This window comes from Nocardia tenerifensis NBRC 101015 (assembly GCF_000308715.1).
Taxonomy (GTDB): domain Bacteria; phylum Actinomycetota; class Actinomycetes; order Mycobacteriales; family Mycobacteriaceae; genus Nocardia; species Nocardia tenerifensis.
Genome location: NZ_BAGH01000601.1, coordinates 1 through 44,985, shown reverse-complemented (window position 1 = coordinate 44,985; position 44,985 = coordinate 1). Strand labels below are relative to the sequence as shown.

At 68.5% G+C, this 44,985-nt stretch carries 39 protein-coding genes and 1 pseudogene; 19 read left to right on the top strand and 21 right to left on the bottom strand.

Annotation, left to right across the window (positions count from 1 at the left end; all coding sequences use genetic code 11):
- Window positions 1-216: 216 nt before the first annotated feature.
- Window positions 217-954: an IclR family transcriptional regulator gene (locus ON39_RS41540; protein WP_040742471.1), complete on the bottom strand. Its 738-nt coding sequence runs from the start codon at window positions 952-954 to the stop codon at window positions 217-219.
- Window positions 955-1,046: 92 nt separating this feature from the next.
- Between ON39_RS41540 and ON39_RS41535 the strand changes: the two genes are divergently transcribed.
- The 4 genes from ON39_RS41535 (at window position 1,047) to ON39_RS41520 (ending at window position 7,957) form a co-directional block, all read left to right on the top strand.
- Window positions 1,047-2,213 carry a pyridoxal-phosphate-dependent aminotransferase family protein gene (locus ON39_RS41535; protein ID WP_040742470.1) on the top strand — a complete coding sequence of 389 codons (1,167 nt, stop codon included), beginning with the start codon at window positions 1,047-1,049 and terminating at the stop codon, window positions 2,211-2,213.
- A 312-nt stretch (window positions 2,214-2,525) separates the two neighbouring features.
- Complete coding sequence (locus ON39_RS41530) at window positions 2,526-3,902, top strand: MFS transporter (protein ID WP_169335959.1); 1,377 nt, start codon at window positions 2,526-2,528, stop codon at window positions 3,900-3,902.
- Window positions 3,903-4,238: 336 nt separating this feature from the next.
- A complete protein-coding gene (locus tag ON39_RS41525; protein ID WP_040742468.1) occupies window positions 4,239-7,166 on the top strand; it encodes an FAD-binding and (Fe-S)-binding domain-containing protein in 2,928 nt (975 codons plus the stop codon).
- Between the two features lie 8 nt (window positions 7,167-7,174).
- On the top strand, window positions 7,175-7,957 hold the full coding sequence (locus tag ON39_RS41520; RefSeq protein ID WP_040742466.1) for a fumarylacetoacetate hydrolase family protein: 783 nt from the start codon (window positions 7,175-7,177) through the stop codon (window positions 7,955-7,957).
- Between the two features lie 39 nt (window positions 7,958-7,996).
- Here the strand turns inward: ON39_RS41520 and ON39_RS41515 are convergent, their stop codons facing one another.
- The 4 genes from ON39_RS41515 to ON39_RS41500 all read right to left on the bottom strand — a co-directional run bounded on the left by ON39_RS41515 (window position 7,997) and on the right by ON39_RS41500 (window position 11,494).
- Complete coding sequence (locus tag ON39_RS41515; RefSeq protein ID WP_040742465.1) at window positions 7,997-8,827, bottom strand: alpha/beta fold hydrolase; 831 nt, start codon at window positions 8,825-8,827, stop codon at window positions 7,997-7,999.
- Between the two features lie 70 nt (window positions 8,828-8,897).
- Window positions 8,898-9,437: a GNAT family N-acetyltransferase gene (locus ON39_RS41510; RefSeq protein ID WP_051187775.1), complete on the bottom strand. Its 540-nt coding sequence runs from the start codon at window positions 9,435-9,437 to the stop codon at window positions 8,898-8,900.
- A 42-nt stretch (window positions 9,438-9,479) separates the two neighbouring features.
- Complete coding sequence (locus tag ON39_RS41505; protein WP_040742463.1) at window positions 9,480-10,592, bottom strand: serine hydrolase domain-containing protein; 1,113 nt, start codon at window positions 10,590-10,592, stop codon at window positions 9,480-9,482.
- 44 nt (window positions 10,593-10,636) lie between these two features.
- The gene (locus tag ON39_RS41500; RefSeq protein ID WP_040742461.1) at window positions 10,637-11,494 is read right to left on the bottom strand and encodes a helix-turn-helix domain-containing protein; all 858 of its coding nucleotides are present in this window, start codon (window positions 11,492-11,494) and stop codon (window positions 10,637-10,639) included.
- A gap of 148 nt (window positions 11,495-11,642) precedes the next feature.
- Here ON39_RS41500 and ON39_RS41495 point away from each other — a divergent pair, with 148 nt between their 5' ends.
- The gene (locus ON39_RS41495) at window positions 11,643-12,212 is read left to right on the top strand and encodes a hemerythrin domain-containing protein (protein ID WP_040742459.1); all 570 of its coding nucleotides are present in this window, start codon (window positions 11,643-11,645) and stop codon (window positions 12,210-12,212) included.
- A gap of 10 nt (window positions 12,213-12,222) precedes the next feature.
- Here the strand turns inward: ON39_RS41495 and ON39_RS41490 are convergent, their stop codons facing one another.
- The gene (locus ON39_RS41490) at window positions 12,223-13,248 is read right to left on the bottom strand and encodes an isopenicillin N synthase family dioxygenase (protein ID WP_040742485.1); all 1,026 of its coding nucleotides are present in this window, start codon (window positions 13,246-13,248) and stop codon (window positions 12,223-12,225) included.
- A 269-nt stretch (window positions 13,249-13,517) separates the two neighbouring features.
- On the opposite strand from ON39_RS41490, the gene ON39_RS41485 reads away from it, so the two are divergent.
- Together ON39_RS41485 and ON39_RS41480 are read left to right on the top strand one after the other, a co-directional pair.
- Window positions 13,518-14,024, top strand: coding sequence for a GtrA family protein (locus tag ON39_RS41485; protein ID WP_085998356.1), 507 nt, complete (start codon window positions 13,518-13,520; stop codon window positions 14,022-14,024).
- A 151-nt stretch (window positions 14,025-14,175) separates the two neighbouring features.
- On the top strand, window positions 14,176-15,024 hold the full coding sequence (locus tag ON39_RS41480) for an alpha/beta fold hydrolase (RefSeq protein ID WP_040742457.1): 849 nt from the start codon (window positions 14,176-14,178) through the stop codon (window positions 15,022-15,024).
- On the opposite strand, the gene ON39_RS41475 is transcribed toward ON39_RS41480, so the two are convergent.
- Entirely contained in the window at window positions 14,984-15,865 is an 882-nt protein-coding gene (locus ON39_RS41475; RefSeq protein ID WP_040742456.1) for an NAD(P)-dependent oxidoreductase, read from the bottom strand. The genes ON39_RS41480 and ON39_RS41475 overlap by 41 nt on opposite strands.
- Before the next feature lie 94 nt (window positions 15,866-15,959).
- Between ON39_RS41475 and ON39_RS41470 the strand changes: the two genes are divergently transcribed.
- Window positions 15,960-16,298, top strand: a complete 339-nt coding sequence (locus tag ON39_RS41470) for a winged helix-turn-helix transcriptional regulator (RefSeq protein WP_040742455.1) — start codon at window positions 15,960-15,962, stop codon at window positions 16,296-16,298.
- Window positions 16,299-16,597: 299 nt separating this feature from the next.
- On the top strand, window positions 16,598-18,151 hold the full coding sequence (locus ON39_RS41465; RefSeq protein WP_040742454.1) for an acyl-CoA carboxylase subunit beta: 1,554 nt from the start codon (window positions 16,598-16,600) through the stop codon (window positions 18,149-18,151).
- 21 nt (window positions 18,152-18,172) lie between these two features.
- Here ON39_RS41465 and ON39_RS41460 read toward each other — a convergent pair whose 3' ends face one another.
- On the bottom strand, window positions 18,173-18,793 hold the full coding sequence (locus ON39_RS41460) for a TetR/AcrR family transcriptional regulator (RefSeq protein WP_174412620.1): 621 nt from the start codon (window positions 18,791-18,793) through the stop codon (window positions 18,173-18,175).
- Window positions 18,794-18,875: 82 nt separating this feature from the next.
- Here ON39_RS41460 and ON39_RS51345 point away from each other — a divergent pair.
- A pseudogene (locus ON39_RS51345) lies at window positions 18,876-19,148 on the top strand (alcohol dehydrogenase catalytic domain-containing protein); the annotation flags it as partial.
- A 415-nt stretch (window positions 19,149-19,563) separates the two neighbouring features.
- Window positions 19,564-19,842, top strand: a complete 279-nt coding sequence (locus tag ON39_RS51005; RefSeq protein WP_306307567.1) for a zinc-binding dehydrogenase — start codon at window positions 19,564-19,566, stop codon at window positions 19,840-19,842.
- A 240-nt stretch (window positions 19,843-20,082) separates the two neighbouring features.
- On the opposite strand, the gene ON39_RS41450 is transcribed toward ON39_RS51005, so the two are convergent.
- The 4 genes from ON39_RS41450 to ON39_RS41435 form a co-directional block, all read right to left on the bottom strand.
- Window positions 20,083-20,283, bottom strand: coding sequence for a DUF1918 domain-containing protein (locus ON39_RS41450; RefSeq protein ID WP_040742450.1), 201 nt, complete (start codon window positions 20,281-20,283; stop codon window positions 20,083-20,085).
- A gap of 84 nt (window positions 20,284-20,367) precedes the next feature.
- Window positions 20,368-20,634: an SDR family oxidoreductase gene (locus ON39_RS41445; RefSeq protein WP_211336465.1), complete on the bottom strand. Its 267-nt coding sequence runs from the start codon at window positions 20,632-20,634 to the stop codon at window positions 20,368-20,370.
- A gap of 12 nt (window positions 20,635-20,646) precedes the next feature.
- Window positions 20,647-21,627 (bottom strand): aldo/keto reductase, encoded by a 981-nt coding sequence (locus ON39_RS41440; protein WP_040742448.1) that lies wholly within the window; start codon window positions 21,625-21,627, stop codon window positions 20,647-20,649.
- Window positions 21,627-22,508 (bottom strand): EamA family transporter, encoded by an 882-nt coding sequence (locus ON39_RS41435; RefSeq protein ID WP_040742446.1) that lies wholly within the window; start codon window positions 22,506-22,508, stop codon window positions 21,627-21,629. Before ON39_RS41435 ends, ON39_RS41440 begins: the two co-directional genes overlap by 1 nt.
- Window positions 22,509-22,571: 63 nt before the next feature.
- On the opposite strand from ON39_RS41435, the gene ON39_RS41430 reads away from it, so the two are divergent.
- A complete protein-coding gene (locus ON39_RS41430; RefSeq protein ID WP_040742444.1) occupies window positions 22,572-23,072 on the top strand; it encodes an Lrp/AsnC family transcriptional regulator in 501 nt (166 codons plus the stop codon).
- Between the two features lie 90 nt (window positions 23,073-23,162).
- Window positions 23,163-23,654 (top strand): MarR family winged helix-turn-helix transcriptional regulator, encoded by a 492-nt coding sequence (locus tag ON39_RS41425; RefSeq protein ID WP_246003159.1) that lies wholly within the window; start codon window positions 23,163-23,165, stop codon window positions 23,652-23,654.
- Between the two features lie 98 nt (window positions 23,655-23,752).
- Here ON39_RS41425 and ON39_RS41420 read toward each other — a convergent pair whose 3' ends face one another.
- The 4 genes from ON39_RS41420 to ON39_RS41405 are packed head-to-tail and all read right to left on the bottom strand — an operon-like array spanning window position 23,753 to window position 27,901.
- On the bottom strand, window positions 23,753-24,781 hold the full coding sequence (locus tag ON39_RS41420; protein WP_040742443.1) for an ABC transporter ATP-binding protein: 1,029 nt from the start codon (window positions 24,779-24,781) through the stop codon (window positions 23,753-23,755).
- Entirely contained in the window at window positions 24,782-25,606 is an 825-nt protein-coding gene (locus ON39_RS41415) for a carbohydrate ABC transporter permease (RefSeq protein WP_040742442.1), read from the bottom strand.
- Entirely contained in the window at window positions 25,606-26,523 is a 918-nt protein-coding gene (locus tag ON39_RS41410) for a carbohydrate ABC transporter permease (protein WP_246003160.1), read from the bottom strand. The genes ON39_RS41415 and ON39_RS41410 overlap by 1 nt, the downstream gene beginning before the upstream one ends.
- The gene (locus ON39_RS41405; protein ID WP_040742441.1) at window positions 26,516-27,901 is read right to left on the bottom strand and encodes an extracellular solute-binding protein; all 1,386 of its coding nucleotides are present in this window, start codon (window positions 27,899-27,901) and stop codon (window positions 26,516-26,518) included. Before ON39_RS41405 ends, ON39_RS41410 begins: the two co-directional genes overlap by 8 nt.
- A 192-nt stretch (window positions 27,902-28,093) precedes the next feature.
- Between ON39_RS41405 and ON39_RS41400 the strand changes: the two genes are divergently transcribed.
- A complete protein-coding gene (locus ON39_RS41400) occupies window positions 28,094-31,105 on the top strand; it encodes an alpha-mannosidase (protein WP_040742440.1) in 3,012 nt (1,003 codons plus the stop codon).
- 10 nt (window positions 31,106-31,115) lie between these two features.
- Here the strand turns inward: ON39_RS41400 and ON39_RS41395 are convergent, their stop codons facing one another.
- The 5 genes from ON39_RS41395 to ON39_RS41375 all read right to left on the bottom strand — a co-directional run bounded on the left by ON39_RS41395 (window position 31,116) and on the right by ON39_RS41375 (window position 37,371).
- Entirely contained in the window at window positions 31,116-32,504 is a 1,389-nt protein-coding gene (locus tag ON39_RS41395) for a cytochrome P450 (protein WP_051187773.1), read from the bottom strand.
- Window positions 32,498-33,580, bottom strand: coding sequence for an alpha-hydroxy acid oxidase (locus ON39_RS41390; protein ID WP_040742438.1), 1,083 nt, complete (start codon window positions 33,578-33,580; stop codon window positions 32,498-32,500). The genes ON39_RS41395 and ON39_RS41390 overlap by 7 nt, the downstream gene beginning before the upstream one ends.
- Window positions 33,577-35,157 carry an NAD(P)-binding domain-containing protein gene (locus ON39_RS41385; RefSeq protein WP_255219340.1) on the bottom strand — a complete coding sequence of 527 codons (1,581 nt, stop codon included), beginning with the start codon at window positions 35,155-35,157 and terminating at the stop codon, window positions 33,577-33,579. Before ON39_RS41385 ends, ON39_RS41390 begins: the two co-directional genes overlap by 4 nt.
- Window positions 35,158-35,167: 10 nt before the next feature.
- The gene (locus ON39_RS41380) at window positions 35,168-36,565 is read right to left on the bottom strand and encodes a class I adenylate-forming enzyme family protein (RefSeq protein ID WP_040742436.1); all 1,398 of its coding nucleotides are present in this window, start codon (window positions 36,563-36,565) and stop codon (window positions 35,168-35,170) included.
- 71 nt (window positions 36,566-36,636) lie between these two features.
- A complete protein-coding gene (locus ON39_RS41375) occupies window positions 36,637-37,371 on the bottom strand; it encodes a WXG100 family type VII secretion target (RefSeq protein ID WP_040742434.1) in 735 nt (244 codons plus the stop codon).
- Window positions 37,372-37,719: 348 nt separating this feature from the next.
- On the opposite strand from ON39_RS41375, the gene ON39_RS41370 reads away from it, so the two are divergent.
- The 5 genes from ON39_RS41370 to ON39_RS41350 all read left to right on the top strand — a co-directional run.
- On the top strand, window positions 37,720-40,617 hold the full coding sequence (locus tag ON39_RS41370; protein WP_051187772.1) for an AfsR/SARP family transcriptional regulator: 2,898 nt from the start codon (window positions 37,720-37,722) through the stop codon (window positions 40,615-40,617).
- 123 nt (window positions 40,618-40,740) lie between these two features.
- Window positions 40,741-41,817, top strand: coding sequence for an ABC transporter substrate-binding protein (locus ON39_RS41365; RefSeq protein ID WP_040742432.1), 1,077 nt, complete (start codon window positions 40,741-40,743; stop codon window positions 41,815-41,817).
- Between the two features lie 8 nt (window positions 41,818-41,825).
- Window positions 41,826-43,361 carry a sugar ABC transporter ATP-binding protein gene (locus ON39_RS41360; RefSeq protein ID WP_040742431.1) on the top strand — a complete coding sequence of 512 codons (1,536 nt, stop codon included), beginning with the start codon at window positions 41,826-41,828 and terminating at the stop codon, window positions 43,359-43,361.
- Window positions 43,354-44,319, top strand: coding sequence for an ABC transporter permease (locus tag ON39_RS41355; protein ID WP_211336459.1), 966 nt, complete (start codon window positions 43,354-43,356; stop codon window positions 44,317-44,319). Before ON39_RS41360 ends, ON39_RS41355 begins: the two co-directional genes overlap by 8 nt.
- Window positions 44,316-44,985 (top strand): ABC transporter permease (locus ON39_RS41350; RefSeq protein WP_169335958.1); only part of this gene is annotated, 670 nt, incomplete at its 3' end. The genes ON39_RS41355 and ON39_RS41350, both read left to right, overlap by 4 nt.

Genomic DNA, 44,985 nt, shown 5'->3' with positions numbered 1-44,985 from the left:
CCCAAGAGGCAGTGCGGGGGTGGCTCAGCCGCGTCGCCGTGCACCGTCTGTCGCGGACCGCCGTCGCGAGCGTGCCCGACAGCCGCACTGGCTCTAGGTGTTCGCACGTCGGCTTGCCGTGTTGACGCGCGTGCGAACACCTAGAGCCAGTGCGGGGGTGGGGTAGGCGCGCCGCGCGCTGGCGGGTCGTTGAGCGCGTGGGGTGTGGGTGGAGGGTTAGGTCAGGCGGGTGGTGAGGGTTTGTGCTGCTTTGTGGACTGCGGTGCCGAAGGCGGGCTCGGTCTTTGCTGTGAGGCGGCTGAACGGCACGTTTACGCTGAGGCTTGCTATTGGTTGGCCGGTGTCTCCGAGTACTACCGCGGCTACTGCGCCTACGTCGGAGCGCCACTCGCCGCGGTTGACCGCGTAACCGGTGTCGCGGATGGTGGACAGCTCGGCTTGCAGTTGGTCTGGGTCGGTGATGGTGGTTTCGGTGTAGCGCGGTAGTTCGTTGACGAGCAACTGTCGGACGAACTCCGGATTGCTGTGCGCAAGAACGGCTTTGCCGTTGGCTGAGGCGTGCAGGGGTAGTGAGTGGCCGAGTGCCATGTTGGTGCGTACCGGTTTGTCGGTCTCGAGCCGCTCGATCAGGACCATCTTGCCGTCCTCGGGCACGGTCAGGTGGATGGTCTCCTCGGTGTGCCGACGGAGGTTCTCCATGATGGGCAGGGCCATGCCGCGCAGGCCGAGGTCGCCGCCGGCGCGGCTGCCGACCGCGAGCGCCTTGGTGGTCAGCGCCCACCGGGTCACCTCGCCGGACGCGGGACGAATCCACCCGGCCGTGTCCAGCGTGATCAGCGCGCGCTGCACCGTGCTCTTGGGCAGTTCGAGCACCCGCGCCAACTCGCCGACGCCGATGGGCTGGCGCGCGGCGACCTCCTCCAGCACGCGGAGCGTATTCAGGACGTTTCGCAAGGTCTTGACTCCTTCATCACAGATCCCTACCCTTGCTGCACCTTTTCACGGCACAGTGTGCCATATCACGGCACAGAACGGAAAACGATCTGATGACCGCTCAGAGTGGACGGCATTTCCTGCAAATCCCCGGACCGACCAACGTCCCCGACCGGGTGCTGCGCGCCATGGCGCAACCGACCATCGACCACCGCGGCCCCGACTTCGCCGAGCTCGCACTGGACTTGCGGCAACGGGTGAAACCCGTCTTCGGCACCGGCGGCCCCGTCGTCATCTATCCCTCCTCGGGCACCGGCGCGTGGGAGGCGGCGCTGGTCAATACGCTGTCGCCCGGCGACCGCGTACTCGCCTTCGAGACAGGCCATTTCGCGAGCCTCTGGCGGGACATGGCCCAACGCCTCGGACTCACAGTCGATTTCGTGCCGGGCGATTGGCGTCGCGGGGTCGATCCCGCGGCGGTCGCCGAACGGCTGGCCGCCGACACCGCGCACGGCATCGCGGCGGTGATGGTCGTGCACAACGAGACCTCGACCGGGGTCACCAGCCGGATTCCCGAGATCCGCGCCGCCATCGACGACGCCGAGCACCCGGCCCTGCTGCTGGTGGACACGATCTCCTCGCTGGGGTCCATCGACTACCGGCACGACGACTGGGGCGTCGACGTGACCGTCGGCTGCTCGCAGAAGGGTTTGATGCTGCCGCCGGGCCTCGGCTTCAACGCGATCAGCGACAAGGCGCTCGCGGCCGCTCCGCAGGCGAGATTGCCGAAGTCCTACTGGGATTGGGCGCCGATCCTCGACGCCAACGAGCACGGCTTCTACCCGTACACCCCCGCCACCAACCTGCTCTACGGTCTCCGGGAAGCGTTGCTGATGCTCGAAGAGGAGGGGCTGCGCAACGTCTTCGCCCGGCACAGCCGGCACGCCGCGGCGACGCGCGCCGCCGTCCAGGGCTGGGGTCTGGAGGTGCTGTGCGTGAACGAGCGCGAGTACTCCGGTTCGCTGACCGCCGTGCTGCTCGGCGCGGAACACGACGCGGACAAGGTGCGCCGGATCATCCTGGACCGCTTCGACATGTCGCTCGGCACAGGTCTCGGCAAGCTCGCCGGGCGGGTGTTCCGCATCGGGCACCTCGGCGACCTCAACGACCTCACGCTCGCCGGCACCCTCACCGGTGTGCAGATGGGGCTCGAATTGGCCGGTGTGGCAGTCGATCCCGCCGGCCTGCAAGCCGCCCTCTCGGTATTGAAAGCCGAGTGAATCGGCCCCCGCTGAATCAGCCTCCGGCGCCGCATTTTCCATCGAAGGAAGATGCCGCGCGACCGGATCGCACACGCTCCCATTGAATTAGATCGCTCCCAGCTGGGCACGTCGTAAGCCCCCGCTATGACGGCGTGGACGTCAAGCTCGGCCGCACGGCAGATCCGCCAGATCGGCGCTGCAAACCCTAACGGCCTCCTGATCTCGACCTCGATGCTCCGCCACGAGTGACTCTCCCGATGCTCCGCCACGAGCCGGGATCCGCTATACCCCGACGCTTTTCGCGTCGGTCACCTACGAGGAGGTAGGTCGTTGTCCGAGCGAACTTCCCCAGCCCGGCGCCTGTCCGAGATGAAGCGTTGGACCTTCATCCTGCCGGTCGTCGTCTTCATCTACGTCATCTGTTACATCGACCGAACCAACATCAGTTTCGCGCTGCCGCACCTGGAGACCGACATGGGTCTCAGCAAGGCCGAGCAGGGCCTGGCGAGCGGCATCTTCTTCTGGGGCTATCTGCTGTTGCAGATCCCGGGCGGGTACATGGCCGAAAGGTGGAGTGCCAGACAGTGGATCGCGATCCTGATGGTGCTGTGGAGCGTGGCCGCGATGGCGCAGGGCTTCACCAACTCGGTCGGCCAGTTGCTGATCGCCCGATTCCTGCTCGGCGTCGCCGAGGGCGGCGTGCAGCCCGCGCTGATGGCCACCATCAGGTCGTGGTTCCCCTTCGCCGAAAGAGGCAGGGCCTACGCGATTTTCAAGCTCTACACCCCGATCGCGGCCATCGTGGCCGCGCCGTTCTCCGGCATTCTGCTGACCTACACGGACTGGCGCTGGATGTTCATCATCCAGGGCGGTGCGCCGCTGATCGTCGGGCTCGCGGCGTGGCTCGCCGTGGTGCGGGACACCCCGGCCAAGGCGGGATGGCTGTCGACGGCCGAACGCGACTACATCGAGCGTTCCCGGCTGGAGGAGGGCGAGCCGCTCCAGCATCGCGGCACCTTCAAGGCGGCGTTCACCAGCCGGATCGTGTGGCACTTCGCCCTCATCTACACGTTGACGCAGATGGGTTTGCTCGGGCTCACGCTGTGGCTGCCGAGCGTGTTGAAGAAGGCCTTTCACACCGATATGAAGGTGGGTCTGGTGGCGATCCTGCCGCAGATCGCCGCGGGCGTCGCGATCATTCTGATCGGCCGGTCGGCGGACAAGCGGGGCGGGCACGTGGCGCACATGTCGCTGGTGCTGGGTTCGGCGGCCATAATTCTCGGCGGCGCGAGTTTGATTTCGCCGCAACAGAAGTGGCTGGTGCTCGGCGCGATGATCCTCGGCACGGCGGCCTCGATCGCCTGGTACGGGCCGTTCTGGGCGACGGTCACCAAGCTCGTTCCGGCGGCCGCCGCGGGGGCCGGGCTCGGGCTGATCAACGGTGTCGGCAATCTGGGCAGCTTCTTCGGGCCGTATATCGGCGGCTGGCTCAGCGATCTCAGTGGCGGCGGCTACGCGCTCACCCAGGCGTTCTTCGGCGGGGTCTTCGGGGTGGCGGCGCTGCTCGTGCTGACGCTGCGCAAGAAGTTGCGCGAGGCGACGGCGCCCTCGGTGAAACCGATTCCGACGCAGCAGCTTCCGGTGGACAACTCGAAACCGGAACGGGCAGTGCCACATCCGTCGGCGGACCCGGCGCCTCTCGCCTGACGCTGATGGCTCTCGCCGGAGCGCAGCACTTTTCGCCTGACGGCTGAGCCCCGTCGCCTGATGGCGGAACTGCTCGCCGGATGGCTGCGCCCGTCGCCTGATGGCGGAACTGCTCGCCGGATGGCTGCGCCTCTCGCCTGATGGCGGAACTGCTCGCCGGATGGCTGCGCCTCTCGCCTGATGGCGGAACTGCTCGCCGGATGGCTGCACCCCTCGCCAGACGGCGAAACCTCTCGCCAGACGGCAGCACCTGTCGCCCGAAGGCGACGGCCGACTCGCGCAGCGGGTCGGCCGCAGGCTCGCCGCCACGAATCTTCCCGGACCACAAGGACTCTCATGAACCTACCCACGACCGACACATCCACCGCCACCCGCTTGGAGACCACGCTCCGCGCGACGATGGACGGCGAGGTGGCCTTCGACGAGTACAGCCGCCACCTCTTCTCCCGCGACGCCAGCATGTACTCGATAACCCCACTGGGCGTGGCGTTTCCACGCCACGCGGACGACGTCGCTGCGGCGGTCCGGGCGGCCGCCGAGCTCGGCGTGCCCGTCGTGCCGCGCGGCGCGGGCACCAGCCTTGCCGGGCAGACCGTCGGCCCCGGCCTGGTACTCGACCTGTCCCGGCACATGAACCGGATCCTGGAGCTCGACCCGGTGGCGGGCACCGCGCTGGTGGAGGTCGGGGTGGTGCAGGATCAACTCAACCAGGCCGCGGCCGCGCACGGGCTGATGTTCGGCCCGGACACCTCGACGAGCAACCGCGCGACCATCGGCGGGATGATCGGAAACAACTCCGCCGGAAGCGGTTCCCGGACCTACGGGATGACGATCGATCACGTCCGGGCCTTGGACGTGGTGCTCGCCGACGGATCGCGCGCCAGATTGGAGCCGGTCGACGAGGCCGAGCGGAAGCGCCGCGCGACCGCCCAGACGTTGGAAGGACGTATCTATCAAGAACTTCCGGAGCTGGTGATCGCCGAGGAGGCGACGATCAAGTCCGGGATGCCCGCGTTCTGGCGGCGCGCCTGCGGCTATCGGCTCGATCGGCTGGTCGGGTTCGGCGCGGACAAGCCGTTCGACCTGGCGAAATTCGTGGTCGGCGCGGAGGGCACGCTGGTGATCGCCACCCACGCGCTGGTGGACCTGGTGCCCAAACCGGCCCGCACGGTGTACGCGGTCGGGCACTTCACCGACACCGTCGCCGCCATCGCGGCCACCACCGACGCGCTGAGTTGCGAACCGCACCAGGTCGAGCTGATGGACCGGACGATTCTCGAGCTGTCCCGGCGGAAGATCGAGTACGCCGAGCTCGGCAACATTCTCGTAGGTGACCCTGGCGCATTGCTTTTCGTCTCGTTCAGCGGCGACGACGAGGAGCGGTTGGTCGCGGATCTGGACCGCCTCGACCGGCTGTGGCGGCAGAACGGGCACGGCTATCACACGCTGCGCGCGGTCACCGCCGCGGATCAGACCGCGCTGCTCAAGGTCCGCAAGTCCAGCCTCGGCCTGCTGATGGCCGCGGGCGAGGGCACCCGCCGCCCGCTCGCCTTCGTGGAGGACACCGCCGTCGACCCAGCGCATCTGGCCGCATACACCAAGCGGTTCAAGGAGATTCTCGACGCGCACGAGATGGAGGCGGGCTTCTACGGGCACTGCTCGGTGGGCTGCCTGCACATCCGTCCGTTCGTCGACCTGACCGACCCGGACCAGGTGGTGAAGATGCGGACGGTCGCCGAGGCGATCAAGGATCTGGTCGCCGAGTACGGCGGGGTGAACTCCAGCGAGCACGGCGACGGCCTCGCGCGCAGCGAGTTCAACCGGGAGATCTTCGGCGACGAACTGTACGAGGCCATGCGAAAGGTCAAGCGGCTCTTCGATCCCGGCAACATCATGAACCCGGGCAAGATCGTCGACGCGCCGCCGATGACCGAGAATCTGCGCGACCGGGACGCGCTGCCGCCCGCGCCGCCGCTGACGACGGCGCTGCGGTTCGAGGTCGTCGGCGGGATGCGCGGGGCGGCGGATCGCTGCATGAACATCGGCCTGTGCCGCAAGTCCACCTCCGGTGTGATGTGTCCGTCCTACATCGCGACCAAGAACGAGGAGCACGCCACCCGCGGCCGGGCCAACGCGCTGGTCAAGGCGCTGTCCGAACCCGATCCGCACGCCGCGCTCGGCGGGGAGCGGCTGCACGAGATCCTCGACCTGTGCCTGATGTGCAAGGCGTGCAAGAGCGAGTGCCCGATGAGCGTGGACATGGCCTCGCTCAAGGCCGAGACGCTGGCGCACCACAACGAGATCCACGGAACTCCCTTGCGGTCCAGGGCTTTCGGGTCCATTCGACTGTTGAATCGGCTCGGTTCGGCGACGGCTCCGCTGTCGAATATGCCGGGGCGCAATGGCTTCGCCCGGCGGATGATGGACCGGACGCTCGGCATCACGGCGGCTCGGCCGCTGCCGGTGTTCCAGCGGGTCAATCTGGTTCGGTGGTTCCGGCGCAGGGAGAATGTGCTCGCGGCGCCGCTCGGCACGGTCAACTGGCTCGCCGATTCGTTCACCACCTACACCGAGCCGCACATCGGGGTGGCGGCCATCGAGCTGCTGGAGCGGGCGGGCTGGCGGGTCGAGCTCGCGAGCGGGGGATGCTGTGGGCGGTCGAGCATGTCCAAGGGGCTGCTCGAGGACGCGAAACGCAAGGCGTCCGTGCTGATTCGCGCGCTTGCGGACGAGACCACGTCTGGCTCACCGATTGTCGGGTGCGAGCCGTCGTGTCTGTTCATGCTGCGCGACGAACATGCCGCGCTGCTACCGGATTCCGAGTCGGTGCGGGCGGTGGCGGAGCGGGTCAGGCAGGTGGAAGAGTTGCTCGTCGAGGCGATCGACGCTGGGCGCTTGACGCTGCGGGCCGACTCGCCGTTCGCGGGCCGGCGGATCGTGTTCCACGGGCACTGCCATCAGAAGGCGGAGGTCGGGACGGCGGCAACCATGGCGTTGCTGCGCCGGATTCCCGGAGCGGAGGTGGTGGAGATCGACTCCGGATGCTGCGGGATGGCGGGCTCGTTCGGGTTCGAGTCCGAACACTACGAGATGTCGATGACCGTGGGGGGAGACCGGCTTTTCCCGGCCCTGGCGGCGGAGCCGGACGACACGATCGTGGCCGCGACCGGTGTCTCGTGCCGTCAGCAGATCTTTCACGGGGCGGGCCGGACGGCGTGGCACCCTGTCGAGCTGGTGCGCGAGGCACTGGCCGGGACCGAGTAGGAGACGCGATGCGTATCGTCCGGTACGCGCTCGACGGACGGGTCGGGCGCGGCGTTCTAGTCGGGGATGCTGTGCGTGAACTGCGCGACAGCGAGCCCGGGGCGGAGGTGGGGCGGTTGTCGGAGCTGACGCTGCTCGCGCCGTGCGAGCCCCGCACCATCGTGTGCGCGGGCAGCAACTATGCGGGGCAGATCATCGAGAAGGGTCGCGTTTGGCCGCGCCAGCCGTCGCTATTTCTCAAGTCTCCCAACGCGATTGCGGGTCCCGGCGCGGAGATACGGCGGCCCGCCGAGGTGCGGCGGCTGGAGTACGAGGGAGAGTTGGCGGTCGTCATCGGCCGCACGGCCCGTGATGTTCCGGCCGACCGCGCCGCCGACTTCGTCCTCGGCTACACCTGCGCGAACGATGTCACCGCCGACGATTGGCGGGCCGACGGTCAGTGGGCCCGCGCGAAGAGCGCGGACACCTTCTGCCCCTTGGGGCCGTGGATCGAGACCGAGATCCCCGACCCGTCGGCCTTGCGGATCACCACCCGGCTCGGCGGCCAGGTCGTCCAATCGGCCCCGACCTCCGACATGGTGTTCGGCGTAGATGCCCTACTCGCCTTCGTCACCCGCTGGTTCACCCTCGAACCGGGCGATGTCCTCCTCACCGGAAGCCCCGCCGGAGTCGGGCCGATGCTGCCCGGTGATCCCGTCGAGGTCGAGATCTCCGGCATCGGCACGCTGCACAACACAGTGGCCGCTGGGGAAGCGCCGGAAGGACGGTCGGGCAAGACCGTCCTGAGCTGACCGGAGCGTCAGGGGGAGGCGGGACCGGACCTCGATCGTTCAGCTCGCCGCACCCTGCTGCTCGACCGCCGCCGCGGTCTCCCGTACGGCCTCGGCGACGGCGCGAAAGTCCTTGCGCAGGATGTGCGAGTGGTTGCTCGCGACCTTGGCGCTCACCTTCACGTTCGGATTGCCGGCGAGCACCGGATCGAGCGAGGTGCGCAGCTGTTCCATCTCCCCGGGTTCGCTGCCGAGGCTGTCACCCGTGGCGAGGACGAACCGCACCGGGCAGGTCAGGCCCAGCAGGACCGGCGCACCGGCCGCGGCGAACTCGTTGGCGTCGATGCCGACCTCGGCGTGCTGGGCGGCGCTCATCCGGGCGGCCAGGCCGAGCGGGCGCACCAGCGGGAGGACGAAACGCATGCGGTGGAACAGCTTCCGAATCCGCTCCCGGCCTTCCTCGCCGGTCAACCCGTACGGCGCGGAGTCCACGGTCACCAGGCCGAGCACGCGGTCGGGGTGGCGATCGGCCCAGTGCCAGGACACGATTCCGCCATAAGACCACCCGACCAACAGCGCCCGCTCGACGCCCCGCGCGGCGAGGACCGCGTCGACGTCGCGCAGAGACGCCTCGAACGAGTAATCGGCCGACCGCTTGGACTTGCCGCGAGCCCGCTCGTCGAAGGTGATGTGCCGGTAGCCGTCGCCGAGCTCGGCCAGCACCCGCCGCCACGCCCGCTGACTGGCATAGGCTCCGTTCAGGTAGAGCACGGGAATGCCGGGCCCGCCGGTATCGGTCACGGCCAAGGCGGTGTCATCGACCTCCACCATGCCGGTCCAAGCTGAGTCGGTGTTGTTCTGACGGTGATCGGCAATCGCTGTGTTGTTCATGAAACTACTGTCGCCACAACGCCTGACACCGGCCTGACGCAAACCTGACATGCGCGCTGACACCTCGCCGCTATGTCAACGGCTGATCCAGAACGCGCGTCATCCAAATCGAATCGCCGCGAACGGGATCCGGGGTGACGCGTCCGCTGTGGTAGAAATCGAGCTTCTCCAGCACTCGGAACGAGGGGGTGTTCCATTCACGGACTGTCGCCCATAACCGTCGTCGGCCGGTGCGGGCGGCCGCGGCGACGACGGCGCGGGCCGCTTCGGTGGCGTAGCCGTGGCCGTGGGCTCGCTGGGCTAGTTCGTAGGCGAGTTCGGGCTCGTCGTAGGAGCCTTGGCCGACGATCAAGCCGCAGTAGCCGATGAACTCGCCGCTGTCGCGTAATTCGATGGGGAGCAGGGCGAGGCCGGGTTCGGCGCCGCGGGGGTTGGCCACGGCCCAGCCGCGCATATCCTCGACCGTCGGGCGGCCGGATGCGTCGATTCGGCGACGGGCGCGAGGATCTCGCTCGAGCCACAATTCCCGGTGTGCTTCGGCGTCCGAGGGGAGCCAGGGCCGCAGCCGGAGGCGTTCGGTCACAAGGCTTTCCGGGAAGTCCGTGTACACGATCCCAGCTTAAGCACTTAACACGTTGGAACGACCAGGCTTTCAGCCGAGCAGGGCCAGCCGGGTGAATGCTTGGAGGGCGTGGTCGATGGGGTGGGGCTGGGGTCTTCCGTTGGGGTCGAGGGTGTTCCAGCGCTGCAGGTTCAGGGCGACGGATACCTGTCGTCGGCCGTCGGCGCTGGTGAGGGAGATCGCGCCGCCGCCCCACACCGAGCCGTCGTGCCCCCAGCAGACGCCGAGGCCGGGAATCTCCGTTCGGTGCAGGCCGAGCCCGTACTCGATCCGCTTCCCCTCGAACGATATGACCGGGACGGTGCGTTGCATCTGCGTCAGCGCGGCGTGGCTGACGATCTCGCCGGCCAGCAGCAGGCCGAAGAAGCGGTTCAGGTCGGCGACGGTCGAGACCAGCGAGGCCGCGGGGCCGACCCAGGACATGTCGAAGACGCTGAAGTCGCGCGGCGGGTCGATCATGCCGAACCAGGTCTCGTAGTGCAGCGAATGGGGACCGATGATGTACGGACCGGCGGGGAGCCCGGTGTCGCGCAGTCCGGCGCGCTCGATGACGTCGCGGGTGATGCACTGCTCGGCCGAGGCGCCGGTCACCGACTCCAGAAGTCGGCACAGGAGTAGGTAATTGGTGTTCGAGTACACGCCCGGCGTATTGCCCGGGGCACCCGTGGCCGGCGCGCGGACTCCGAGAGCGATCAGTTCGAGCGGGTCGAACCGCGTGAACCTGTTGTCCTCCAGGCTGTCCGGCGTCGTCTTCGCCACGTCGGGCAACGCCGCGAAGGACGGGTAGGCGTAGGGCAGATACTCGGCGAGGCCACTGGTGTGGTTGATCAGCATTCGGATCGTGATCGCCGAACCGCGCTCGCCCGGAACAACATTGGGCAGGTAATAGTCGAGAGAAGTATCGAGGTCTATCTCGCCGTTGTCGACCTGGTGCAGCACGGCCGCGGCCGTGAACGCCTTGGTGATGCTCCCGACGCGGTGCCGCATATCGGCCGTGACGGGGCGGCCGATGGCGACGTCGGCGACTCCGGCAGCGCCACACCAGCTTTGGTCGCCGTCGCGCACTTCGGCGAACACGCCGGGCAGGCCTGCGCGATGCAGGGTATCCAGGGCGGTCTGTAGTTTCGCGGGGTCGAGGGGCACGGCGGGTGTCCTCTCACTGTCGACGGGTGACGGGTGTGCCACCACTATCGACCGGCGGTCCCCGCCCGGTATTGGAAAAATTTCCCCCACGCCCGGTACCGGTGCTGGGCGATGGCCGACAGGTACTCCGTCTGCAAGGCGCCCGGCGTGTGGTCGGCGAAGGCCGACACGTCGCGGCACAGGTGCGCCTGATCGGTGTACCCGCAGTCCACCGCGACGTCCGCGGCGGGCAGGCCCGCGAGCAGTCCGTCGACCGCGTGCCGGAATCGGACCAGCATCGCCGCCCGCTTGGGCGTCAGCCCGATCTGGGACTCGAACCGCGCCAGCAGCCGCTTGTGGCTCCATCCGACGGTGTCGGCGAGCGCGCCGATCCGCACCTGTCCGTGCGAGGCGAGGATGCGATGCCAGCCGGCCAGCACCTCCGGATCGGGGCTGTGCGTCGGCCGGTCGCCCTGCGCCAGAAAGGATTTCGTCAACGCGAACCGCTCGTCCCAGTTCCGCGCGGTCGCGAGTTGCTCGCGCAGGCGCTGGGCCCGTGGACCCCACAGATCGTCCAGCGAGACGACGCCGTGGCCCAGCTCGCTCGGCGCGACCCCCAGCAGCGAGTACGCCCGCACCGGCGACACCCTGATCTCCACGCACTCCGCCCGCTCGCTGCGCACGCGCATGGCGTCCATGGGAAGTCCCGCGACGAAACCGCCGAGCGTGCGCCGCCCGAGCGCGTCGTCGACCATCACCTCCCGATCCCCGAAGCCGATCACCACGGTGATCGCCGACGTCCCGGCGACCCGAAGATCCAGCCCCGCGCCGCCCGCGTCGCGATAACCGATCATCGCGGCGCCGAGCGGCCCCGCGGTCGTGCCCGCGAAATCCCACTCGGGCTCCAAAACACTCGGTCGCACCCCATCAGATTACGGCGCGTCCTCGCGCACATCTTCCGGCTGCGTGGGGACGACGCCGCGGTGGACTATCGTGAACCGCGGAGCCTGCCCAGTGAAACTCTGCCCTGGCGTCCAGTACTTACCTGACCTGCGATATCAGGGAGGAATTGTGGACATTACCGAGCTCATCCTCGACGACCACCGTGAGCAGCGACGGCTGTTCGCGATGCTGGAGCAGATCGACCGTTCCCAGACCGCGGTGCTCTCCGCGATCTGGGACCGGCTGGCCGCCTTCCTCGAACTGCACGCGCAGGCGGAGGAGGAGATCTTCTACCCCGTTCTGCTGCAGGTGGGCATCGCGGCCCGGCGCGCGAGCGGGGTGAAGGACGAGACCCTCGACGCCATTCACGACCACAACGAGATCAGGGACGCCGTCGCCGAGGTGGGGCGTCACCAGGTCGGCACCGACGACTGGTACGCGGCCGTCGCGGCGGCGAACCTGGCCAACAGCGATCACATGGCCGAGGAGGAGCGCGAGGGTCTCACCGACTTCCGCAGGCTGGCCGGGCTGTCGCGCCGGCACGAGCTGGCCGTCGACTTCGCCGCCTACGAGGCGCGCAACTACGCGGGCGTGAAATCCGTCGACAAGGATCCCGACGAATACGTTCGCACCGTGGAGAAGGGCCTGCGAACCGGTGTGCCGGGATCATTGAGCGTCGGCAGTCTGAAGAAGAGCTGACCCGCGCGGGTCAGTCGGCCGACTGGTAGTCCGACGGGTCCGCCGAAAACGTCTTCTGCATCTTGCGCGAGATCCACTGTCCCGCGGTGGTGGCGCCGAGATGCTGCGGCGTCTCCCCGTCGGCGAAGGATCCGATCGGGTCGATGGCCGCGTCGTGGTTGGGCAGATAGAAGAACGGAATCGACAGGCGCGAGGAGGTGTTCCCGCGCTCGGGGTTGATCACGCGGTGCATCGTCGAGACCCATCGCCCGCCCGTCCACAGCGACATCAGGTCGCCGATATTGACGATGAATCCACCGGGAATGACTGGGACGTCACGCCATTCGTCGCTGCCGTGGCGCACCTGCAGGCCGCCGACGGCGGTGTCCTGGTAGAGGATGGTGAGGCTGCCCCAGTCGGTGTGCTCGCCGCGCCGCAGCTGTCCGGGCAGCGGCGCCTGCTGCTGCGGGAAGTAGTAGTTGACGGCCACCGAGGAGACGTGGCGGTCGAAGATGTCGTCGAAGAAGTCCTCCTTCAGCTCCAAGGCCAGGGCGAACAAGCGCATGAGGTCCGCGGCCAGATGGGTCAGTTCCATCATGTATTCGCGCCAGGTGTCGGCGAAGTTCGACGGTTCCTCCGGCCAGACGTTGGCCAATTTCCATGAGGCCCAATAGTCGCCGAGGTTTGCGCGCTCCTCGTCGGTGAGGTTGCCGGTCACGTGCGCCGAGAAGACCTCGCACAGGTCGGGCGGTGTCTTCTTGTCCAGGCTGTGCGCGGTGGACCCGGCCATCCGGCGGAACCCGGAGACGCCCGGCCTATGCGCGACAAGGTCTTTCGCCTCGTCGGGCATGGTGAAGAACTCTCGCGTCGTCGTGCACATGCGATCGATGAGGTTCTCGGGGACGCCGTGTCCGACGATGGTGAAGAAGCCCGAGCTCGTGCAGGCCTGGCCGATCGCCTGGGCGATGGCTTTGCGCCCGGCGTCGGTGCGCCGGGCCGACAGATCGATCACCGGGACGAATCCCTCGATGACCGTGACGCCGTTCGGAGTGCTCAATGTCGTTGTCCTCTCGTGTGTTTCGGTGCAGGCGTCGAGTATCGGAAGTCGGCGGGCGAACAGTCGCCGGATGGGTGCGCTGTCGAGAAGTTCCGCCAGATCTGCGCCGGGGTGCGTGAAGAAGTGCCGTAGCGAGGCGCGACGCGTGCGCGGATCGTGCACGGCGACCCGGGAAATAATCCACTTGCCCTATACGTATACATCTACGTATAGTCGGTCTGTCGTCGGAAGGCGGCACCGTCGAAGCTCGCGTTCTGATCGGAAAACCCATGACCGTCTTGCAGATGAACCGCCCGGGAGTCCTCCTCGGCGCCGGCGGCGAAACCGCCTGGGCCGGTCCCGCTTCGACGTCGCGCGCCGACCGGCTCCGCCGCATGGCGGAGTACCTGCGCGGCGACGCCGTCCTACCGCAGTTGATCCGCTTCGCCCTGGTCGGCGGCTCCAGCAACGTCGCCTACGTGCTGCTGTTCATGGCCGTGCACGGCATCGGCGCGCAGATCGCCAATATCGCCGGCTCGATCGTGAGCACGGTGATCGCGAACGAACTGCACCGCCAACTCACCTTTCGCGCCGCGGGACGAGTCACGTGGTTCGCCGCGCAGTGGGAGGGCGGCGCGCTCGCCCTGCTCGGCCTCGGCCTCAGCGCTACGGCGCTGGCCGTGCTGGATTTCCTGGCTCCGGGACTCGGCGGCCCCGCGCAGGCAAGTGTGCTGATCGCCGTCATGGCGGCCGTCGGCGGACTGCGTTTTATGGCTCTGCGTGGGTTGGTCTTCTGAAACTTGTTGCGATGCAACAGCTTGCACGTGCGGCAGGCATGGACGAGCCGGGTTCTGATTCGTGTCCGGCGTGCGGGGATGGCAAGAAAGTTCCCAAGGATGTCTATTTGGACTCTGGGTGGGGGAGATGGGTGCTCGCACAGTGTGTTCCATGAGCGACATGACGGGCGCGCGGAGAGCCGAGGTTCGGGTGGGCGGTGAGACGGCCAGTTATCTCACTGTCGAGCGGGATGGGCCCCCGGTGCTGCTGTTGCATGGAACCTATTGGAGCCGTGTGTGGCTTCCGGTGCTGGACCGTTTGGCGGCGGCGGGACTGCGGCCGGTGGCGGTGGACTTCCCGGGATTCGGGCGTTCGGGCGGGGAGCTCACTCCGGAAACGGCGACGGTCCCGGCCCTCGCGGAGTGGGTCCGGCGATTCGCCGCCGCGCTGGGTATCGCCGCGCCGATCGCGGTGGCGGGGCACGACATCGGCGGTGCTGTCGCCCAGCACCTGCTGGCCGACGCCGAACGCGAGGTGTCCCGGCTGGCCTTGGTCAACTCCGTAGCCTACGACTCCTGGCCCGCCCCGCACGTCGCCCGCCTCCGGGAACCCGTCACGGCGGACGACTTCCTCGCGGCCCGAAGACGCGCCGTGACAAGGGATCTCGCCGACGCGGCCACCGAACGACGCATCACCGACTACCTATCTCCCTGGACCGACCCGAGGCCTCGCCGCTCCTGGCTGGCCATGGTCCGCGCGGCCGACAGCCGCTACACCCTCGACCTCCTCCCCGCCCTACGGCGCTCCACGACGCCCAAACTGCTCGTCTGGGGCGAGGACGACGCGTTCGAAAAGGTCGAGTACGCAGAGAGATTCGCCGCCGAGATCCCCCGAACCACCCTCCACCGCATCCCCAGAGCGGCCCACATCCCCACCGAGAACGCCCCGGACCGAGTCGCCGACGCCCTCGCCGACTTCTTCACTGCCGCAACGCAGGCTGACGGCGCAGGAGATCGATGACGCCGGTGTTCGACTCCCTTCCCCCGCCCTCCGCGACCCGACGTTCCATCAATCTCATGAAGGGCGTGAGGAGTTCAGGGCTGACGCCCTGCTCGGCGGCCGTACGCAGCAGCGTCCCGTTCGTCGTCACCATCATCGCGAGATTCGACTCGACGCCCTCGGTGTAGTCGCCACTGACCAGTTGCGCCGCGGTCCCGTACGCGTACCCGGCCATGGCCTGCTGATAGCCGACCATGAGGGGCGCGAAATCCACCGGCGAGATGTCCTCCCCGCGGATCAGCGCGAAAGCGTGTGCGGCACCGGCGAACATGCCCCACATCGCGCTGAGCAGGGCCATGTCGTAGAGGGCGGCGAACCCGGCGTCCGCGCCGACGTACGTGACCCCGGCCGGCACCGCCAAAGCCGCGCCGTGGATTTCGTGCAGCTCCGCCGAGCCGCTGTAGAAGATATAGGCGCCCGAGCCGGCGACGCCGATCATCGACGGGACGGCCATGATGCCGCCGTCCAGGAAACGTCCGCCGCGCGCGGCGATCCAGTCCGACAGCGCACGCGCCTCGGCGGGGGTGCTCGTGGTCAGGTTGACGATGTCTCGACCGGTCAGGTCCAAGTCGTCGAGGGTGGAGCGCACCGACGCGTCGTCGAGCAGGCACACGACGACAAGACCGTTGGCGGCAACGGCTTGCGCGGCGGTCGCGGCGACCGACGCTCCGTTCGGCGCAGACCGGGCACTGCGGTTCCACACCGTGACGGCGTATCCGGCGGCGAGCCAGGAGCGGATCAGGGCCGAACCCATGTCTCCGAGTCCCAAGACGGTGAGCGACTTCTCAGCATGAACGGGCATGCCGAGTAGTCTCGAGCCTGATCCGGACCTGGTCGAGTACGCACAAGAAAGTGGGTACGCACCTCCGGGAAAGCGAACAGGCAGGAGAGGGACTGTGCCGAGCACACGCAGACCGGGCGAGTACACCTGCGGGCTCGACGCCACTCTCTCGGTACTGAACGGCAAGTGGAAGATGATGATTCTGTGGCCGCTCAGCGAGCTGCCGCACCGCTTCGGTGAACTGCGCCGCGCGGTCTCGGGCGTCACCGAGAAGGTGCTCACCGCGCACCTGCGCGAGCTGGAGGCGGACGGGATCGTGCACCGCGAGGTCTACGACGAAGTGCCGCCGCGCGTGGAGTACTCCTTGACCCCGCTGGGCACCTCGCTCAACAACGCTTTGCTCCCGCTGGAAGCGTGGGGTCGCGAGCACCTCATGGACGCTGCCGTCCGGTGATTCGGGAGGCTGCTGGGCGGTAGCGGTTCCGGCGAGACGGCAACGGGCGGGGCACGGACGTCGGTGCCGAGCCGATCTCGTCTACGACCGCGTCGGCCGTATCCGGAACCGCTGGTCGGGCCTGGCTGTTTCGGTGCGCGGTAAGGCGCGGATCGGCCCATTCGGGCTGTTGATCGTGCCATACGGAAAGGGTCGTGACTGTGACCTGTCCCGCATATGTGAGCGGTTGTTCCGTTCTCGTGTCCACACCGCTTAACGTCGCCATGGCACGACAGTAGGTAGGGAAGGTGGCAGCGAGCGTGGTGGAAACCCAGGCGAAGCTAGATGAACTGGTCAAGATCCTGGCGATCGCCGCGGAACCGGCGGGTGAGGCCGGTATTGCCAAGCGGGAGAAGAAGGGTGTTCCGAGCGTCCGCGAGCGGGTGAACATGCTGGTGGACCCGGGGACATTCATCGAGACCAGCGCATTGGCCCGTCAGCCCGACAAGCCGGACGCGCTCTACGGCGACGGGCTCGTCACCGGCCGGGGACTGATCGGCGGACGCCCGGTGGTGGTGATCGCCCACGATCAGACCGTGTACGGCGGCTCGGTCGGCATCACCTCGGCCCGCAAGTTCATGCGGGCTCTGCAGTTCGCGTTCGACAACGCCTGCCCGGTGGTGACGATCAACGACTCCGGCGGCGCGCGCATCCAGGACGCGGTGGGCTCGATCGCGTCGTTCGGCGACATCTCACGGGTGTTGGAGAAGCTGTCGGGCTATGTGCCGCAGGTGTCGATCATCCTCGGCAAGTGCGCGGCGGGCTCGGTGTACGGGCCGATCAACACCGATGTGCTCATCGGCACGCGGGATTCCTACATGTTCGTCACCGGGCCCGAGGTGATCAAGGCCGTCAACGGCGAGGACATCAGCGCCGAGCAGCTCGGCGGCGCGGAGGTGCAGGCCAAGCGCGGCACTTTGCATCACGTGGCCGACACTGAGCAGGAGGCCTACGCCTGGGCCCGCCAGTACCTCAGCTACATGCCGACGAGCTGCCTGGAGCAGCCGCTGGTCGTGAATCCCGGTCTGGAGCCGGAGATCACGGCCACCGACCGGGAACTCGAGAAGATCATCCCGGACTCCGATCGCGCCGGCTACGACATGCACGAGATCCTGCTGCGGATCTTCGACGACGGCGAATTCCACGAGATGCGTGCGGCTTTCGCCCCCAATCTGATCACCGGGTTCGCCAGGGTCGACGGGTATCCGGTCGGCGTGATCGCCAATCAGCCACTGGTGCTTGGTGGTTCGATCGACGCCGCCTGTTCGGACAAGTCGACCTACTTCATCCGGCTGTGCGACGCGTTCAATATTCCGCTTGTGTTCGTCGTCGACACCCCGGGCGTGCTGCCCGGCTTGGACCAGGAGGCCAACGGGGTGATCATTCGCGGCGGCCGGGTGCCGCGCGCGATCATCGAGGCGACGGTGCCGATCATCAACCTCGTGGTGCGCAAGTCCTACGGCGGCGCCTACGGCATGATGGCCGCCCGGCAGGTGGGCGCCGACATCAGTTTCGCCTGGCCCACCGCGCGAATCGCGGTGATCGGCGCGGAGAGCGCGGTCGACCTCATCGGCAAGCGGCAGCTGGCCGCCCTGCCGGACGATCAGCGAGCCGCCGCGCGCGAGTTCATGATCAACCATTACAACGAGACGCTCGCGACCCCGTGGATCGCCGCCGAGCGCGGGTACATCGACGCGGTCATCGAACCGGCGACGACCCGCTTGGAGATTCGGCACGCGCTGCGCCTGCTGCGCGAAAAGCCAACGGTGAAGCCGGAATTCAATCCGCGCAAGCACCCCGTTTACCCCATGTGATCCTCCTCGCCCGGCTGCCCCCTACACCGAGGGGATCAGCCGGGGCACGGGCGGGAGCGGCGCGGACTCCGGCGTCGTCCGAAAGGACTGGATCATGAGCGCGGCGAAGCGGCGGGAGGCGGCGACGCGCGCGGCTGGTGTCGGCGCGTGAATGCCGTTGTTGGCCATGAGCATCAGGACGAGGTCGTCCACGACAATGTCGGGGCGTAACTGGCCGGCGTCCTTGGCGCGGCGGATCAGTTCAGCGGCGCCGGTGAGCGACGCGGTGCGGATCGCGGCGAAGTCCAGCGCGTGCGGGTAGGTGGACATGAACGCCGCGTTGAATCCGTAGTCGCGCGCCTGCATCTCACAGAGCTTCTCGAGCGCGCGGCAGAAGCCGTGCCAGGCGTCCGTCTCGGCGAGTCCCTCGTCGACGATGGCCTGGCAGGCGAGCATCTGGTCGGTGAACGCCTCGGCGACCAACGCCTGCTTGGTCGGGAAGTGGCGGTAGAGGGTGGCGGGGCCGACCTCGGCGCGCCGCGCGATCTCGCGCATCGGCACGTCGAGCCCGTCGGCGACGAACACCGCGCGGGCCGCGTCGAGGATGCGCTCGCGATTGTCGCGGGCGTCGGAGCGCAGGGTGTGAGGCAAACGGGCGGGCACCACTCTCACTTTAGCTAAACGGACGGGGGCGTCCGTTACGGTCCGCTGGTCAGTTCCGATCGAGCAGAGTACGGAGACTCCAGTGAAAGCAGTGCAGGTCAAGGCGTTCGGCGGCCCCGAGGTCCTCACGGTGGTCGACCTTCCCGCTCCGCGCCCCGCTGCGGGGCAAGTGCTGATCGAGACCGAGGCGGCGGGGGTGGGCGGGGTCGACACGCTGCTGCGCAGCGGCGCGTTGGCCGACTTCGGATATGAGCCCGGCCGGGTGCTCGGCAATGAGGTCGCGGGTGTGGTGAGCGCCGTCGGCGACGGTGTAGACGCTTCCTGGGTGGGCCGGCGCGTGTGGGCGTTCACCGGTATGGACGGCGGCTACGCCGAACAGGTCGTCGCCTCCGCCGAGACCCTCGTCCCGCTTCCCGCCGGCGTGTCGGCGGTCGACGCGGTGACGCTGGGCACCTCCGGCACGGTGGCCCATTTCGCTTTGCGCCATGTGCATTTCGCGCGCGGTGAGCGGGTGCTGGTGCGCGGCGCGGCCGGCGGCATCGGCGTGTTGACGGTCCAGCTCGCCGCTCGAGGTGGCGCCGCGGCGGTGGCGGTGACGACCTCGTCGGCCGAGCGCGGCGAGCGTCTGCGCGAACTCGGCGCGACGCACGTGCTCGACCGCGCGGGCGGGGGAGCGGCGGACGCCGACCGGCGAGCTACGACGTCATCGTCGACATCGTCGCGGGGCGGACCTGCCCTCGTTCTTCGCCAGGCTCGCGCCGAAGGGGCGCATGGTAGTCGTCGGTGCGATGGGTGGCTGGCCCCCTGCGGATTTCGGCAAGGAGATGATCGCGAGCTTCCAGAAGTCGATGACGTTCGCGACCTTCAGCGCCGACACCGTGTCCGCGCCCGACCAGCGTGCCGCGCTCGCCGACCTGTTCGCCGCCGCCGACCGAGGTGAGGTGAAAGCCGTTGTGCACGAGGTGCTACCACTCGCACAGGCAGCTGAGGCTCACCAAAAGATGGAGGCGGGCGAGGTATTCGGCAGAATCGCACTCACGCACGACTGATCACGCTGTCTGTCAACGGTTTCGATGAGTCCAGTGGTGGACGATGCGTGGTGCAGTCGCCGTTGCCCGGCACTCCGCACAGCGGGAATCGACGCTCCGGTCCGGGAGCGACCGGCAGAAGTCGATCGCGACGAAGTATGGTCGCGGTGAGCCACCGCGCAGCAATGCGACAAGCCGCCCCATCGCATGCGGTGAGGCGGCTCTCCTGGTCGAAACGATGGCTGGTTCAGTTCGAGGACGTCACTCGGCGGCCGACGCCTTGCGATGGTCGACGACAGTGTCCGGGCCGGGCGACACGATGCTCTCGTGGCCATCCTCCGCCCGAACCCGATAGGGAGGCGTGCCGTCGGCGCCGAGCACTTCGACGACCTCGACGACCCGGTCCGGCTGGCCGACGATGCGGCTGTGCATCACCAGCCTGTCGCCCTTCGATGCGTGCATGTGAAGCCTCCTCGTATCCGTAGGGACCTTACGGATTCAACGGTACGGCCACGCGCCGGATCGTCGTCGCGGCTTCGGGCGCCCTCAGAAAACTCCGCCGCCCGCACCGATGTTCTGGCCGGTGACCCAGCGCCCTTCGTCGCTCGCGAGGAAGACGACGACGTCGGCGACGTCCTCGGGCCGGCCGACCCGGCCGAACGGTGACATCTCCGCGGCCACCGCGCGGTCGCGTTCGGGGAGCAGGTCCGTGTCGGTGAAGCCGGGAGACAGGGCGTTGACGGTGATATCGCGCGGGCCGAGCTCACGCGAGAGCACGCGCACGAACTGCTCCACGGCGGCCTTGGTGCCCAGATAGAGCGAGGTTCAGTGGTGGCCGAGTACGGGGTGTGGTCGGTACGGTTTCTCCAGCGCGCCTATCTCGCTCTCGCTCAGGCGGATTCGTACTGCGGCGATCGCGTCGTCGAGGTGCTTCGTTTTCGTCGCTCCGATGATGGGCGCGGTGACGCCGGAGCGGGTGAGCAGCCAGGCGAGGGCGACCTGGGCGGGCGGGACGTCACGGGCGGCGGCGACCGCGCGTACCGCGTCGACCACGTCGAAATCGCCGTCGGTATACATGCTTTCGGCGATGTGGTCGGTGCCGGATCGCACGGTGGTCCGGCCGCCGCCGCGGGTGCGGGAGCCGGTCAGCAGTCCGCGGGCCAGTGGGCTCCACGGAACGAGACCGACACCCTGGTCGAGGCAGAGCGGGATCATCTCCCGTTCTTCCTCGCGGTAGACCAGGTTGTAGTGGTTCTGCATCGAGACGAACCTCGTCCAGCCGTGTGCCTCGGCGACGTGCTGCGCCTTGGCGAACTGCCAGGCGAACATGCTCGACGCGCCGATGTACCGCGCTTTTCCGGACGCGACAACGTCATCGAGCGCGTGCATGGTCTCCTCGATCGGAGTCTCGTTGTCCCAGCGGTGGATTTGGTACAGGTCGACGTGGTCGACGCCGAGCCGCGCGAGCGAGGCGTCGATGGCGGCCATGATGTGCCTGCGGGACAAGCCTTTATCGTTCGGACCGGGCCCCGTCGGAAAGTAGACCTTGGTGGCCAGCACGTAGTCGTCGCGGCGCGCGAACAGCTTGCCGAGCAGCCGGCCGGTGATCACCTCGCTGACCCCGTCGGAGTACATGTCCGCGCTGTCGAAGAAGGTCACGCCCGACTCGACGGCCCGCCGGACGATCGGCTCCGCGTCCTCCTCGCCGAGCACCCACGCCCACGACGCGGGGTCGCCGTAGCTCATCATGCCGAGGCACCCGCGCGACACCGTGAGACCGGATGTGCCGAGCCGAACGTATTCCATCAGTTCTCCTTCTGGGGTTCCTGGTGCATCGAGACGCCCGCGACGATGAGCGCGATGCCGGCCAACTCCTGGATGCCGGGGATCTGTCCGAGCACCGCGACCCCGATCACCGTCGCGACGGCGGGCAGGATGCTCAGCATCAACGCGAAAGTGCTTCTGCGTAACCGGGCCATGGCGAGCTGGTCGGTCACGTAGGGGATCACCGACGAGCAGAGGCCGACGCCCGCGCCCGCGAGCAACGCCATGGGGTCGGTGCAGGCCGGGGCGGCCGCGCCGAGGCAGAACGGCGTCGCGACCACCGCCGCGATCAGCATCGCCGCGCCGAGTTGATCGATCCCGGATGGTCCGTCGGTGTTGGCGATCCGGTGGCCGAGCACGACGTAGAGCATGAACAGCGCGCAGTTCGCGAACGCGAAGACGAAGCCGAGCGGCGAGCCGGCGAGCCGGATGTCGGTCAGCGCGGCCACCCCGCCCACGGCGAGCACGAGCGCGAGCATGTTGCGGCGGTTGCGCATACCGATCGCGGCCAGCACGATCGGGCCGAGGAATTCGATGGCACCCACGGTCGCCAGGGGGAGCCGCGCGATGGCCAGGTAGAAGGTCGCGTTCATGGCCACGAGTACCACGCCCAGCGCCAGCAGCACGCGTCGCTGCCGCGGCGTGCACCGCCGAAGCAACCGCCACGGCCTGCGCCACACCGCGAAAAACACTGCGGCCCAAGCGATGCGCAGCCACGCCACGCCGAGCACGTCCACCCGGGCGAACAGCAGCACGGCGAAGGCAGGCCCGAGGTAGTGGAAGATCGCGCTGAGGCCGAAGTACGCCGACGCGGGCACCCGCGCCGACGTTCGGCGCGCGCTGATCCCGGACGGTGATGTCATGCGGAGTATCTTCCGAGGAAATACTCGAGGCCGGAATGGCACTATCCAGGGAGAAGGCGCGAGTTGCCTGGAAAATCAAGGCCCAACGGCCGAGAAACCTTCACCGATCGCGAACGGGCGTTGGACGAGGTGAATGTCCGGCTGCTCACCGAGCTGCACGACGATCCCCGGCTGTCCATGTCCGAGCTGGCCCGGCGGGTCGGGATGTCGGCGCCCGCCGTCACCGAGCGGGTGCAGCGGCTGGAACGCGACGGTGTGATCACCGGCTTCCGCATGGAGGTCGACCCGGCCGCTCTGGGCATGCCGGTGGCCGCGCTGGTGCGGATCCGCCCGGGGCCCGGCCAACTCCCCAAGATCGTGGCGGCGGCGCGGAACACCCCGCAGGTCGTGCGGTGCTTCCGGATCACCGGTGAGGACTGCTTCCTGCTCGAGGTGCACGCGCCGTCGATCGGTGAGCTCGAGGAACTGCTCGACGGATTTCTCTTGTTCGGGCAGACGACCACCTCGATCGTCGTCTCCGAGCCGGTGCCGCGGCGTCCGCTGCCGATACCGCACAGGCGGTAGGGCGGCCGGGGGCCGTGACTACAGTGAGTGAACGACCCTGTGCACCGGACAGGATGGCGGATAGCTACGTCGCAAGCCAAAAGGATTGCGGTGGAAGAAGAGTGGGAGGTGGAGCAGATGGACACGGCGGGACCCGACACCGACGACGCGGTGCGCGCGATGCTGCTGCTCATGCCTCGCCTGGTCGGCCGGGCCAAGCGAACACCGCCGCCCGAAGAGCTGGCCTCGTTCGCGCTCGCGCCGCGACACCTCTCGCTGCTGGCCTATCTGCTGTTCGACGGTCCCATGACGGTGAACGAACTGGCGGCCAGACTGGAGATCGCGCCGACCACGGTCAGCCTGATGGTCGGCGATCTCAGCAGGCAGGGCGTCTTGGCGCGCCGGGAAGACGACAGCGACCGCCGTCGCAAGATCATCAGTATCGCCGAGGAGAAGTTGCCCGCGATCCGACGCTGGCTGGCCCGCGGCGCCGAGGCTTGGCGCACCGCCCTCGAACCGCTCGATCCCGCGCAGCGGCGTATGTTCATCGACACGCTGCGGGCTTATGAACACGCCGTGACCGCGCTCGATACCGATCCGTAGCGCGCATGTGCAAGCCGGGCGCGCGACCGGTTGGCCCGCAGCCGCACTCTCTCTAGCATCCGCATGCGTGTTGAGGCGGCGATTCCTAGTGCGCGTCACTAGAACTGGTGCGACGGTTCGGCACGCAGCGCGCCCGACTCGGCGTCGTAGAGCAGCACCCGATCCGGTTGCGGGATCACCCACGCGTCGGTGCCGGGCGCGGGCTCCTGCGCCTCGGGCACGGTGACGCCCACATCGAACCCGTCCCCGGCCACCGTGACGAGCGAGGTCGCGCCGAGATGTTCCACCGTGGACACCGTCCCGCGCAGCGCGCCGTCCACGGCCGTGGCGGAGAAGCCGAGGTACTCGGGGCGCGCGCCCCAGATGACCGACGCGTCCAAACCGACCAGCTCGCCGGGGATCAGGTTCATCGGCGTCGACCCGATGAAGTTGGCGACGAAGGTGTCGGCGGGCCTGCGGAACACCTCGCGCGCGGTGCCGAGCTGGCGGATCCGCCCGTCCGACATCACCGCGATCCGGTCGGCCAGCGCCAGCGCCTCGGCCTGATCATGGGTGACGAACACCGTGGTCACGCCGAGTTCGTGCTGGAGTTTCTTCAGGAAGGTCCTGGCCTCCAGCCGCAGTCGCGCGTCCAGGTTGGACAGCGGCTCGTCGAACAGGAAAACCTTTGGGTGACAGGCCATCGCACGCGCCAGCGCGACCCGCTGCTGCTGCCCGCCGGACAGCTCGGCCGGGCGGCGTTGCATCAAGCCGTGCAGCGAGAGTTGCTCGCCGGTCTCGGTCGCCTTCGCGGCGCGGGTGCGCCGATCGGCGCCGCGGACCTTCAGCGGATAGGCGATATTGTCGACCACCGACATGTGCGGGAACAGCGCGTAGTCCTGGAACACCATCGCCACGTCGCGGCGGCCGGGCGCGAGCCGGGTGACGTCCCGGTCGCCGATCCTGATCTGCCCGCCGGTCGGAGTCTCCAGACCGGCGATGGTGCGCAGCAGCGTGGTCTTGCCGCACCCCGACGGCCCGAGCAGCGCGAAGAACTCGCCGTCGTGGATGGTGAAACTCAGGGCGTCCAGCGCGGTCACATCGCCGGGGTAGACCTTGGTCAATTCGACCAGATCGATCTGCGCCATCTAGGACTTGATCCCTCCGTGGAGCCGGAAGCCGTAGCGCCGGTTGACGAACAGGTACATCAGCACGACCGGGATGGAGTACAGCAGCGAGAACGCCGAGATCGGCCCGAGCTGCGCCCCGCCGCCCTCGTCGTAGAAGGTGCGCACCACCACGGCGGCCGGCTGCTTGTCCTGGTCGCGCAGCAGCAGGAACGGCACCAGGTAGCTGCCCCACACGTTCACCACGGTCCACACCGCGATCGTGGCGAGCCCCGGCCGGGCCACCGGAACCACGATGTCGCGCAGGATGCGCAACGGCCCGGCCCCGAACACTCGCGCCGACTCCTCGTAGGACCGGGGTACGGAGTCCATGAAGTCCTTCAAGATGAAGATCGCCGCGGGCAGCAACCCGCCCGACAGCACGAGCACCACGCCGAACTGCCGATCCAGCAGCCCGATCTTCCAGATCATCAGGAAGATCGGCACCATCGCCGCGGTGCCGGTGACCACGCTCGACAACAAGAGCAGCACATACAGCAGCGCGTCGCGGCCGGGGATGCGGACGCGGGACAGTGCGTAGGCCGCCAGCGCCGCGCTCGCGACCACGAGCACCATGCAGAACACCGACAGCAGCACCGAGTTCCACAGCGAGCCCATGGTGAGGTCGTTCTCGAACAGATCCGAAAAGTGTTGCAGGGTCGGCTTTTCCGGTACCCGAGGCGCATAGCCCGGATTGGCGTCGAACGGTGCGGCGGCCAGCCACAGCATCGGCAGCGCGAAGAAACCGGTGACCACCGCGACGAAGGTGTAGAAACCGATCCTGGAGACGACCTGCCTGGGATTCATCACGCCCTCCGCCGCAGCAGTCGCAGATAGAACAGCGCGAGCACCAGGTTGATCAGCAGCATCAGCACCGACGCGGCGGCGCCGTAACCCAGCGCGCCGTCATCGATGCCCTGCCGATACAGGAAGATCGGCAGCGTCTCGCTGCGATGGTTCGGCTCGCCGCGGGTCAGCAGGTACGGCGTGAAATCGTTGAACGTCCACAGGCTGATCAGCAGCGTATTGGTCAGGATGTGCCCGCGCATGTGCGGCAGCAGCACGTCGCGCAGCAGTTGGGGGCCGGACGCACCGGCCAGCCGCGCGGTCTCCACCTGCGAAGGCGGCACGGTGGACAGCGCCGCCGCGTAGAGCAGCATCGAAAACGCCGTGCCGCGCCAGATATTGAACACGATGATCACGGCGAGCGGCTGCTCGATCATCCAGGCATAGCCCGGCCGGTCCAGCAGCCGGTTGACGGTGCCCTCGTCGCGGTCGAGCATCGCGATCCACAGCACGGCCACGACGCTGGCGGGCAGGATCCAGGCCAGCAGCACCAGGCTCTCCACCACCGCGCGCACCCAGCGGGCGGCCGTGCGCATCGACCAGGCCAGCGTGAAACCGAGGCAGTTCTGCCCGATCACGGCCGAGCCGAACACGAACAGCAGGGTGATCCACACGCTGTTGCCGAACAGCGGATCGTGCAGCGCCTTGGTGTAGTTGTCCAGCCCCACCACGGAAACGTCCACCGAGGTGCGTCCGGAGACGGTGAGGTCGGTCAGGCCGATCCACAGCAGCCACAGCGCCGGGAACACCAGGAACGCCGCGATCAACAGCAGCGCGGGCGCGACGAACGCGCTCGCCTTCCAGCGCCCCAGTCCGGCCACATCGGTGTCGGGCCCGACCCGCCGCGCGTCCGGGACGGGGATCGCCGGATCAGTCACCGGCGACCTTGTCCTTGCCGACCGCGTCCGCCACGGCCTTGGCGTAGGCCGCCGCGGCGTCCGCGGTGCTCTTGCCGGTGATCACATCGAGCGTGGCTTGCTGCAACGCTTTCGACACCTTCGTGTACTCCGGCAGCGCCGGCCGCAACGAGGTGATCGGCAGGATCTGCTGGGACACGAAGGTCAGCATCGGGTCGCCGCCGAGCGCCTGAGCGTTCACGTCCTGTCGCGCGGTGATCCGCGGACCGCCACCGGCGAGCAGCGCCTCGAACGCCTCCGGCGAATTCATGAATTGCAAGAGTTCCCAAGCCAATTCGGCGTGCTTGCTCTTCGGGTTGATCACCCGTCCGCCGCCGCCGGACACGCTGACGAAGTCCTGCCGGTTCACCCCGGTGCCCGGCGTCGCCGCGGGGACCTTCGCCCAGCCGACCTGCGTGTCCCGCTCGGCCATCGGGAAACTGCCGCCCTTCGGATTCAGCACGCCGCGCCACAGGTAGTCGCTCTCCAGCAGGATGCCGACCTGGCCCTTGGCGAACTTCTCGAAGCTCTTCTCCCGGCCCTTGGCGTCCTGCTGCAACTGCGCGTCGCCCAGGTTCTCGTCGTACACGGTGCGGTAGAGGTCGAGCACGCTGCGCAGTTTCGCGGTGTTGCCGACCCACTTGTCGCCCTCGTAGAGCGTCGTGCCCGCGCCCGCCAGCAGCGGCAGGACGCCCTGTGTGGTGGTCGCCTCGCCGAAGCTGGTGCCCGCGTTGAGCTGTACCGGGATCACCCCCGGCACCGACTTCAGCTTGCGGCCCGCCTCCAGCACCTGATCCCAGCTGGTCGGCTGCCAGTCGGCGGGCAGACCCGCCTGCTGGAACAGCTTGCGGTTGAAGAACAGCACCCGGCCGTCGGTCTCCTGCGGAACGCCGTACTGCACACCGTGGTAGGAGGTCAAGCGCTGCACCGACTCCGGGATCTGCCGCCAACCGTCCCAGGCCGCGACCTTGTCCGCGCCGACCAGGTCGTCGAGCGGCTTGATCTGCTGCCCCTCGGCGAACTCGCCGACCCAGATGCCGTCCAGCGACACGACATCCGCGCCGGTGCCGGTCTTGAGGTCCTTGGCGATCCGGCTCTTGTAATCCTCGTCGGGGACGCCGGTCGCCTGGAATCGCACCTTGACGGTGACGCCCTTGGCCTGCTGCTGCGCCACGAACTTCGGGATGACCCAGTCCTCGATCCACTGCGCCTCGGCCGCGTTCTTGCCGCCGGCCGAGTTGATCGCGTTCGCGGTGATCGTCAGCGAATCGCCGCCCCCGTCCGACCCGCAGGCCGCCGATCCGGCCAAGAGCGTGCCGACGCCCACCACCGCTGCGAACATCCGCCAGTTCGATGCCATGGGTTCCTCCTGAAAGGCAGATCCACTCTCCCTCAGACGTTGTCACAAGACGCTGCCCACCGGCGCCCATTCCCGGGATTAGTCCGCAACGGTATGCACACCGGACCGAAACGCCCGGGGTGGCCGGGAATTCACCGGACTGCCGGAGAATGGGGAACAGTTCGATGATCACGTTCGCGATCGGAGCCACCCATGCACGATGACCGTCGGTTGATCGAGGCCCGCCTGGCGCGGGTGCTGCCCGAGCGGATCGCGCCGGCGATCTATCCGGAGTCGGTGCCGCTGACCGCCTCGATCTGGGTCGCGCCCGACGAGCCGGTGCCGGTCGCCGAGGGGATCGCGGCGCCGCGAACGCCCATCCGGTCCGGGGCGCAGTGGGGCGCGCCGTGGGGGACCAGCTGGCTGACGGTCGAGGGGACGGTACCCGCCGAGTGGGCGGGCCGGACCGTCGAGGCGATCATCGACCTCGGTTTCGACCCGAACATGACCGGCTTCCAGTGCGAGGGGCTGGTCTATCGACCCGATGGCTCGCCGGTCAAGGGGCTGCACCCGCGCAGTCAGTGGGTGCGCGTGGCCGACCGCGCCGCCGGCGGTGAGCACGTGCTGCTGCACGTCGAGGCGGCGTCCAACCCCACCATTCCGTTCTTCGTCCCGAACGACCTCGGCGACAAGCTCACCGCCGGCAGCGATCCCCAATACCGTTTGGGGCGAATGGATCTCGTCGTGTTCGACGAGGAGGTGTGGCAACTCGTCCAGGATCTCGAGGTGCTCGGCGAGCTGATGCACGAGATGCCGGAGGATCCGGCCCGCCGCTACGACATCGTCCGCGCCATCGAGCGCGCGCTCGACGCCATCGATCTACAAGATGTCAACGCGACCGCCGTGGCGGCGCGGGCATGCCTGGCCGACGCGCTGGCGAAACCGGCGATACCGTCCGCTCACACCGTCTCCGCCGTCGGGCACGCGCACATCGACTCCGCGTGGCTGTGGCCGTTGCGCGAGACGGTACGCAAGGTGGCGCGCACCGCCGCCAATATGACCGCGCTGCTGGCCGAGGAGCCGGACTTCGTCTTCGCGATGTCGCAAGCCGCGCAGTACGACTTCATCAAGCGGCACCGGCCCGAGGTGTACGAGAAGGTGAAAGGTGCTGTGGCGGAGGGGCGTTTCGTGCCGACCGGCGGGATGTGGGTCGAGGCCGACACGAATATGCCCGGCTCCGAGGCGATGGCGCGGCAGTTCGTGCACGGTAAGCGGTTCTTTCTGGAGGAGTTCGGAATCGAGAACCAAGAGGTCTGGCTGCCTGATACGTTCGGCTTCGCCGCGGGGCTGCCCCAGATCATCAAGGCCGCGGGCGGAAAATGGCTGCTGACACAGAAGATCTCGTGGAGTCAGATCAATCAGTTTCCGCACCATACGTTCCTGTGGGAGGGCATCGACGGGACCAGGATCTTCACCCATTTCCCGCCCGTCGACACCTACAACTGCACCATGCACGGTCGCGAGATCGCCCATGCCGCAAGGAACTTCAAGGAGAAGGGTCACGCCTCTATGTCCTTGGCACCGACCGGCTTCGGGGACGGCGGCGGCGGGACCACCCGGGAGATGGTCGCCAAAGCCGCCAGGCTGCGGAGCCTGGAGGGCTCGCCGAAGGTGGTGTGGGACAGGCCCGCCGACTTCTTCGCCAAGGCCGAGGCGGAGTATCCGGACCCCGCCGTGTGGGTGGGCGAGCTGTATCTGGAACTGCATCGGGCGACGCTGACCAGCCAGGCGAAGACCAAGCAGGGCAACCGGCGCAGCGAGCATCTGCTGCGCGAGGCCGAACTGTGGGCCGCGACGGCCGCCGTGCGCAAGGACGTGGAGTACCCGTACGAGGCGCTGGATCGGATCTGGAAGACGGTGCTGCTCAACCAGTTCCACGATATTCTGCCCGGCTCGGCGATCGCGTGGGTGTATCGCGAGGCGGCGAAGACGTACGCGGAGGTGGCCGAGGAGCTGACGGCGATCATCGAGGGCGCGCAGTGGGCGCTCGGCGGTGCGGCAGAGGGGCCCAATGTCTTCAATCCCGCGCCGCATTCGTGGTGGTCTATTCCGGCCGGGGCGGCCGGGCCCGAGTCTGCGGATCGGCCGTGTTCGGTGACCGAGCGGGAGGGCGGCGGATTCGTGTTCGACAACTCGCTGCTGCGGGTCGAGGTGGACGCGCGCGGGCTCGTGGTGTCGGCTTATGACCTGGAGTCTCGGCGTGAGACGCTGCCACCGGGTGCGGTCGCGAACCTGCTACAGCTGCACCCGGATCTGCCGAACTCGTGGGACGCCTGGGATGTCGACCTCTTCTACCGCAACCGGGTGGTCGACCTGACCGAGGTGGACTTCATTGCGGCCGAGCCGGATTCGGGTGCGGTGCGGATCGGCCGCTCGTTCGGCTCGTCCACGGTCGAGCAGATCTTGACACTGCGAGCCGATCCGCCCGGCTTGGATATCGAGACGCGGGTCGACTGGCACGAGACGGAGAAGTTCCTCAAACTCGCCTTCCCGCTGGACCTGCACGCCGACCGCTACGCCGCCGAAACCCAGTTCGGGCACCTGTACCGCCCCACCCACACCAACACCAGCTGGGAGTACGCGAAGTTCGAGGCCTGCAACCACCGCTTCGTCCACCTCGCCGAGCCCGGCTGGGGCGTCGCGCTCGTCAACGACTCCACCTACGGCCACGACGTCACCCGCACGGTCCGCGCCGACGGCGGAACCACCACCACCGTGCGCGCCTCCCTCCTGCGCGCCCCCCGCTTCCCCGACCCGCACACCGACCAGGGTCCGCACGAGTTCCGCCACGCCCTGCTCCCCGGCGCCTCCTTGGGCGACGCCGTCCGCGCCGGCTACCGCATCAACCTCACCACACCCCGCCCCGGCGTAGCCGAACCCGTCGAGCCCCTCTTCACCATCGACAACGACGCCGTAGTCACCAGCGCCGTCAAACTGGCCGACGACGGCACCGGCGATGTGATCCTCCGCGTCTACGAATCCCACGGCGGCCGGGCCACCGCTCTCGTCACCCCCGGCTTCCCCACCACAGGCTTCGAGCCCTGCGACCTGCTGGAACGAACTGTGCCGCAGCACATCTCCGCAGTACAAGAAGACACCGGCATCCGCCTGCACCTGCGGCCCTTCCAACTCCTCACCCTCCGCTTCGCACGCCCGTCGGGATAGGCCGCCGGTTCTACACGCTAGAGCGCTGGGAGTGAGGGATCGGGCAGGTTTGGGGAGTTCGGGGCGTGGCGAAATAGGTTTGGCAGAGGTGTTGGTGGCGGGCGTCGAGGACCATGTAGGTGCCCAGGGCCAGTTGGGTCAGGCCGCGCCAGACGTCTTCGAATTTGTCGCGGGCTTTCAGGGCGGTGAGGGTGGCGTGGACGCGGGGTGGGGAGGGGGGCTCCGTCGTGGAGAGGAGGAGGCAGGGGGCTCGGTGGGGGATGGAGCGGGTGTGGGTGACGGAGGAGCGTAAGTGGTAGCGGGAGAGGACGGTTCGGGTGACCGCTCGCATGGCGATGGGGGACAGGCGCCAGGCGGGGCAGGGGCGGTTGGCGGCTACGCCGAAGGGGATGTGGTGGGTGTTCTTGCGGCGGTGGGTGGACCAGCGGTCGGGGTCGAAGCGGTCGGGGTCGGTGTGGCCGGTGCGTTCGAATTCGGGGTAGTTGAAGCACAGGACCGTGCCCGCGGGGATCGTGCCGTCCGCGCCGAGATCGATGTCGTCGGTGGTGATTCGGTGCGCGATGCCGAAAAGCGGGAATTGGCGCAGGGTTTCGTCGAGGACGTGGTCTAGGTAGTGCGGGTCGAGGTCGGTCAGCAGGCGGTCCTGGACGGGCTGGTGTTGGGCGATGGCGAGCAGTAGATGCGCCATGCCCTCGGACATCTGCACGACGGCGGTGTTGAAGAACGCGCCCTGAAGGTAGTAGGCGCGCTCGCGCCGGCTCAGCGAGGCGGGGAGCTGGTGCGGTATGTCGCCCGCGTCGATCCTGGCGAGCAGGTAGCGGGTGAGGCGGTCGCGGCGGCGCATGTGCCGCAGGCCGGTGCATTTCAGCGAGGTGATGACGTCGTCGGCATTGCCGACGATCAGGTCCCTGGCCTCGCGCGGGCACGGCTCGCGAAAGACCAACTCGTAGAAGAACTCCGCCCAGACGGGCATCATCAGGTCGCGCAGTCGCACCAGAGTCAGTGGGCGGGCGGGTAATTCGTCCAGTACGCGGCGGGCACAGCGGTCGGCGAGCCGCTCGATCTCGGCGGTGGGCACGGCCAGCACCGCACGGGTGGTGCGCGCCGCGTCGTCGTAGCGCGGCCCGTCCTCGAGGTGCTCCTGATGCACCTCGGGTCCCGGCGCGAGCCAATACCAGAACAGATCCGACAGCGCCGCGCCCCGGCTGCGCCCATTGGCCGCCGGGTCCGCGTACAACCGCATGAACAGCTCCGGGCCGCCGCGCTCGCCGGGCAGTGTTATCTCATTGCTGCCGTTGACCTTCGCGAAGATCCACACGCGCAACGCCACCACCGCCCGCGGCAGCCAGCGCGAGACTGCCCACAGCGCGCCCACGGTCGCCAGCGCCCGCGTCAGCATCGCGCCGCCGCCCCTCGCGCAGTGACCATCGCGGCGTTCAACTCGCTCAGCGCGGCTATCCCGCACATGCTCAACGTGTGCTCGACCTCGAGCCGCAGATTGTCCAACATCTCCGTGACCCCCTTGTCACCGCCGACAGTCAACCCCCACAGCACCGGCCGCCCCACTCCGACCGCCGCCGCCCCGATAGCCAACGCCAGCACCACATCCGAGCCGCGACGGACACCGCCGTCGAGGAACACCGGAATCCGCCGGGCGACCGCCGCGACGATCGCGGGCAGCGCGTCCAGCGTCGCGGGCGCGATATCCAATTGCCGCCCACCGTGATTGGACACCAGGATCGCGTCGATCCCGTACTCGACCGCGAGCCGTGCGTCCTCGGGGTGCAGAATTCCCTTGAGGACCAGAGGCATCGACGTCACCGAACGAAGCCGCCGCAGATGCTCCCACGTGAAGTCGCGCGACATCTCGACCCGCCGGACCCCACTGCCGTTCGCGCCGGGCAGATCCCGCATGTTCTCGGCGTACATGCCGGCGGGCAGGTCGTGGAAACCGTTGCGGTCGTCGCGCGCCCGGCGGCCGAACACCGGGGAGTCGACGGTCACCACCAGCGCGGTGCAGCCCGCGCGCTCGGCTCGCCGGATGAGCTCGTCGGTCACCTCCGGCTCGGGCTGCAGGTACAGCTGGAACCACACGCGCGCGTCCCCGTCGACTTCTTTTGCCGCGGCGGTGATCTCACCGATGGGCATCGTCGAGGCCATGCTGGCGATCAGGATCAGCCCGGCCGCCGCCACACCCCGCGCGGTGGCCGCCTCGCCCTCCGGGTGGGCGAGGCGGTGAAACGCGCTGGGGGAGACGAACACCGGCATAGCGCTCGGGTCGCCGAGCAGCTCCGTCGCGATCGACCGGCCGCCGGTGCTCCGCAACACCCTGGGCAGCAACGCGAGTCGCCGGAAGGCGCGCTCGTTGTCGGCCACGGCGATCTCCTCGCCCGCCCCGCCCGCGAAGAAGTCGTAGTGCACGGAATCGAGCAGTGCACGCGCCCGCTGCTCGAGGGCGGCGAGCGGGCTGGTCACCGCGTCGGCTCCGGGGCGGGCAGCATCGTCTCCAGGAAGTCGATGAGCGGCTTGCGGTGCACCGTCTCGTGCGTCCACTCGTTCTCGAGGTTCTCGGTGATGTGGTGCTCCGCGATCTGCTGCCCCGCCCGGTATCGCCGCACCACGGGGTGCAGGTAGCGGCCGTCGAGGGCGTGCTCGGAGTCGGACTGCGCGATGCGCCGGGCATCGATGTCGAACGGGTCGAGGCGGTCGTGATCCGCGCCGTACTCGAGGGTGATCACCAGATAGCTGTCCACCTCGCCGAGCGTGCCCGCCGCGATCGCGTCCGGCACGAAGTCGACCGGCAGCTCGTCCCAATACCGCGCCGTGCCATCGGTATTCAGCGTGACGACGTCGCCGAGGAAGCCGAACAGCTGCCACAGCGCCGAGGTCCGGTTCACCCGATCCAGGATCGCGTCGCCCATCCCGTACGCGGTGGCGACGAGTTCGCGGTGCGGCCACGCCTGCCCGTGATGACGCTCCTCCAGAACGCGGTGCAATGCCCTTGTCGCGTAACGGAATCCGTGGATGAACGCGCTGGTCGACTTCTTGAAGTCGCGTTCCTGGGTGATGGTGCCCGCGAAGTACAGGCCGGGCACGTTGACCGACTCCCAGGCCGGGGTCTGGGCCGGGAACCGGTCGTTGATCGCCAGCTCCGGCCGGCACTCCGGGTCGAAGATCGAGGCGTCGAACCGGAAGCCGGTCGCCACGATCACCCGGTCGTAGCGAATGCCCTTGGTGACCTCGTTGACCCGCGAGAAGCTCACGGTCACCAGATACGACGAGTCCGACTGCCGGGAGATGTCGACGACATTGCCGTCGAGAATCGCGTTCTGCGACTTGAGCTGATAGGTGTCGAGGAAGTTGTTGTTGACCGCGCGCAGATGCCCGAGGAAATGCGACTGCCAGGCCAGCCGGATGGAGTGCGGTCCCGCGACGTGGATGACCGCGGTGGTCTCGATGAGGTTGTCGGCGGTCTCGAAGGCGGAGTTGCCTTTTCCGATGATCAGCACCCGCTGGTCGGTGAAGTCCGCTGGGTCGATGGACACTTCGCTGTAGAGCTCCGCGGTCTCGATGCCGGGGATCTCGGGGACATAGGGTTTCGAGACGCCGGTCGCCATGATGATCCGATGGGCGCGGAACACGTTGCCGTGCTGATCGACCGCCTCGAACAGATCCGGGCGGCTGATCCGCTCGATCCGCGTGTCATACCGGATCGACAAGCCTTGTCGCGCAGCGAAATCGCCGAGGTAGCGGACCATGTCGTCGGCGGCGGGGAAGAACCGCGGCGTGTACTCCTTGAACGGCGCGCCCGCGAGCAGAGAGTTCCAGTCCATGCGCAGGTTCAGCTCGGGGTCGTCCCAGCCGGTGTGCACCTTGTTGATGGAGATCAGCTGACGGTGGCGGGGGAATCTGGTGAAGAACGTGCCCGCGGTCGCGCCCGCCTCCACGATCAGATAGTCGCGCCCGGCCTGCTTCAGGTGGTGGCCCATCTGGAGGCCCGCGGGGCCTGCGCCGATCACCAGGTAGTCGAGTTCGGACAAGGTCTCCTCCAAATGTGTTGCGCTACTGCCGATACAGCTCCAGCAAGGCCTTCTTGTCCGGCTTGCCGCTCGCCGCGACCGGGGCGTCCGGCACCATCGTGTAGGTCTGCGGCACACTCGATTCGCCGAGTTCGGCGCGCACCAGCGCGGACAGCTCGGCCGGGTCCGGCCGAAGGTCCTCGCGGGGCACCAGGAACGCGTGAATCGCCTCGCCTCGCCGGTCGTCCGGCGCGCCGACGACGTAGGCCTGGTCGACGTCGGGGTGCGCGGCCAGCAGCCGCTCGATCGGGCCCGCGTACACCGGCAGCGCGTCGACGATGATCACGTCGCGCGCCCGGCCGGTCAGGTAGAGATACCCGTCTTCGAGGTAGCCGAGGTCGCGGGTGCGCACCCAGCCGTCGACCAGCACCTCGGCCGTCTCGGCGGGATCGCCCAGATACTCCGTCATCATGTAGTCGTTGCGCACGTAGATCTCGCCGTCGCGGACGTCGACGCGCACCCCCGGCAGCGGGCGCCCGACCGAGGTGAGCACGCCCGCCTCGATATCGCGCGGCGTCAGCGTGGTCAGCCCGCCGGTCTCGGTCTGCCCGTACGCCTGATGCACCACCGGGCCGAGCACGTCGATCGCCTCCTTCAGGCGATGCGCGGTCAGCGGCGAGCCCGCGACGACCATGGCGCGCAGGGTGCTCGTGTCGGTCGGCGTGGCGCGCATGGCGTCCAGCATCTGGTAGAGCCGGGGCACGTTCATGATCGTGGCCGTGATCCGCAGCCGCTCGATGACGGCGGGAAACAGCGGTGCGTCAAGGGTTTCCGGGATCACCGCGGTGCCGCCGCCGAGCAGGCACAGGGCGAGGTAGTCCTGGACCACCGCGCTGGCCAGGGTGCCGAACAGCAGGTAGCGATCGGTGCAGGCGGCCAGCTCCGCGGTGTCCGGGCTCCAGGTCCGCTTGCCCCAGGTCCAGTGTGCGGACATCGCGGCGTAGGTCTGCGCGCAGCCCTTGGGCAGACCGGTGGTGCCGCTGGTGTAGGCGACCCGGGCGATGTCGGCCGGCCGCGCGTCGACGGTCGGCGGCCGGGCCGGGCCGGTGAGCAGGGTCGCCACCGCGCGGTCGTCCAGGACCGCGTCGACGCCGTTGCTCAGCACGTGTCGCCGCTGTCGCTCGCTCAGTCCGGGCCGCACGCCGATGACGCGGCAGCCCAGGGTGTACGCCGCGAGCCACGCGGCCAGCGCCTCGGGGGTGACGTCCACCGCCAAGGCCACGCCGCGGCCCGCGCCGAGCCCGGACTCGCGCAGCTCACCGGCGATCGTGCCCACCATGGTGAGCAGTTGGCCCCGGGCGACCGAGCGCGCGCCGTGCTCGACCGCCACCTGATCCGGCGCGGAATCCAGCGCCTGCACGATCGACTCAGGAAAGCTCACCGTTCAGATGATAGTGATGCCGGCCTCGAGATACTTTGATATTCAACAAGTTTGGCCGCCCCGCCAAAGGCCTACTCGGGCTCGGTGACGCGGCCTTCCGTCGTGGGCCGGCTGTCCAGGATGGCCGACCCGGTGTCGTACGGCTCGACCGGCAGCGTCCCCATCTCGGCCTGAAACGGTTCGAGTGGGGCGATGTCGTTCTGGGGAGGCACCGCGGCGCGGGAGAAGGTGCTGTGTTGCACCGGGTCCATGGCCGCGTGGGTGTAGCCGACGGACGTGACGGGCCGCTCCACGGCATAGGTCGGGCGCAACTGCTCGCTCGGTACGTCCGAGCGCGCACTGTGCAGCGGGTAGTCGTACGAGTCCGCCGGTTGCTCAACCGCATTGGTCGTCCGCGACAGCCTGCGCAGTGTGCCCTGGCGCGCGTTGTACAGGGGATAGTCGTACTGTCCCCCGGGGCGGTCGACCGCCTGGCGCCTGGCGCGCACCGTCTGTTCCCGGTTGACCTGTAGCTTCTGCTCGTTCTCCTCGAAGACCTTCGCCGAGTCCCTGAGGTTCTTCGCGTTCGCCTCGAAGACGGAGACGAGATTGGTCAGGGCGGTGAAGGTGTTGTCGCGGTTCTTCTTATAGCCCTTCTCCCCGTTGGCGAACTTGTCACCGGCGTGGTCGCCGCCCCACGCTTCGCCCTTGCTGTCCGAGGAACCCTTCAAGGTGTCGAGCAACCTCTTGGTGCGGTCGGCGACGTCGTCGAAATCGGCTGCGGCGCGGCGCAATCCCTCCGGTTCGACCTTGACGGGTTTGCTCATCGTGATCCTCCGCTGGTGGGTGTCCTCACGGTAGCAAGCCGCGCCGGGTCGCAGAATCGGCGATTATCCGATGATTACGCGCGACTGACGCTCCGGGTTGCGCGCAAATGACCTGCGGCCGGGTTCAATCGAAGGACCTGCGATAGTGCGCGTCACATGGTGCCACAGAAGTGCCTCGATGTTATGACCCATGTCACACCGGCTTGAGTGTGCCGTAGGGGCATGGTTTCTGCTGAGTGACAATCGAACTCCCTGTTACTCAGAGGAAATGCGAGGGATCGTGTGGCACCGCAGCAGCCCACGGGCACTGACGGGGTGAGGACCGACGGACTCCTGCTACGTATACGCATGTTGGGCCCGGTCGAGGTGTGGCTGGGGGGACGGCGCCTGGATATCGCGGCGCCGCAGATGCTCGCCGTATTGGCCATGCTGGCGGCGGAGCCGGGGCGCACCCTGTCGACGACGCAGCTGGCCGACCGCCTGTGGACGGACCCGCCGCCGAGGTCGGCGCCCAGTGTGCTGCGCAACCACGTCCTCAAGCTGCGCAGGCAGTTCGAGGCCTACGGTCATGCCGGCGCGGGCAACGAGTGGCTCGGGTCGACCCGCGGCGGGTATCGGCTCGGCCTGCCGGTGGAGTTCGACGTCGTCGAGTTCGAGGAGCTGATCGCGGCCGCCGAAGCCGATCGCCGCGCGGGGGCGATGACGGAGGCGGACGCCAAACTGACCGCCGCGCAGCAACTGTGGCGCGGCGATCCGCTGATCGGGCTGCCGGGGCCGTGGGCGGAGCGGGAGCGGGCCCGCCTGAGCAGGCTGCGCTTCGCCCTGCACGAGGTCGCGATGACCCTCGCGCTGGATCTCGGCCGGCACTCGGCCGCGATCGCGGAGCTGGAGGCGCTCGTCGCGGCCGAGCCGCACAGTGAGCGGTGGCACGAGTTGCTGATGGTCGCGCTGCATCGCAGTGGGCGGCGGGGTGAGGCGCTCGAGGTGTACCGGAAGGCGCGTCGGTTGCTCGCCGACGAACTGGGGCTGGATCCCGGTCCACAGCTGGTTCGACTGCATCAGGAGATCCTGTCGGCCGAGCCGCCCGCACCCAGTGCCCCGGAGGAGCCGCGGGTTCCGGTGCAACTGCCGCCCGACATCACCGACTTCGTCGGGCGCGAAGAGCTGACCCATGAGCTTGCCGAGGTGTTGGCGGCGGAGTCCGGCAGCCGTCCCGTGATCGCGATCACCGGGCTGGGCGGCGTCGGAAAGACCACGCTTGCCGTGCATCTCGCGCATCGCACGCGTGAACGCTACCCGGATGGCCTGCTGTATCTGGATCTCGGTGGCATGGACGAACATCCGCGCTCGGCCGACATGCTGCTCGCGGTCGCGTTGCGCGCGTTCGGCGTCGAACCCGGCGATCTGCCGTCTGGCCTGACGGAGCGAATAGACCTGTGGCGCAACATCATGGCGGGCAAGCGCGTGCTGCTGGTGCTCGACAACGCGCGCGACGTGGCGCATCTCACTCCGCTGCTGCCGGGCTCGGGTACCGCGGCGGTGCTGGTCACCAGCCGTTCCAGCCTGGCGGAACTGTTCGGCGCACGGCTGGTTCCGCTGGACGTCCTCACCCAGGACGAGGCGTGGACCCTGTTGGAGCGCACGGTATCCGCGCGGCGGCTCTCGGCCGAGCCCGACGCGGCCCACGAGATCGTGCGCGCCTGTGGGCATCTGCCGGTTTCGCTGCGCATCGTCGGGGCGCGGTTGTCGAGCAGGCCGACCTGGAGTCTCGCGGCGATCGCCGAGCGGCTGGCCGACGAGCGCGGCCGCCTCGCCGAACTCGCCGTCGGCAACACCAGCGTGGAGTCCGTCTTCCGCGACAGTTATCGCCAGCTCGCCCCCGAACTCGCGCGCGCCTTCGTCCTCGTCGCGTTCTCCGACGCACCCGATCTGTCGGTCGCCGCCATCGCGGCGCTGATCGATCGGGAGCAAGCCGACGCCGAACGGATCTGCGAAACTCTCGTGGACCTGAGCATGCTCCAGACACCGGAGCGGGGTCGCTACCGCTATCACGATCTGCTGCGGGTGTTCGCTCGCGGGGTGGCCGATCGCGCGCAGCGCCTGGAGTGGCCGCAGGCCATGCGCCGGCTGATCGACTTCTACCTCGCCAGCGCGAAAAATATTGTGGAGCTACGGGATCCGGGCGTCGGCACCGACTACTACGCCGCCACCGAAATGGCCGGGCAGCGGTTCGCCGACGAAAAGCAGTGTGCCGCATGGGCGATGTCGGAGCGGTTCGGGCTGGTCGCCCTCTACCGTCAGGTGGCCGAGCTCGCCGACGCCCGAACCCGGACGCTCGCCGTCGATCTCGCGCTGTCGCTGGCGGTGGGCGGCGACGCCGGCGAGCACCTGCCCCAGGTGGCGCACGTGCTCGAGGCGCTGAGCCGCGCGGCCGAGGACGACGGCGATCACCGGACCATGGCCAGGGCCCAGCTGGCCGCGGCCGTCGCCAGGCTGGTCGGCATGGCGGACCTGAGCGCCGCGCGGACCCTGCGTAACGCCGGTGCGCTGCTCCAGGATCTGGGCGACGGCCCCGGCGCCATCCTCGCCGAGCAGATGCTCGGCACCGCCATGGCCTACCAGGAGAACGTGGATCTGGCCGTGGCGCACTTCCGGCGCGCCATCGAGCTGGGGCGCCAGCACGGCAACCGCTGGGTCGAGGGGATGGGCTGGGGGACGCTCGCCCGCGCCTACGGCAACGCGGGCCGCTGGCCGGAGGCCCTCGACGCCGCCGAACGGGCACTGCGCATCGCGCGCCTGGTCGGCAGCCTCCGGCTGGAGTCGATGGCGTTGCACGAGTTGGGTTTCGCGACGTGGCCGGCCGACCCGGCGCGCGCCAGGGCGCTGTGCGAGCAGGCGCTCGACGTGGCCCGCCGCGACGGCCGCCGGCATCAGGAGGGGTGGGCGCTGGCCCGGCTGGCCGAGGTGACCCTCTACAGCGGCGACGCCGCGACCGCGGTGCCGATCGCCGCGGAAGCCGTGCGGGCGCTCACCGAGGTCTCCGCGTCGGTGCGACGCCTGCGGGCGATGTGGGTGTACGGCTGCGCGCTGAGCGCCGTGGGCCGCGACGGCGAGGCCGAACCGATTCTGCGCAAGGTCGCGCAGGCGAGCGCGCGCATCGGGCTGGCCGTGCCGGAGCTGCCGTCGTCGGTGCGGGCGGTGGTCGGCGCGGCGCCGGTCGCGATCGCCTCGGGCTGCGGTGCGTGATCGGATTCGCCAAATTACTCACACCGCGGTGCCGAGGTTGCAAAACTCATCTGACGCCTCGCACGGCAGCGGGATCGGGTCGCGCTTCCGCCCACGATCGGGACGCCTCGAAGGAGTGAACCCATGCCTGTCACCAAGACCCACGCGGTTCTCGTCGCGGCCACCACCGCGGTCGGCCTGACCCTGTCGGGATGCGCGAAGTCCGAGACGGATTTGAGCGCACCGACCGGAGCCGGCCCCGCGGCGTCCGCGGCGGCGGTCCAGCCCAGCGGTCAGTCGACCTGCACGCTCGCCCAGACGGGCTACCCGAAGATCGACCTGAAGACGGCGAAAATCGGCTTCTCCCAATCGGAGAAGGAGGCCAACCCCTTCCGGATCACCGAGACCGCGTCGATCAAGAGCCAGGCCGCCGCGTTGGGCATCCCCTCGGGCAATCTCCTGGTCACCAATGCGCAGAGCGATCTCAACAAGCAGATCAGCGATATCAAGTCGCTGCTCGACCAGGGCGCGCAGGCGCTGATCGTGGCCCCGCTGAACTCCGACGGTCTGCAACCGGCGCTGGACGCGGCCAAGGCCAAGCAGGTGCCGGTCATCACCGTGGACCGCAAGGTCACCTCCCAACCCTGCACGGACTACCTGACTTTCATCGGCTCCGACTTCGTCGAGCAGGGGAAGCGGGCGGCCGACCAGATGATCCGGGTCACCGGCGGGCAGGGCAAGGTCGCGATCCTGCTCGGCTCGTCGGGGAACAACGTGACCACCGACCGCACAAAGGGTTTCAAGGACCGGCTGGCCGGCGCGCCGGGGCTCACGATCGTCGCCGAGCAGACCGGCGACTTCGACCGCTCCAAGGGGCTATCCGTGATGGAGCAGCTGCTGCAGAGCCATCCGGACATCACCGCCGTCTACGCCGAAAACGACGAGATGGGCATCGGGGCGGTCAACGCCGTCAAAGGCGCGGGTAAGAAGCCGGGCACCGACATCAAGATCGTCTCGGTGGACGGCACGCACAACGCGGTCCAGCTCATCGTCGACGGCGCGTACAACGCCGTCATCGAGTCGAATCCGCGCTTCGGGCCGCTGGCGTTCCAGACGTTGCAGCAGTTCCAGGACGGCGCCGCCATTCCGGCGACGGTGATCATTTCCGACGATGAGTACGACGAAACGAATGCCGCAGCGAAGGCGGCCAATTCGTATTGAGCGCGCCGATGATCGAACCGGTCCTCGAGGTCGTCGAGGCGCGCAAGGAGTTCGGCGGTACGCGCGCGCTCGACGGGGTGTCGTTCACGCTGCGGCCCGGTGAGGTGCACGCGCTGGTCGGCGAGAACGGCGCGGGCAAATCCACGCTCATCAAGGCGTTGACCGGGGTGTACCAGCTCGACGGTGGTCAGCTGCGGTATCGCGGCGAACCCGCCGTGTTCCCCACACCGCTGCACGCTCAGCGCGCGGGCATCTCGACGATCTACCAAGAGGTCGATCTCATTCCGATGATGAGCATCGCGCACAACGTCTTCCTAGGGCGCGAGCCGCGAAATCGGTTGGGGCTCATCGATCAACGGCGGATGTTCGCTATGGCGGCCGAACTGCTCGCCGGATACGGCATCACCGACGACGTCCGCAGGCCGCTGCGCAGCCTCGGGGTCGGTGCGCAGCAGATGGTCGCGCTGGCCCGCGCCGTGTCGATCGACGCGCGGGTGGTCATCATGGACGAGCCCACCTCCGCGCTGGAGCCACGCGAGGTGGCCACGCTGTTCGAGGTGATCGATCGGCTGCACCGGCAGGGGATCGCCGTGGTCTATGTCAGCCACCGGCTCGACGAGCTGTATCGAATCTGCGACCGGGTCACCGTGTTACGCGACGGCAAGCTGGTGCACACCGGGCCGCTGGCCGAGCTCGGGCGGCTGTCGCTGATCGCCATGATGCTCGGCCGCGACATCGGCGAGATCAAGGCCCACGGTGCCACCAACTTCAGCGACGATCAGCACGCCGCGGCCGAAATAGTGCTGCGCGCCGAGGATCTGGCGAGCAGGCACCGGCTCGACGGCGTCTCGCTGTCCGTCCGTGCGGGTGAAATCGTCGGGCTGGCCGGGCTTTTGGGCTCGGGGCGCAGCGAGACCGCGCGGGCCATCTTCGGGGCGTTGCCGCTGGATCGCGGCTCGGTGGTCGTCGGCGGAAAAACCGTTCGCTCCGGCAGTACGCCCGCGGCGATCGCCGCAGGGGTAGCGCTGCTGGCCGAGGACCGGCGGGCGGACGGGATCATCCCGGAGCTGTCGGTGCGGGAGAACATCGTGCTGGCCGCGTTGCCGCGCCTGTCGCGGTTCGGGTTGGTGAGCCGCGCGCGGCAAGATCGGATAGTCGACACGTTCATCGACCGGCTGCGGATCAAGGTCTCGGGCCCGGAGCAGAAGGTGTCCGAACTCTCGGGCGGTAATCAACAGAAGGTCATGCTCGCTCGCTGGTTGTGCCTGCGGCCCACGCTGCTGCTGCTGGACGAGCCGACGCGCGGGATCGACGTCGGCGCCAAGCTCGAGGTGCAGGCGCTGATCGACGAGCTCGCCGACGACGGACTGGCGGTCGTGCTCATCTCCGGGGAGTTGGAGGAGTTGCTCGACGGCGCCGACCGGTTGATCGTGCTGCGCGACGGGGTGAGCGTCGGGGAACTGGCCGGGGACGAGCTGACGGAGAGCAATGTGCTGGCCGCGCTCGCCGAGGTGCCGGAAAATGTTGGGTGCGAGCATGATTGAACAGGCTGCCGCCCGGCCGACCGCGTGGCGGGGTCGGACCGCGGCTTGGCTACAGGCGTACGGCGTCTACGCCGCGCTCGGTGGGCTGATCTTGTTCAACCTGGTGGCCACGTCGAACTTCCTGACTGTCGACAACTTTCGCACCCAGCTGCTGCAGGCCGCGCCGGTGGTCATCGTGGCACTGGGCATGGCGCTGGTGATCGGGACCGAGGGCATCGACCTGTCCGTCGGCGCGGTGATGGCGCTGGCCGCCGCGATGATTCCGCAATACCTCGGGTACGGGGCCGCGGCGGCGGTGCTCGTCGCGCTGCTGATCGGCCTGGCGGCGGGCGTGTTCAATGGAGTTCTGGTGGCGCGCATCGGGATTCAGCCCATCATCGCCACCCTGGCGCTGCTGGTGGGCGGGCGAGGGCTGGCGCTGGTGATCGCGCACGGGCAGCTCGTGGACGTCAAGAACGCGTCTTTTCTCACCCTCGGCTCCGGCGACGTGTTCGGCATTCCGATCAGTGTGCTGATCGCCGCGTTGCTGGCGGTTCTGACCGGATTGCTGATTCGCCGAACCACTTTCGGTCGCCGGCTGGTGGCGATCGGCGGCAACCGGTCCGCGAGTGAACTGGCGGGGCTGCCGGTGCGGCGGGTGCTCGTCGCGGTCTACGCGATCTGCGGCGTGTTCGCCGCGTTGGCTGGCGTGCTCGCCACCGCGCGGCTGCAGGCGAGCGATCCGGCCGATGTCGGTGTGCTCATGGAGCTTTCGGCGATCACCGCGGTGGTCGTCGGGGGCACGCCGCTGACCGGCGGCAAGGTCAGGGTGGTCGGGACGGTCGCAGGCGCGCTGCTCATGCAGCTCGTGCTGGCCACGCTCATCAAGCACGATCTGCCGTCCTCGACCGCGCAGATGGTGCAGGCGGTCATCATCGTCGCGGCCGTGTACGTCGCGCGGGGGCGGAACAGCCGATGAGCACGACGATTCGACCCGCCGACCGCCGGAATCGCTTCGCGGCGAACGACTCCGCCGTCGTCAAGGGCGCGCGGCTGCTGCTCGAACTCCTGCGAAAACAGCCCGCCGCAGTGGTTTTCGTGGCCGTGGCCGCGGTCGCCTGGGTGACGCTGCCGCATTTCGGCAGCGTCGCCAATATGCGCGATCTTGCGTTGCAGAGTTCGTTCCTCGCCGTCATCGCGCTCGGCATGACCTTCGTGATCATCTCCGGCGGCATCGACCTGTCGGCGGGCTCGGTGTACGCGCTCGGCGGGGTGCTGGCCGCGTACGGATCGCAGTGGGGATTCTTCGCGGCGCTGCTGCTGCCGCTCGCCGTCTGCGGTCTCATCGGCATGATCAACGGTCTGCTGGTGGCGCGCACCGGCATGGCGCCGTTCATCGTCACCCTGGCGACCCTGCTCTTCGCCCGCGGGCTGCTGCTCGCCCTCACCGACGAGGGCGCGACCACGTACAAGATCGAACGCGGACAGGCGTTCCTGGAGATCGGCCGCGGCACGCTGTTCGGCATCGGCTACCCGGTCTACCTCACCCTGCTGCTGTTCGCGGTGGGGGCGATTGTGTTGCGCCGCACCGCCTTCGGCCAGGTCGTGTTCGCCACCGGCGGCTCCGAACGCTCCGCGGTCCTCA

Bases quoted from the DNA above. Each gene is read 5' to 3' on its own strand.
- ON39_RS41535 (WP_040742470.1), top strand. From the start codon at position 1,047: ATGACCGCTCAGAGTGGACGGCATTTCCTGCAAATCCCCGGACCGACC.
- ON39_RS41525 (WP_040742468.1), top strand. From the start codon at position 4,239: ATGAACCTACCCACGACCGACACATCCACCGCCACCCGCTTGGAGACC.
- ON39_RS41520 (WP_040742466.1), top strand. From the start codon at position 7,175: ATGCGTATCGTCCGGTACGCGCTCGACGGACGGGTCGGGCGCGGCGTT.
- ON39_RS41515 (WP_040742465.1), bottom strand. From the start codon at position 8,827: ATGAACAACACAGCGATTGCCGATCACCGTCAGAACAACACCGACTCA.
- ON39_RS41485 (WP_085998356.1), top strand. From the start codon at position 13,518: ATGACCGTCTTGCAGATGAACCGCCCGGGAGTCCTCCTCGGCGCCGGC.
- ON39_RS41480 (WP_040742457.1), top strand. From the start codon at position 14,176: ATGAGCGACATGACGGGCGCGCGGAGAGCCGAGGTTCGGGTGGGCGGT.
- ON39_RS41475 (WP_040742456.1), bottom strand. From the start codon at position 15,865: ATGCCCGTTCATGCTGAGAAGTCGCTCACCGTCTTGGGACTCGGAGAC.
- ON39_RS51005 (WP_306307567.1), top strand. From the start codon at position 19,564: ATGGTAGTCGTCGGTGCGATGGGTGGCTGGCCCCCTGCGGATTTCGGC.
- ON39_RS41450 (WP_040742450.1), bottom strand. From the start codon at position 20,283: ATGCACGCATCGAAGGGCGACAGGCTGGTGATGCACAGCCGCATCGTC.
- ON39_RS41440 (WP_040742448.1), bottom strand. From the start codon at position 21,627: ATGGAATACGTTCGGCTCGGCACATCCGGTCTCACGGTGTCGCGCGGG.
- ON39_RS41435 (WP_040742446.1), bottom strand. From the start codon at position 22,508: ATGACATCACCGTCCGGGATCAGCGCGCGCCGAACGTCGGCGCGGGTG.
- ON39_RS41420 (WP_040742443.1), bottom strand. From the start codon at position 24,781: ATGGCGCAGATCGATCTGGTCGAATTGACCAAGGTCTACCCCGGCGAT.
- ON39_RS41415 (WP_040742442.1), bottom strand. From the start codon at position 25,606: ATGAATCCCAGGCAGGTCGTCTCCAGGATCGGTTTCTACACCTTCGTC.
- ON39_RS41405 (WP_040742441.1), bottom strand. From the start codon at position 27,901: ATGGCATCGAACTGGCGGATGTTCGCAGCGGTGGTGGGCGTCGGCACG.
- ON39_RS41400 (WP_040742440.1), top strand. From the start codon at position 28,094: ATGCACGATGACCGTCGGTTGATCGAGGCCCGCCTGGCGCGGGTGCTG.
- ON39_RS41395 (WP_051187773.1), bottom strand. From the start codon at position 32,504: ATGCTGACGCGGGCGCTGGCGACCGTGGGCGCGCTGTGGGCAGTCTCG.
- ON39_RS41375 (WP_040742434.1), bottom strand. From the start codon at position 37,371: ATGAGCAAACCCGTCAAGGTCGAACCGGAGGGATTGCGCCGCGCCGCA.
- ON39_RS41370 (WP_051187772.1), top strand. From the start codon at position 37,720: ATGTTGGGCCCGGTCGAGGTGTGGCTGGGGGGACGGCGCCTGGATATC.
- ON39_RS41365 (WP_040742432.1), top strand. From the start codon at position 40,741: ATGCCTGTCACCAAGACCCACGCGGTTCTCGTCGCGGCCACCACCGCG.
- ON39_RS41360 (WP_040742431.1), top strand. From the start codon at position 41,826: ATGATCGAACCGGTCCTCGAGGTCGTCGAGGCGCGCAAGGAGTTCGGC.
- ON39_RS41355 (WP_211336459.1), top strand. From the start codon at position 43,354: ATGATTGAACAGGCTGCCGCCCGGCCGACCGCGTGGCGGGGTCGGACC.